The organism is Rhodococcus marinonascens NBRC 14363 (assembly GCF_001894885.1).
GTDB lineage: Bacteria > Actinomycetota > Actinomycetes > Mycobacteriales > Mycobacteriaceae > Rhodococcus_F > Rhodococcus_F marinonascens.
In genome coordinates this window covers 114099-171769 of record NZ_BCXB01000009.1, presented here as the reverse complement: position 1 = coordinate 171769, position 57671 = coordinate 114099, and the positions used below count along the sequence as shown (strand labels likewise).

The 57671-nt window shown below is 65.1% G+C and carries 51 protein-coding genes, 1 other RNA gene and 1 pseudogene (2 of these 53 cut by a window edge); 29 read left to right on the top strand and 24 right to left on the bottom strand.

What is annotated here, in order from left to right; all coding sequences use genetic code 11:
- Together RM2_RS09020 and RM2_RS09015 are read left to right on the top strand one after the other, a co-directional pair.
- Positions 1-799: the final stretch of a DEDD exonuclease domain-containing protein gene (locus RM2_RS09020; protein ID WP_072688479.1), read on the top strand. Its footprint begins 959 nt before the window's first position; 799 of the gene's 1758 nt are visible here — the last part of the coding sequence; its start codon lies beyond the left edge, outside the window; the stop codon is at positions 797-799.
- A gap of 5 nt (positions 800-804) precedes the next feature.
- Entirely contained in the window at positions 805-1080 is a 276-nt protein-coding gene (locus RM2_RS09015; RefSeq protein ID WP_072688478.1) for an Lrp/AsnC family transcriptional regulator, read from the top strand.
- Positions 1081-1113: 33 nt separating this feature from the next.
- On the opposite strand, the gene trpD is transcribed toward RM2_RS09015, so the two are convergent.
- Positions 1114-2202 carry an anthranilate phosphoribosyltransferase gene (gene trpD, locus RM2_RS09010; RefSeq protein WP_072688477.1) on the bottom strand — a complete coding sequence of 363 codons (1089 nt, stop codon included), beginning with the start codon at positions 2200-2202 and terminating at the stop codon, positions 1114-1116.
- Between the two features lie 261 nt (positions 2203-2463).
- Here trpD and ctaE point away from each other — a divergent pair, with 261 nt between their 5' ends.
- The 4 genes from ctaE to qcrB all read left to right on the top strand — a co-directional run bounded on the left by ctaE (position 2464) and on the right by qcrB (position 6790).
- Positions 2464-3075: an aa3-type cytochrome oxidase subunit III gene (gene ctaE, locus RM2_RS09005; protein ID WP_072688476.1), complete on the top strand. Its 612-nt coding sequence runs from the start codon at positions 2464-2466 to the stop codon at positions 3073-3075.
- 66 nt (positions 3076-3141) lie between these two features.
- Complete coding sequence (gene qcrC / locus RM2_RS09000; RefSeq protein WP_174553837.1) at positions 3142-3993, top strand: cytochrome bc1 complex diheme cytochrome c subunit; 852 nt, start codon at positions 3142-3144, stop codon at positions 3991-3993.
- Positions 3990-5132, top strand: a complete 1143-nt coding sequence (qcrA, locus tag RM2_RS08995) for a cytochrome bc1 complex Rieske iron-sulfur subunit (protein WP_072688474.1) — start codon at positions 3990-3992, stop codon at positions 5130-5132. Before qcrC ends, qcrA begins: the two co-directional genes overlap by 4 nt.
- 29 nt (positions 5133-5161) lie before the next feature.
- Complete coding sequence (gene qcrB / locus RM2_RS08990; RefSeq protein WP_072688506.1) at positions 5162-6790, top strand: cytochrome bc1 complex cytochrome b subunit; 1629 nt, start codon at positions 5162-5164, stop codon at positions 6788-6790.
- Positions 6791-7001: 211 nt separating this feature from the next.
- Here the strand turns inward: qcrB and RM2_RS08985 are convergent.
- From RM2_RS08985 to ctaC, 3 genes and pseudogenes are all read right to left on the bottom strand, one after another.
- Positions 7002-9482: pseudogene (locus tag RM2_RS08985) on the bottom strand (plasma-membrane proton-efflux P-type ATPase).
- Positions 9483-9651: 169 nt separating this feature from the next.
- Positions 9652-10068 (bottom strand): cytochrome c oxidase subunit 4, encoded by a 417-nt coding sequence (locus RM2_RS08980; protein ID WP_072688473.1) that lies wholly within the window; start codon positions 10066-10068, stop codon positions 9652-9654.
- 41 nt (positions 10069-10109) lie between these two features.
- Positions 10110-11159: an aa3-type cytochrome oxidase subunit II gene (gene ctaC, locus RM2_RS08975; protein ID WP_072688472.1), complete on the bottom strand. Its 1050-nt coding sequence runs from the start codon at positions 11157-11159 to the stop codon at positions 10110-10112.
- A gap of 259 nt (positions 11160-11418) precedes the next feature.
- Between ctaC and asnB the strand changes: the two genes are divergently transcribed.
- Positions 11419-13374: an asparagine synthase (glutamine-hydrolyzing) gene (gene asnB / locus RM2_RS08970; protein WP_072688471.1), complete on the top strand. Its 1956-nt coding sequence runs from the start codon at positions 11419-11421 to the stop codon at positions 13372-13374.
- Positions 13375-13438: 64 nt separating this feature from the next.
- Here the strand turns inward: asnB and RM2_RS08965 are convergent, their stop codons facing one another.
- The 3 genes from RM2_RS08965 to RM2_RS08955 all read right to left on the bottom strand — a co-directional run bounded on the left by RM2_RS08965 (position 13439) and on the right by RM2_RS08955 (position 16147).
- Positions 13439-14413, bottom strand: coding sequence for a carbohydrate kinase family protein (locus RM2_RS08965; RefSeq protein ID WP_072688505.1), 975 nt, complete (start codon positions 14411-14413; stop codon positions 13439-13441).
- A gap of 167 nt (positions 14414-14580) precedes the next feature.
- The gene (locus RM2_RS08960; RefSeq protein ID WP_072688470.1) at positions 14581-14931 is read right to left on the bottom strand and encodes a HesB/IscA family protein; all 351 of its coding nucleotides are present in this window, start codon (positions 14929-14931) and stop codon (positions 14581-14583) included.
- Positions 14932-15073: 142 nt separating this feature from the next.
- The gene (locus tag RM2_RS08955) at positions 15074-16147 is read right to left on the bottom strand and encodes a glycerate kinase family protein (protein WP_072688469.1); all 1074 of its coding nucleotides are present in this window, start codon (positions 16145-16147) and stop codon (positions 15074-15076) included.
- A 119-nt stretch (positions 16148-16266) separates the two neighbouring features.
- Here RM2_RS08955 and RM2_RS08950 point away from each other — a divergent pair, with 119 nt between their 5' ends.
- From RM2_RS08950 to RM2_RS08935, 4 genes are all read left to right on the top strand, one after another.
- Complete coding sequence (locus RM2_RS08950) at positions 16267-16941, top strand: DUF3043 domain-containing protein (RefSeq protein WP_072688468.1); 675 nt, start codon at positions 16267-16269, stop codon at positions 16939-16941.
- Between the two features lie 126 nt (positions 16942-17067).
- Positions 17068-17664 (top strand): bifunctional adenosylcobinamide kinase/adenosylcobinamide-phosphate guanylyltransferase, encoded by a 597-nt coding sequence (cobU, locus tag RM2_RS08945; protein WP_072688504.1) that lies wholly within the window; start codon positions 17068-17070, stop codon positions 17662-17664.
- An 11-nt stretch (positions 17665-17675) separates the two neighbouring features.
- Positions 17676-18824: a nicotinate-nucleotide--dimethylbenzimidazole phosphoribosyltransferase gene (gene cobT / locus RM2_RS08940; RefSeq protein ID WP_072688502.1), complete on the top strand. Its 1149-nt coding sequence runs from the start codon at positions 17676-17678 to the stop codon at positions 18822-18824.
- 2 nt (positions 18825-18826) lie between these two features.
- On the top strand, positions 18827-19567 hold the full coding sequence (locus tag RM2_RS08935) for an adenosylcobinamide-GDP ribazoletransferase (protein WP_072688503.1): 741 nt from the start codon (positions 18827-18829) through the stop codon (positions 19565-19567).
- 21 nt (positions 19568-19588) lie between these two features.
- Here the strand turns inward: RM2_RS08935 and RM2_RS08930 are convergent, their stop codons facing one another.
- On the bottom strand, positions 19589-20692 hold the full coding sequence (locus RM2_RS08930) for a branched-chain amino acid aminotransferase (RefSeq protein ID WP_072688467.1): 1104 nt from the start codon (positions 20690-20692) through the stop codon (positions 19589-19591).
- Positions 20689-20877: a hypothetical protein gene (locus tag RM2_RS08925; RefSeq protein WP_072688466.1), complete on the bottom strand. Its 189-nt coding sequence runs from the start codon at positions 20875-20877 to the stop codon at positions 20689-20691. The genes RM2_RS08930 and RM2_RS08925 overlap by 4 nt, the downstream gene beginning before the upstream one ends.
- 105 nt (positions 20878-20982) lie before the next feature.
- On the opposite strand from RM2_RS08925, the gene RM2_RS08920 reads away from it, so the two are divergent.
- Entirely contained in the window at positions 20983-22500 is a 1518-nt protein-coding gene (locus RM2_RS08920) for a leucyl aminopeptidase (protein WP_072688465.1), read from the top strand.
- Between the two features lie 13 nt (positions 22501-22513).
- On the opposite strand, the gene RM2_RS08915 is transcribed toward RM2_RS08920, so the two are convergent.
- On the bottom strand, positions 22514-22852 hold the full coding sequence (locus RM2_RS08915; protein WP_072688464.1) for an oxidoreductase: 339 nt from the start codon (positions 22850-22852) through the stop codon (positions 22514-22516).
- A gap of 329 nt (positions 22853-23181) precedes the next feature.
- Here RM2_RS08915 and sucB point away from each other — a divergent pair, with 329 nt between their 5' ends.
- The 5 genes from sucB to RM2_RS08890 all read left to right on the top strand — a co-directional run bounded on the left by sucB (position 23182) and on the right by RM2_RS08890 (position 28636).
- On the top strand, positions 23182-24882 hold the full coding sequence (gene sucB / locus RM2_RS08910) for a 2-oxoglutarate dehydrogenase, E2 component, dihydrolipoamide succinyltransferase (protein WP_072688501.1): 1701 nt from the start codon (positions 23182-23184) through the stop codon (positions 24880-24882).
- Between the two features lie 96 nt (positions 24883-24978).
- Entirely contained in the window at positions 24979-25869 is an 891-nt protein-coding gene (locus RM2_RS08905; RefSeq protein ID WP_072688463.1) for a TIGR01777 family oxidoreductase, read from the top strand.
- Between the two features lie 95 nt (positions 25870-25964).
- Positions 25965-26741: a lipoyl(octanoyl) transferase LipB gene (gene lipB, locus RM2_RS08900; protein WP_072688462.1), complete on the top strand. Its 777-nt coding sequence runs from the start codon at positions 25965-25967 to the stop codon at positions 26739-26741.
- Positions 26742-26793: 52 nt separating this feature from the next.
- A complete protein-coding gene (gene lipA, locus RM2_RS08895; RefSeq protein WP_174553836.1) occupies positions 26794-27804 on the top strand; it encodes a lipoyl synthase in 1011 nt (336 codons plus the stop codon).
- 73 nt (positions 27805-27877) lie between these two features.
- Positions 27878-28636 carry a DUF4191 domain-containing protein gene (locus RM2_RS08890; protein WP_072688460.1) on the top strand — a complete coding sequence of 253 codons (759 nt, stop codon included), beginning with the start codon at positions 27878-27880 and terminating at the stop codon, positions 28634-28636.
- A 37-nt stretch (positions 28637-28673) separates the two neighbouring features.
- Here the strand turns inward: RM2_RS08890 and RM2_RS08885 are convergent, their stop codons facing one another.
- A complete protein-coding gene (locus RM2_RS08885) occupies positions 28674-29150 on the bottom strand; it encodes an RDD family protein (RefSeq protein WP_072688459.1) in 477 nt (158 codons plus the stop codon).
- Between the two features lie 211 nt (positions 29151-29361).
- Between RM2_RS08885 and glnA (RM2_RS08880) the strand changes: the two genes are divergently transcribed.
- Positions 29362-30798, top strand: coding sequence for a type I glutamate--ammonia ligase (gene glnA / locus RM2_RS08880; RefSeq protein WP_072688458.1), 1437 nt, complete (start codon positions 29362-29364; stop codon positions 30796-30798).
- Here glnA (RM2_RS08880) and RM2_RS25110 read toward each other — a convergent pair.
- The 3 genes from RM2_RS25110 to RM2_RS08865 all read right to left on the bottom strand — a co-directional run bounded on the left by RM2_RS25110 (position 30718) and on the right by RM2_RS08865 (position 35354).
- A complete protein-coding gene (locus RM2_RS25110) occupies positions 30718-31023 on the bottom strand; it encodes a site-specific integrase (protein ID WP_072688457.1) in 306 nt (101 codons plus the stop codon). The two genes, glnA (RM2_RS08880) and RM2_RS25110, sit on opposite strands and share 81 nt — an antisense overlap.
- Positions 31024-31512: 489 nt before the next feature.
- Complete coding sequence (locus tag RM2_RS08870) at positions 31513-33315, bottom strand: hydantoinase B/oxoprolinase family protein (protein WP_072688456.1); 1803 nt, start codon at positions 33313-33315, stop codon at positions 31513-31515.
- Positions 33312-35354: a hydantoinase/oxoprolinase family protein gene (locus RM2_RS08865; protein ID WP_072688455.1), complete on the bottom strand. Its 2043-nt coding sequence runs from the start codon at positions 35352-35354 to the stop codon at positions 33312-33314. The genes RM2_RS08870 and RM2_RS08865 overlap by 4 nt, the downstream gene beginning before the upstream one ends.
- A gap of 1225 nt (positions 35355-36579) precedes the next feature.
- Between RM2_RS08865 and RM2_RS08860 the strand changes: the two genes are divergently transcribed.
- Genes RM2_RS08860 through RM2_RS08845 form a run of 4 tightly spaced genes read left to right on the top strand, consistent with a single transcriptional unit; the run spans position 36580 to position 40193 of the window.
- Entirely contained in the window at positions 36580-37230 is a 651-nt protein-coding gene (locus tag RM2_RS08860) for an ABC transporter permease (RefSeq protein ID WP_139277711.1), read from the top strand.
- Positions 37223-38443, top strand: coding sequence for an ABC transporter ATP-binding protein (locus RM2_RS08855; protein WP_072688453.1), 1221 nt, complete (start codon positions 37223-37225; stop codon positions 38441-38443). The genes RM2_RS08860 and RM2_RS08855 overlap by 8 nt, the downstream gene beginning before the upstream one ends.
- Complete coding sequence (locus tag RM2_RS08850) at positions 38440-39216, top strand: ABC transporter permease (protein WP_072688452.1); 777 nt, start codon at positions 38440-38442, stop codon at positions 39214-39216. The genes RM2_RS08855 and RM2_RS08850 overlap by 4 nt, the downstream gene beginning before the upstream one ends.
- Positions 39216-40193 (top strand): glycine betaine ABC transporter substrate-binding protein, encoded by a 978-nt coding sequence (locus RM2_RS08845; RefSeq protein ID WP_072688451.1) that lies wholly within the window; start codon positions 39216-39218, stop codon positions 40191-40193. The genes RM2_RS08850 and RM2_RS08845 overlap by 1 nt, the downstream gene beginning before the upstream one ends.
- A 27-nt stretch (positions 40194-40220) precedes the next feature.
- Here RM2_RS08845 and RM2_RS08840 read toward each other — a convergent pair whose 3' ends face one another.
- From RM2_RS08840 to RM2_RS08825, 4 genes are all read right to left on the bottom strand, one after another.
- The gene (locus RM2_RS08840; RefSeq protein ID WP_245813789.1) at positions 40221-41192 is read right to left on the bottom strand and encodes an endonuclease/exonuclease/phosphatase family protein; all 972 of its coding nucleotides are present in this window, start codon (positions 41190-41192) and stop codon (positions 40221-40223) included.
- Between the two features lie 7 nt (positions 41193-41199).
- The gene (locus RM2_RS08835; RefSeq protein WP_072688499.1) at positions 41200-44214 is read right to left on the bottom strand and encodes a bifunctional [glutamine synthetase] adenylyltransferase/[glutamine synthetase]-adenylyl-L-tyrosine phosphorylase; all 3015 of its coding nucleotides are present in this window, start codon (positions 44212-44214) and stop codon (positions 41200-41202) included.
- Positions 44215-44222: 8 nt separating this feature from the next.
- Entirely contained in the window at positions 44223-45563 is a 1341-nt protein-coding gene (gene glnA / locus RM2_RS08830; protein WP_072688450.1) for a type I glutamate--ammonia ligase, read from the bottom strand.
- A gap of 142 nt (positions 45564-45705) precedes the next feature.
- On the bottom strand, positions 45706-47262 hold the full coding sequence (locus RM2_RS08825) for an alpha/beta hydrolase (RefSeq protein ID WP_072688449.1): 1557 nt from the start codon (positions 47260-47262) through the stop codon (positions 45706-45708).
- Between the two features lie 199 nt (positions 47263-47461).
- On the opposite strand from RM2_RS08825, the gene panB reads away from it, so the two are divergent.
- The 3 genes from panB to pip are packed head-to-tail and all read left to right on the top strand — an operon-like array spanning position 47462 to position 49804.
- Complete coding sequence (gene panB, locus RM2_RS08820) at positions 47462-48331, top strand: 3-methyl-2-oxobutanoate hydroxymethyltransferase (RefSeq protein ID WP_072688498.1); 870 nt, start codon at positions 47462-47464, stop codon at positions 48329-48331.
- Positions 48332-48376: 45 nt separating this feature from the next.
- Positions 48377-48829 carry a hypothetical protein gene (locus RM2_RS08815; protein ID WP_072688448.1) on the top strand — a complete coding sequence of 151 codons (453 nt, stop codon included), beginning with the start codon at positions 48377-48379 and terminating at the stop codon, positions 48827-48829.
- A 9-nt stretch (positions 48830-48838) separates the two neighbouring features.
- The gene (gene pip / locus RM2_RS08810) at positions 48839-49804 is read left to right on the top strand and encodes a prolyl aminopeptidase (RefSeq protein ID WP_072688447.1); all 966 of its coding nucleotides are present in this window, start codon (positions 48839-48841) and stop codon (positions 49802-49804) included.
- Positions 49805-49811: 7 nt separating this feature from the next.
- Here the strand turns inward: pip and RM2_RS08805 are convergent, their stop codons facing one another.
- Entirely contained in the window at positions 49812-49997 is a 186-nt protein-coding gene (locus RM2_RS08805; protein ID WP_072688446.1) for a F0F1 ATP synthase subunit epsilon, read from the bottom strand.
- A gap of 426 nt (positions 49998-50423) precedes the next feature.
- Here RM2_RS08805 and RM2_RS08800 point away from each other — a divergent pair, with 426 nt between their 5' ends.
- Together RM2_RS08800 and RM2_RS08795 are read left to right on the top strand one after the other, a co-directional pair.
- Positions 50424-50870 carry an FAS1-like dehydratase domain-containing protein gene (locus RM2_RS08800; protein ID WP_072688445.1) on the top strand — a complete coding sequence of 149 codons (447 nt, stop codon included), beginning with the start codon at positions 50424-50426 and terminating at the stop codon, positions 50868-50870.
- A complete protein-coding gene (locus RM2_RS08795) occupies positions 50867-51286 on the top strand; it encodes a MaoC/PaaZ C-terminal domain-containing protein (RefSeq protein WP_072688444.1) in 420 nt (139 codons plus the stop codon). The genes RM2_RS08800 and RM2_RS08795 overlap by 4 nt, the downstream gene beginning before the upstream one ends.
- A 46-nt stretch (positions 51287-51332) precedes the next feature.
- On the opposite strand, the gene RM2_RS08790 is transcribed toward RM2_RS08795, so the two are convergent.
- Positions 51333-52283 (bottom strand): cyclase family protein, encoded by a 951-nt coding sequence (locus RM2_RS08790; protein WP_072688443.1) that lies wholly within the window; start codon positions 52281-52283, stop codon positions 51333-51335.
- A 365-nt stretch (positions 52284-52648) separates the two neighbouring features.
- Positions 52649-53091: RNase P RNA component class A (gene rnpB, locus RM2_RS08785), an RNA gene on the bottom strand.
- 60 nt (positions 53092-53151) lie between these two features.
- Between rnpB and RM2_RS08780 the strand changes: the two genes are divergently transcribed.
- The gene (locus tag RM2_RS08780; protein ID WP_072688442.1) at positions 53152-53679 is read left to right on the top strand and encodes a DUF1697 domain-containing protein; all 528 of its coding nucleotides are present in this window, start codon (positions 53152-53154) and stop codon (positions 53677-53679) included.
- A 7-nt stretch (positions 53680-53686) separates the two neighbouring features.
- A complete protein-coding gene (locus tag RM2_RS08775; protein ID WP_072688441.1) occupies positions 53687-54916 on the top strand; it encodes an SLC13 family permease in 1230 nt (409 codons plus the stop codon).
- A gap of 7 nt (positions 54917-54923) precedes the next feature.
- On the opposite strand, the gene RM2_RS08770 is transcribed toward RM2_RS08775, so the two are convergent.
- The 3 genes from RM2_RS08770 to RM2_RS08760 form a co-directional block, all read right to left on the bottom strand.
- Entirely contained in the window at positions 54924-56045 is a 1122-nt protein-coding gene (locus tag RM2_RS08770; protein ID WP_072688440.1) for a bifunctional RNase H/acid phosphatase, read from the bottom strand.
- The gene (locus RM2_RS08765; protein ID WP_072688439.1) at positions 56042-56779 is read right to left on the bottom strand and encodes a zinc ribbon domain-containing protein; all 738 of its coding nucleotides are present in this window, start codon (positions 56777-56779) and stop codon (positions 56042-56044) included. Before RM2_RS08765 ends, RM2_RS08770 begins: the two co-directional genes overlap by 4 nt.
- A 98-nt stretch (positions 56780-56877) precedes the next feature.
- Positions 56878-57671, bottom strand: partial view of a Nif3-like dinuclear metal center hexameric protein gene (locus tag RM2_RS08760; RefSeq protein ID WP_072688438.1) — the 3' portion only. 343 nt of this gene lie beyond the right edge of the window; 794 of the gene's 1137 nt are visible here — the last part of the coding sequence; the start codon falls outside the window, past its right edge; it ends in the stop codon at positions 56878-56880.

Here is a 57671-nt window from a genome sequence, read left to right as displayed (position 1 = left end):
CCGACTGTCGGTGGTCCGCACTCCCACCGCCGACTCGCTCGGTCCATTCCGGTCGCGCTCGACGGCGGTCGGCGTCGCCGACACCCTCGCCGAGTACTGCACTCTCCGCACCTGCACGAGCCGCATACCCAAGGGAAGAGAGCACGGGCCGCGGTGTCCGCCGCACGAGATCGGCCGCTGTCCGGCTGCCGTCCACGGCCTCGATACGGAGGACGCCTACCGCCGCAGCCCGGAACAATTCCGGCAGCTCGTGCGCGGCCTCGACCACACACCGTTGCGCCACATGCGTGAGCGGGTGGAGGAATTGGCTGCCCTCGAGTTGTTCGAGAACGCCGCACGCCTGCGCGATCGCACCGCTGAGACGGTTCTGGTGCTGCGGAGAATGCAACGACTGGCGGCTCTCACCGCCCTCGATCAGCTCGTCGCCGCGCACCCCGCCGCGGCAGGCGGCTGGGAATTCGCCGTGATCCGTGCAGGGCGGCTGGCATCCGCGGGATGCGCGCGGCAAGGGACACCCCCCATGCCCGTGGTCGATGCGCTCGTCGTCGCCGCCGAAACCGTCGTGCCCGACGCCTCGCCGCTGCGGGGCGCGTCCCCTGAGGAAGCAAGCCTCATCGCACGCTGGCTCGACCGGGAGGACACTCGCATCGTCAGTGCCTCCTCTGGCTGGTGCGAGCCCGCACAGGGTGCCGGTTCCTGGGCCGACTGGTGCGCGCTCGCGCGAGCCGGGAGCGCCTCGATGCAGGACGCCGCGACCCGACCACCCATGCTGGATTCCGTCGACCACCGCATAGGCTGACGATCATGATCAACGCCATCGTCCTGATCCACGCCGAAGCTCACCGCATCCCGGAGACCGCTCAGGCGGTCGCCGACATCGCCGGCGTGGACAAGGTCTATTCCTGTGCCGGCGACGTCGACTTGATCGCGATCGTGCGAGTACGCGACCACGAAAAGATCGCTGAAGTTGTCACCGAGGGGATCAACAAGGTCGAGGGCGTATCCAGGACAGCAACGCACATCGCGTTCCAGTCCTACTCGAGCGCCGACGTGGAGGCGGGTTTCTCCATCGGCGGGTGATTCGCCGGCAACCGAACTCGATCGGGGCCGAACCTATTTGGTGGCGGTCAACCGGGACGTCAGCTCGGCCCACTTCCCGAGCAGCGCCTGCGCCGCGCCGCTGTCGATGGATTGGGCCGCGATCGCGAAACCGTCCGACAGTGCATCTTCCAGCGAGCGGCCGCCCAGTCCTCGAAACGCCGCGATCGCTCCCGCGGCGTTGAGCAGGACCGCATCGCGCACCGGTCCGGTCTCGCCTGCCAGGAGGCGCCGCGCCACCGCCGCGTTCACCTCGGCATCGCCGCCGCGCAGTTCGTCGAGCGAGACCCGCGCTATCCCGATGTCGCGAGGATCGAACTGACGGATCGCCACCGACCCGTCCGACACGATGTGCACCGTCGACGTGGTCGACGTGGTCAACTCGTCGAGGCCGTCGTCGCCCCGCACGACCAGGGCGGAACTGCCGCGCTGCGCCAGCACACCTGCCACCACCGAGATCAGCGACGGGAACGCGCACCCGACGAGGCCCGCACGCGGACGCGCCGGATTCGTGAGCGGCCCGAGCACGTTGAAAACGGTCGGGATGCCGATCTCCTTGCGCGGCGATCCCGCGAAACGCAGAGCGGGGTGAAACACCGGGGCAAAGCAGAAGCCGATCCCGGTCTCCCGGACACATCGGGCCACCTCGTCAGGACCGAGATCGATCTTCACTCCGAGCGCCTCGAGAACGTCCGCGCCGCCGCTCTTGGAGGACGCGGCACGGTTCCCGTGCTTGACGACGCGAATACCGGTCGCCGCGACCACGATGGATGCCATCGTGGAGATGTTGACGGTATTGGACCGATCACCGCCGGTTCCGACGACGTCGACGACGTCGGCGTCGATCGGGACCTTACGCGCGTGTCCGAGCATCGAATCGGCCAGGCCGCGCACCTCTTCCGGAGTCTCGCCCTTCATCTTCAGGGCAACACCGAATGCCGCGATCTGTGCGGAGGTGGCGTTGTCGGACATGATCTCGTCCATCGCCCACGCCGCGTCCTCCACCGAGAGGTCGCGGCCCTCGGTGAGGACGCCGAGAACCGACGGCCACGTGCGCGCCGACAACAGTCCGTCGTTCGTCTCCTGAGGGGTGGGGCTCTGCATCGTCGTGTCCTCTTGTACTAGTGGCGGATCCGATCCGGTTCGATCCCTGGCAGCCTAGCCACCTGGCGACCGCGACCTGTTGCCGCCGCCCGAACAGTCGCTGCAGCCACCCCGTACGGTTGTGTCCAGTGCTCATTCCTCCGCCCTTCACGGTCTGCGACCAGCCTGCCAGCAGGGACAATCGGTCACTCGGTGCGCGTCGGTGCGCGGAGGACGGACCCGAGTAGCCACCTCTTACGACAACGCGTCATACTTCTGTCTGTGACGAGCGCAGTAGGGACTTCAGGATCAGCAATCACCCAACGCGTGCACTCGCTGAACCGACCAAACATGGTCAGCGTTGGCACCATCGTTTGGTTGTCAAGTGAGCTCATGTTCTTCGCAGGGCTCTTCGCCATGTATTTCGTGGCACGAGCACAGGCGAACGGAATCTGGCCGCCGGAGCCGACCGAGCTGAATCTGTTCCTCGCCGTTCCCGTGACGCTCGTGCTGATCGCCTCGTCGTTCACCTGCCAGATGGGTGTGTTCGCGGCCGAACGCGGCGACGTATTCGGCCTACGCCGGTGGTACCTCCTGACCCTGATGATGGGCACCTTCTTCGTCCTCGGGCAGGGCTACGAGTACATCAGCCTGGTCCACGAGGGCACGACCATCTCGAGCAGTGTGTACGGCTCGGTGTTCTACATGACCACCGGCTTCCACGGCCTGCACGTGATCGGCGGCCTCATCGCGTTCATCTTCCTGATCGCCCGCACGAAGGTCAGCAAGTTCACGCCCGCCCAGGCCACCGCGGCCATCGTCGTCTCGTACTACTGGCACTTCGTCGACATCGTGTGGATCGCCCTGTTCGCGACGATCTACTTCATCCGTTGATCAGCTGAACGCCCCCAGGCAGCCCCCTGACGTCCAGTCCGTCCCGACATACCTAAAGGGATACAGATGAGTCCATCCCCCCCTCCCCCATCCGACACCACAGCGTCTGCCGCCCAGGTACGGCGCCGGCGGAAGCTACGCAGGCGCGTCACGGGTGCCCTGGTCCTGATGATGGGTCTGGTCAGCGCCGGTTTCCTCGCGTCCGCGTTGACGCCGGCCCCTCAGGTCGCCACCGCGAGTGACGATCAGGCAGCAATGATCCGCGAAGGCAAGCAGTTGTACGACACGTCGTGCATCACCTGCCACGGTGCGAACCTCCAGGGCGTCCAGGACCGCGGCCCCAGCCTGATCGGTGTCGGCGAGGCCGCCGTCTACTTCCAGGTGTCGTCGGGACGTATGCCCGCAGTTCGCAACGAGGCGCAGATCGAACGCAAGCCCCTCAAGTTCGATGCGGAGCAGACGGACGCTATCGGCGCCTACATCCAGGCCAACGGTGGTGGCCCCACCGTCATCCGTGACGAAAACGGCGAGATCGCCCAGTCTTCGCTGCGCGGCGGCGACATCGGACGCGGCAGCGAGCTGTTTCGCCTCAACTGCGCTTCTTGCCACAACTTCACCGGTCGTGGCGGTGCACTCTCGTCCGGTAAGTTCGCGCCGGTCCTGGACCCCGCAAACGAGCAGCAGATCTACACCGCGATGGTCACCGGCCCGCAGAACATGCCCAAGTTCTCGGACCGTCAGCTGACCGTCGAGGAAAAGAAGGACATCATCGCCTACGTCAAGTCGTCGGGTGAGACGAAGCAGCCTGGCGGCTACGGGCTCGGTGGCCTCAACACCGCCTCCGAGGGCTTGGCCATGTGGGTCGTCGGAATCATCGCTGTCGTAGGTGCGGCATTGTGGATCGGAGCAAGGTCATGAGCGACGCTGGCCAATCGGACGGCGCCACGCCAAAGAAGCACACGGATGAGGAACTCGAGAACCTCAGCCGCGACGAACTGGTCGAACTCGGCACCAATCTCGACGGTGTCGACGTCGCGTTCCGTCGCCACCGCTGGGCGATTCCGGGAACGAAGGCGGAGAAGCGCGCCGAACGGTCGGTCGCCTTCTGGTTCGCCCTCTCGGGCATCTCGGCCATCGCATTCATTGCGATCTACCTGTTCTGGCCCTGGGAGTATGCCGGCGCAGGCGAAGAGAACTACTCCGCATACAACCTGTACACGCCGCTGATCGGCCTCACTATGGGCCTGTCCATTCTCGGCCTGGGCATCGGGGCGGTGCAGTTCACCAAGAAGTTCATCCCCGAAGAGGTGTCCATTCAGGACCGCCACGACGGAGGCTCGTCCGAGGCCGATCGCAAGACTATCGTTGCGGAACTGGGTGATTCGCTCGACACGTCGACGATCGGGCGCCGCAAACTCCTCAAGCGCAGCCTCCTCTTCGGCGGTGGCGCCCTCGGCATCATGACGGTCATGCCTCTCGGTGGCCTGATCAAGAACCCGTGGGCCAAGGGTGACGATTCGCCGCTGTGGGTGTCCGGGTGGACCCCCCGCTACGCAGGCGAAACCATCTACCTGCGCCGCGACACCGGCCGCCCCGAAGACGTCGTCCTCGTCCGCCCGGAAGACCTGGATGCCGGCTCCATGGAGACCGTGTTTCCCTTCCGTGAGTCCGACCGAGGCGACCACGAGGCCCTGTTCGGGGGCCTGCGTGGCGTCCGCAACGCGACCATGCTCATCCGTCTCCGCACGGAGGACGCCGAGCGGGCCACCAAGCGCAAGGGCCAAGAGAGCTTCAACTACGGGGACTACTTCGCATTCTCGAAGATCTGCACCCATCTCGGCTGCCCCACCTCGCTGTACGAACAGCAGACCAATCTAATCCTCTGCCCGTGCCACCAGTCGCAGTTCGACGCGCTGACCTACGGAAAGCCGGTTTTCGGTCCAGCCGCTCGTGCACTTCCGCAGTTGCCAATTACAGTGAACGAAGAGGGTTTCCTAGTCGCCTCGGGTGACTACATCGAAGCTCTCGGCCCGGCATTTTGGGAGCGTCGACCGTGACCGACAACAAACCATCCAAACTGAACTCGATGGCCGCCGGCCAAGCCGAAGCGATGGACTCGCGGTATCATCTCGCGGCCGGAATGCGGCGGCAGATCAACAAGGTCTTCCCCACGCACTGGTCCTTCCTGCTCGGCGAGATCGCGCTGTACAGCTTCGTCATCCTACTGATCTCCGGTGTCTACCTAACCCTGTTCTTCGACCCGTCGATGGCCGAGGTCGTCTACAACGGCGCGTACGAACCACTTCGTGGCGTCACGATGTCCCGCGCGTACGAAACCACCCTGAACATCTCGTTCGAGGTGCGCGGCGGGCTCTTCGTCCGTCAGATCCACCACTGGGCAGCGCTGATGTTCGCGGCGTCGATCGTCGTACACCTGCTGCGGATCTTCTTCACCGGCGCCTTCCGGCGTCCGCGTGAGGCCAACTGGGTCATCGGTTGCCTTCTGCTGATCCTGGCGATGTTCGAGGGCTTCTTCGGATACTCCATTCCGGACGACCTTCTGTCCGGCACCGGCGTCCGCGCCGCTCTCTCAGGCATCACGATGAGCGTCCCGATCGCAGGAACCTGGTTGCACTGGCTGATCTTCGGCGGCGACTTCCCCGGCAACCTGATCATTCCCCGCCTATATGTCGCGCACGTCCTGCTGCTCCCCGGCATCATCCTCGCCCTGATCGCAGGACACCTTGCGCTCGTCTGGTACCAGAAGCACACGCAGTTCCCCGGCCCCGGACGCACGGAACAGAACGTCGTGGGCGTCCGAATCCTGCCGGTCTTCGCCGTCAAGTCCGGTGCGTTCTTCGCGATCACTGCCGGTGTCCTCGCCCTGATGGGCGGACTGCTGCAGATCAACGCGGTCTGGACCATCGGCCCCTACAACCCGTCTCAGGTATCGGCGGGCGTACAGCCAGACATCTACATGATGTGGACGGACGGCATGGCCCGTCTGTGGCCGGCGTGGGACATCTACCTGTTCAACCGCTACACCATTCCCTCTGTGTTCGCTGTGGCACTGATCATGGGTCTGGTGTTCACCGTCCTGATCGCGTACCCGTGGATCGAAAAGCGTCTGACCAAGGACGACGCTCACCACAATCTGCTCCAGCGTCCGCGCGACGTTCCGGTGCGTACCGCGATCGGTGCGATGGCGATCACGTTCTACGTCATCCTGACGATCTCGTGCATCAACGACATCGTCGCGTACCACATGCACATCTCGTTGAATGCGACGACGTGGATGGGCCGCATCGGCATGGTGATACTGCCCCCCATCGCCTTCTTCGTGGCCTACCGGTTCTGCCTGGGTCTCCAGCGCAGCGACCGTCAGGTCCTCGAGCACGGCATCGAGACCGGCATCATCAAGCGGATGCCGAACGGTCAGTACATCGAGATCCACCAGCCACTCGGCCCGGTCGACGACCACGGTCACCCGATTCCGCTCGAGTACCAGGGCGCGGGTATTCCGAAGAAGATGAACAAGCTGGGATCTGCCGGCAAGCCCGGCTCCGGCAGCCTCGTCACGGCCGACTCGGTCGAGGAGAGCCTGGCTCTCGAGTCCGCCCTGCACGACGGCGAACACCAGCAGTTGACGATGCTGCGGGAGTACCAGGACCAAGTACACGGCAATGGATCGTCCGGAAACGGCGAAACCCACTAGCCGCGACCGAAATTCCCGTCAGGGCCCCGAACCAAATCTGGTTCGGGGCCCTGCTCGTATCTCGGCCCGTTGGGACCGGACAAGACCGTTGCTTTGATGCCGAATCGAGCCAGCGCTGATCGGACATGTTGCGACCTGGATGTGAGCAGGTCACGGTGAGTCGTCCTCCCCCGCCGGCCCGGATCGCGTGTGTCGTGTGATGGCCTTCAGTTCACCTGTCGGCTCTCGCGCTGGTTTCGTGGGACGAGTTTTGGGGGACGAGTGGATGCGCCAGCCGCTCGAGGATCGTATAGGTAGCGAGTTTGACCCGGTCCTCGACGAGGAACCAGACCAGGGCGTAGCCCCAGACGGCGGCTACCCAACCCCGGCCCAGCGGTGTCATCAACAATCCGAATCCGGCGATCAGGGTGGCGATGGCTTGGGTGCCGACAACAGCGGCCACCAGCACGCGGGCGGGCGCCGGTCTCGACCAGAACGGGCCACGGGTGCGGGTAACGAACACCGTGAGATGTCCGGAGACGGACAGCTTGAGATAGATGAGGGTGCGGATCGCATCAGTGTCGAGGCCGAAGACCTTGTCGGCGAGCGTGAAGAGTAGGAACGTTTCGGCCACACCGAGAATGCCGATGACGGTGGCGATGGTGAGCACGATGCGCATGTCCCACGCGGCCGGACGAGGTGAGCTGCGGACGTGATCGAAAGCGATGGCCAGGATCGCGCCGTCGTTGAGGACCGCGAGTAGCACGATCATGATCGCCGTGACGGGGAAGAAGTTCATGATGACGACGGCGAGGGTGACGAGCAACAACACCCGGATGGTCTCGGCTATCCGGTAGGTCGCATAGCTGGTCATGCGAGCGAAGATTTCCCGGGCGAGCCGGATTGCGTCGACGATCACTGACAGTCCGGGGGCTAGCAGTACGACATCCGCGGCTGCGCGGGCTGCGTCGGTGGCCCCAGCGACGGCAATGCCCGCGTCGGCCTGCTTGAGCGCAGGGGCATCGTTGACACCATCACCGGTCATCCCGACGATATGGCCGCGTTGCTGGAGCAGTTGCACGATCCGAAACTTGTGTTCGGGGAACACCTGGGCAAACCCGTCGGCGCTCTCCACCAGATCGGCTACCTGCTCGTCGGTGTTGGTGATGCTGGTCTGCAAGGTGTCCGCGGGCAGGATGTGGTCACCGAGACAAACCTGGCGGGCGATCTCGGCACCGATGGCGACCTGGTCGCCGGTGACCATCTTCACCTGCACGCCCAGGTCCTGAGCGGCGGTGACCGTGGCCGCGGAGTCCGCCCGTGGCGGGTCCGCGAGGGGCAGCACCCCGAGCAGCCGCCACCGGACGCCGGTTGTCGTACGTGCCACCGACAGCGAACGGTCACCGCGCCGGGCGTACTCGTCGGCCTGCACGACAGCGGCCCCACAGGCCGGGTCGTCCTCGCAGAGTTCGGCGATGACCTGCGGCGCACCCTTGCTGACGCGGTAGACGGTTCCGTCGCCGCCTCGGACCGTGGCCTCGGTCCGTTTGGCTACTGGGTCGAACGGCACGAACTCCTCGACCTCGGCAGCGGGTACCGGCATGATGTCCTCGGCCGCGGCGAGCACCGCCAGATCGATCGGATCCTGATCCTCGGCGCGCGATGCGAGCGCCGCAGCGGTGAGAAGGTCCGCTCGTGTGACTCCCGGTGCGCACCAAGGGTCGGCGACCGCAAGAGCGTTCTGGGTGAGGGTGCCGGTCTTGTCCGAGCACAGCACGTCGATGCCGCCCAACTCCTCGACTGCGGGCAGGTGGCTGACGACCGCCTTTCGGCGCGCGAGTTGGCGGGCGCCGACGGCCATCGTTACCGACAGCACGGCGGGCAGCGCAACCGGCACGGAGGCAATCGTGACCACGAGTACGAACTCGAGGGTTTGCAGCGTCGGGTTGCCCCGCAGCAACGAAGCCACTGCCGTCAGAATGACCAGGGCGACAGCGATCACGATGAGGTAGTTGCCTATGCGCAGCACCGCCTTCTGAAAATGGCTGGCCGCGCCGGCGGTCTCGACAAGGGCGGTGGTGCGGCCGAAGAAAGAGTCCACGCCGGTGGCGAAGACCATCGCGTTCGCCTCCCCGCGGATAATCACCGCCCCGGAGTACAAGACGCCGCCGCGCTCGCAGGCCACTGGCAGCGACTCGCCTGTCAACGCGGACTGGTCGACCTGCAACCGGCTGTCGTCCAAGAGTCGGGCATCGGCGGGAACCACGTCCCCGAGGCGAATCCGTATCACGTCGCCGCGAACCAACTCCCGCGTCGCCACCGTCGCCCACTCGCCGCCGCGCAGCGCTCGCGCGGTGGTGGCCAACCGCATCTTCAGGGCAGCGATGGCGCTCTAGCGGCCTGCCGTTCCTCGGTGAAGGCCACCACGCCGTTCATGCCCAACAGCAACGCCGATGATCACCGCGTCGATCCAGTGCCGCGCTGCCAGCGACAGCAGGAGCGCAGCCTCGATCATCCACTGGATCGGCGCCCAGAAGTAGCCGACGAAGGTCAGCACCGGATTTCGTCGCCGCTCGGCGACCTCGTTCGCACCGTCGGCCACGAGCCGCGCGGCAGCGTCGTGCAGGGCCAGTCCATCGGGCGTTGCGCCCAACTCCCGATGCAAGGCCTCGGGTGGGATCGTCGACAGGTCGACCGTCGATGTCGATGTCATGAGTGGCTCGTGTTCGTCATGAGTGGCTCGTCCTGGGTCTGCCTCCATCATGCACAACCACACCGTTCCGCCGCGTGCGTGCAGGCCACGCCGCCACTCGGCAGAGAAGCGCGGAGGCGCCGGACCCAATATGGGTCCGGCGCCTCCGCGCTCGGTCTGTGGTGCGAACCTAGTGCTTCTCGGGTCCGACGTAGTACTCGAAAACGAGACCTGTAGCGGCGGCAAGTATGGCAACCACCCCAACCGCCAGCAACCACAGCTGGAAGAACGCCAATGAGAGGGCGATCAAGGCTGCTGCGGCAGCAAGCAGGATTGGCCAGTAGCTTCCGGGGCTGAAGAAGCCCAAGTCGCCGGCGCCGTCTGCGATCTCGGCGTCTTCGTAGTCCTCGGGGCGCGTATCGAGACGCCGGGCAACGAAGCGGAAGTACGTTCCGACGATCAGCGTCAGCCCCGCCGACAGGCAGATGGCTGTCAGACCCGCCCATTCGATGCCGGTTCGCGACAGGGCGGTGAACACGCCATACGTGATCGCGACGAGAATGAAGAACACCGTCAGGATCTCGAAGAGCTTCGCTTCGATCTTCATATCAGTACTTGTCCTTGGTCAGTGTGGTATCGGCAGCAGGTTCAGATACCGTCGACACCGCTCGCCTGCTGGTAGCCGCGATCGGTAGTGAAGGGAGACGTCGACGTGGCAACAGGGGATTCACCGATGGCCTGCAGCGCTTCCGCCGTGGTCAGGCCTTGGCCGCCCTCCTCCTCGGGCGTACGCAACTCGATGTACTGCGCGAACTTCTCAGGTGTGACGGCACGGACCTCGAAGTTCATCATCGAGTGGAACGTGCCGCACATCTCGGCGCAGCGTCCGACGAAGGCGCCTTCCCGCTCGATCTCACTGATCTGGAAGACGTTGTCGGAGTGGTTCTCCTTCGGGTTCGGAAGCACGTCCCGCTTGAAGAGGAACTCCGGCACCCAGAACGCATGGATCACATCGGCCGAAGCCAGATCGAACTGGATCCGCTTGCCGGTAGGCAGAACAAGGATCGGAATTTCTTCGCTGGTGCCGACGGTCTCGATCGTGTCGTAGCGCAGGTAAGACAGGTCCTGAGGGTACTTGCCGTGCAGGGGTCCGGGGAGTTCGCCTTCTTCGACAGGCTTCGGCTGGACAGCAGCCTGGGCTGCCTGGTCGACGCCGTCGTATCTGCCGGCGCCGTCGCCGAGGTCGATGGAGCGGTAACCGAACTTCCAGTTCCACTGGAAAGCCGTGACATCCACCACTACATCGGGGTTGTCCGTCTTCTCGAGAACATGGCTCTGCACGACAACCGTGAAGTAGAACAGAACGGAGATGATGACGAACGGAACCGCGGTGTACGCCAGTTCCAACGGAACGTTGTACGCCGTCTGACGCGGAAACTCTGGTGAGTCCTTCTTTTTGCGATGGAAGATCACCGCCCAGAAGATGAGTCCCCACACCAGCGCACCCATGGCGAGGGCAGCGATGATCGACCAGGTCCACAGTTCACGCATTCGGGTGGCCTGCGGGGTAACGCCCGAAGGCCACCCGAAACGAAGCACCTTGTTGTCGATTGAGCAACCCGACAGCAACAAGGCAGTAACGCCCAAAGATACTGCCAGCCCAGCCCGCCGAAGGATCCGACTTTGCGCCACGTTCACGCCTTCCTGATCGCCGCAATATTCCACTAGGGCAACCCGATGGGTGAGGCCCAATTACTACGCAGCGTAGACCAAAGGCGGCGACTCGCTTTTTTCGGGTCTGACGTCCCACTGCTCCCGGAGTCCGGATTGTCGGAGTGATGTGGCAGGCGGCCCGTACCGGCCGACTCGGCAATCTGCGGCATACTTTCCGACAGAGTTCCCTGCCCTCTCCACATAGTGGAGCCTTCCCAAATTCTGAATTGAGGTACCGGACGCCGTGTGCGGACTGCTCGGGCTACTGACCTCCGGAGAAACCACCGACGCCGCCGTTTCACAAGTCGACCAGGCGATGCACTGCCTGCGGCACCGTGGGCCGGACGAGCACGGCACCTGGCACGACGGCCACCTGGTGTTCGGGTTCAATCGGCTGTCGATCATCGACATCGAACACTCCCATCAGCCGCTGCGCTGGGGACCGGAGGAGGATCCGGAACGCTACGCGCTGACATTCAACGGCGAGATCTACAACTACCTCGAGGTGCGGGCCGAACTGGCCGACGAGTTCGGTGCGCAGTTCGACACAGAGGGCGACAGCGAGGCCATCGTCGCCGCTTTCCACTACTGGGGCGAGGACGCCGTCCGCCGTCTGCGCGGCATGTTCGCGTTCGCCATCTGGGACACGGCGACGCGCGAACTGTTCATCGCCCGCGACCCGTTCGGCATCAAGCCCCTGTTCCTTGCGACAGGCCCCGGCGGCACCGCGTTCGGTAGCGAGAAGAAGAGCCTGCTCGAACTGGCGGGGCTGATCGGTATCGGAACCGAACTCGATCCGCGGGCCGTCGAGCACTACACGGTCTTGCAGTATGTGCCGGAGCCGGAAACTCTGCACCAGCACATCCGGCGACTCGAATCCGGCTGCTTCGCCCGGGTACGCCCCGGCGAAGAACCCGTCATCACCCGCTACTTCACCCCCACGTTCCCGGTTCGACCGTTCGCGGTCGGCACGGAGCAGGCGAGGTACCGGGAGATTGCGGAGGCGCTGGAGGATTCGGTCGCCAAACACATGCGCGCCGACGTGACGGTCGGTTCGTTCCTGTCTGGAGGCATCGACTCGACGGCCATTGCGGCGCTCGCGATGCGGCACAACCCGAACCTGATCACGTTCACCACCGGCTTCGAGCGCGAGGGCTATTCCGAAGTGGATGTCGCGGCGGAGTCGGCCGCAGCCATCGGCGCACGGCACGTCGTCAAGGTGGTGAGCCCGTCCGAGTTCGCTGCCGCCATTCCCGAGATCGTGTGGTATCTCGACGACCCGGTCGCCGATCCTGCGCTGGTCCCGCTGTGGTTCGTCGCAAAGGAGGCGCGCAAGCACGTCAAGGTCGTGCTGTCGGGTGAGGGCGCCGACGAACTGTTCGGCGGCTACACCATCTACCGCGAACCGATTTCACTTGCGCCGTTCGAGTATCTACCGAGGGGACTGCGGAAGGCTGCCGGGAGATTGTCCGAACGGATCCCCGAGGGCACCCGGGGCAAGAGTCTGCTCAACCGTGGTTCGCTGACCCTCGAAGAGCGCTACTACGGCAACGCACGGAGTTTCAACGACGCCCAGTTGCGCGCGGTACTGCGTGACTTCCGGCCGGAATGGACACACCGCGACGTCACCGACCCGATTTACGCCCTGTCACAGGGCTGGGATCCCGTGGCCCGGATGCAGCATCTGGACCTGTTCACTTGGCTACGCGGCGACATCCTCGTCAAGGCCGACAAGATGACCATGGCCAATTCGCTCGAGTTGCGGGTCCCGTTCCTCGATCCCGAGGTCTTCGCGGTGGCGGCGCAGGTGCCGTTGGACCAGAAGATCACGACCAGGCGAACGAAGAGATCCGGATCCGCGCCGAACACCACCAAATACGCGCTGCGACAGGCGCTCGAGGGAATCGTGCCCGGGCATGTGCTCCATCGAGTGAAACTCGGTTTTCCCGTCCCGTTGCGACACTGGCTGCGCGGAACCGAACTGTTCGACTGGGCGCACGAGCAGATTGCAGCGTCGGGCACCGATCACCTTCTGGACAAGGCTGCCATCACCAAAATGCTGAACGATCATCGGAACGGCGTGTCCGACCACAGTCGTCGCCTGTGGACCGTGCTGATCTTCATGGTGTGGCACGGAATCTTCGTGGAGAACCGGATCGTTCCGGAGATCGCCGAACCCGCGTACCCGGTGTCGCTCTAGTCCTTCACGCAGGCGTGCAGTGTGGGAGCCCGGGCTACCACACTGCACGCCTGCGTGAAGACGCCTACGGCAGGACCGCGGCGATCTCGTCAGCAGCAGTGGCACCGTAGACGTCCGCGAGTCGCTTGACGGCCTCGGCACGATCGAATGTCCACTCCTGTGTGCCCACAGTTTCGAGAATCAGCACGGCCACGAGCGATCCCAGCTGTGCCGAACGCTCGAAACTCAAGCCTGCGCTGTGTGCGAGTAGGAATCCGGCCCGGAATCCGTCGCCGACACCGGTCGGGTCGACCTTGGCCTTCTCGGGCACCACCCCGACCCGAGTCCAGTTGCCGTCGGAATCGACGATTTCGACACCCTTGGAACCGAGCGTGGTAACCCGGACGCCGACCTGTGACCGTATCTCCTCCTCGGACAATCCGGTCTTCTGCTGTAGCAGTCCCCACTCGTACTCGTTGGTGAACAGGTACTTGGCGCCGTTGATCAGTGCGGACGCCTCGCTGCCGCCCAGACGGGCCAGTTGCTGCGACGGATCGGCAGCAAACGGAATGTTCTGGCGACGGCATTCGTCAGTGTGCCGGATCATCGCCTCGGGGTCGTTGGCCCCGATCAACACCAGTTCGAGCGGTGCGCAATGCTCTGCGATCAGGGTGAGCTCGATCTCGCGAGCTTCACTCATCGCGCCAGGATAGAACGACGCGATCTGCGCCATGTCCTCGTCGGTGGTACATACGAAGCGGGCGGTGTGCGCAACCGTCGAGATCCGGACGGCGGTGCAGTCGACGCCGTTGCTCTCGAGCCACTCACGGTAGTCGGCGAAGTCGGCCCCGGCAGCCCCGACCAGCAACGGAGTACCACCGAGAACGCCCATGGCATAAGCGATATTGCCGCCAACTCCGCCGCGCCGGACTACGAGATCGTCGACCAGGAAACTCAACGAGATGTGGCTGAGCTGATCGGCGAGCAGTTGCTCGGCGAACCGGCCCGGGAACCGCATCAGGTGGTCGGTGGCGATGGAACCGGTTACCGCAATTGTCACGGGCGGATGCCTTTCGATGAAGTCGGTCGGAATTCTCACCGTACCCGGACCACCACCGCAATCGAGTGGCAGCATGTCGCGGCGAGATCGAGCATGAAAAAAGTCTGACGCAGAAGCCAAAAGCTCCGCGTCAGACTCGCCGATTCAATTACAGCTGAAGCAGGGACTCAGTTGAAGGAGTCGCCGCAAGCGCACGAACCGGTCGCGTTGGGGTTGTCGATCGTGAAACCCTGCTTCTCGATGGTGTCGAGGAAGTCGATCGAAGCACCTTCAACGTACGGCGCGCTCATCCGGTCGACAGCGAGGGCGACGCCACCGAAGTCCACGATCAGGTCGCCGTCGAGGTTCCGGTCGTCGAAGAAAAGCTGGTAGCGCAGTCCCGCGCAGCCGCCGGGTTGCACGGCGATTCGCAGCGCAAGGTCGTCGCGACCTTCCTGATCGAGCAGCGCCTTCGCCTTGACGGATGCGGCTTCGGTCATCTTGACGCCGTGGACGTCGGTCTCGTTCTGCACAGTCATGGGCTCTCCCTGTAGTTCGTAAACAAACCCGTGAACGCTTCAACGGTACTTTGCGCCCGACTTATTCCCGGGTTCAATCCCCTGCGGCAACGTCCGCAGATCGACCCACGCCCATGGTATCCGACGTCTCGGTTTTCCGTTACTACCCGGCGGCGGCGCTCTTCCCGCCGCGCGCGGCAGCTGAAGCGAGGCCTCTGAGCTGCGCGTAGGCGTCCGACATCGCCAGTTCGACGGACCCGGCCCGGCCCACCAGGGACAGCGCGCGGTCGATGCCCGCGCCGTCGAGTTCCGCCGGGTCCAACAGCACCTGTCCGGCGAGGACGAGCGTGGGGATCGATCGTCGGCGTGCGGCCGCTACCAGCTCGATCACGAGCTTCCCACTCAACGACTGCCGGTCGAGTCGCCCTTCCCCGGTGATCACCAGTTGCGCGGACGCCAGTTGCCGGTCCTGTCCGGTCCGCTGGGCCACCACCTGCGCGCCGGATTCCCGCGTCGCACCCAGTGCGAGCAACGCAGCACCGATTCCGCCTGCGGCACCGGCCCCGGGTTCCGCGGCGACCTCGCGTGACGTCACCGACTGCAACTGCGTTACCCACTCGGCGTTCCGATCTTCGAGGAGCGCGACGGTTTCGGGATCGGCGCCCTTCTGCGGTCCGAAGACCCGCGCAGCACCCTGCGCCCCGAGCAACGGGTGCACGACGTCGGTCGCGGACACCAGTTCCACTTCCCGGAGTCGGGCGACCGCCGCATCCACGCTCCCGAACACCCGCGACAATGCCTCGACCAGCCCACGCCCGCCGTCGGTGCAACTACTGCCACCGAGACCCACGACGATTCTCCGCGCTCCGGCGTCGAGCGCGGCCACCAAGAGCTGCCCGACACCACGACTGTGCGCGTCACGTGCGGTGCTGGGCGTCGGTGGTCCGCAGAGAAGTCCCAGCCCGCACGCCTGGGCCGACTCGAGATAGGCGTCGGTACCGTCGAGGAGCCATCTGGCCGTGACATCGGCACCGAGGGGCCCTTCCACGACTACGGTCCGGACAGCGCCGCCTGCTGCCGCGACCACCTCCACGAAACCGGGGCCACCGTCGGACTGCGGCGCCTCGATCAACTGGTCGCCGGGACGCACAGCGGCCCATCCGGCTGCGATGGCGGCGGTCGCCTCGATGGCGGTCAGCGTTTCACCGAAGGAGTCCGGTGCGATCATCACTCGCATCGGCAAGAGTCTATTGCGGGCGGCTCTATTACGGTCGGCTCTATTGCGGGCGGCGTGACCCGTCATTTCAAGGTGAGGGCGGTTTCCCTTGCCGCGGCCTCGTCCAATAGGCTGGGAGGGTGAAATTGCTACGCCGCGGTGATTCGGATAATTCGGGCAAGCGGGACGTCGCGGCCGAGGAGCCGTCCACCGCCTCGGAAGTGACTTCTGCCTCGGAGTCGGAGTCGATCGAACAGATAGGCAAGGGCCGACCGACCCCCAAACGACGCGACGCCGAGTCGAGGCGTCGGGGTCCCGTCGCACCCGCACCCCTGACGGCGAAAGAGGCCCGGGCCCGCAAGAAGACCACCAGAGGGAACAAGGAAGACCGCAAGGTCGCCGCGGCGGAGCGGCGCGCCACCGCCTCCGAGCGCCGCGCCCGAATGCTCGCCGGTGAAGACAAGTACCTGCTCCCCCGCGACAAGGGTCCGGTCCGCGCCTACGTCCGCGACATTGTGGACGCCCGGCGCAACCTGGTCGGCCTGTTCATGCCTATGGCCCTGGTCCTGATCATGACGATGTTCGTGAGCCCGGCCCTCCAGTCCATCGTCACGCTCGCCATGCTCGTCATGATGCTGTTCATGGCGGTAGAAGGCTACTGGCTGGGCCGCAAGATCAACAATCAGGTGCGCGCGCGCTTCCCGGACACCCCGGACGGGGGGTTCAAGCTCGGCTGGTATGCGTTCGTCCGGGCCTCTCAGATCCGCAAGCTACGTGCCCCCAAGCCGCGAGTACGTCCCGGCGACGCCGTCTGATCACTAAAATTCTGCCACGGTCGGCGGGTTGGTAGCGTTCCCTCCGTGCCCACCTCCGTGCCCACCTCCGAGCCCACCTCCGGGCCCTCGGACCGACCGAACCATCCGAACCGGTCTTCGCGAACGCTGGTGCTCGGCGGTGCACGGTCCGGAAAGTCGGCCTACGCGGAGGAACTGGCCCAGACCCTCGCCGGACCGGGGTTGGTGCGCTATGTCGCCACCAGCCACCGCGATACCGGCGATCAGGACTGGGAACAGCGGGTCGCGCAGCACCGCGACCGGCGCCCGGAAACCTGGACCACGTTCGAAACTGCCCACGACCTCGACCTCGACCTCGCCGAGCAGTTGCGGTCGCCCACCGATGCCGTTGCCACTCTCGTCGACGATCTCGGCACTTGGCTCGCTGTCGAACTCGACGCCGCCGCAGCCTGGGAACTGCCGCGCGGCACGATCAGCCCGCAGACCGACGCTCTCGTCTCGAGTGTCCGCGGCTACCGTGGCGCTCTCGTTCTCGTGACCCCCGAGGTGGGCCTCGGTGTAATCCCCGAGACACGATCCGGACGCCTGTTCCGGGATGAGATCGGCGCCCTCAATGCACGCCTTGCCCGAGTGTGCGACAGGGTGGTCCTCGTCGTCGCCGGACTGACCATGACCCTGAAAGATGCTCCCGCCGACCATGCGTGCGGAACCGAAATATCGACACGAACGAGAGGCCAAGCGTGAGCAGCGAATCCGTGAGCAGCGAATCGGCGAGCAGCGAATCGGCGAGCAGCGAATCCGGCCGGTTCGAACCCGTCACCCCACCCGACGAGACAGTGCGCGCACAGGCTGAGGCCCGTCAGTTGCAACTCACCAAACCGGTTGGCTCACTCGGACGCCTCGAGTCGCTCGCGTGCTGGGTCGCGGCCTGCCAGGGTGTGTGCCCACCAGTACCCTTCGCCCGGGCGCGGGTGGTGGTGTTCGCCGGCGACCACGGGGTCGCGCGAAACGGAGTTTCGGCCTATCCGCCGGAGGTGACCGCTCAGATGGTCGCCAACATCGTGGGCGGCGGAGCAGCGGTCAACGCTCTCGCGAACCGGGCGGGCGCCGGCGTGCGCGTCGTCGACATCTCCGTGGACGGCGCGACGGATCCATCGTTGTCCGCCTTCAAGATCCGGCGGTCCTCCGGCTCAATCGACCGCGAGGACGCCCTCACGCACGAGGAGACACTGAGGGCCATCGAGGCCGGACGGGCGATTGCCGACGCCGAAATCGATTCTGGCGCAGACTTGTTGATTGCCGGCGAAATGGGAATCGGCAACACCACTCCGGCCACAGTCCTGATCGCGACATTGACCGACACCGAACCTGTGGCCGCTGTAGGCCGTGGTACGGGTATCGACGACGCGGGCTGGATTCGCAAGACGGCGGCCATCCGCGACGCAATGCGCCGGGCGCGACCCGTCGTCCGCGACACCGTGGCGCTGCTACGCACCGCGGCGGGCGCGGATCTCGCTGCAATAGCAGGATTCCTCGCCCAGGCCTCCGCGCGCAGGACCCCGGTGATCCTCGACGGCGTCACCGTCACCGCCGCCGCCATGGTCGCGGAGGAACTCGCCCACGGCGCCCGCGCCTGGTGGCTTGCCGGGCACCGGTCCACCGAACCGGCGCACACCATCGCGCTGAAGCATCTCCAACTCGACCCACTCCTCGAGTTGGACATGCGACTCGGCGAGGGATCCGGCGCTGTGACGGCGTTGCCCATCCTGCAGGGTGCCGTCGCGTCGCTGGCGGAGATGGCGACATTCGCCGAGGCGGGCGTCAGCACACGTGACGGCGAGGGCAACGCGGAAACTGACGGCGAGGGCGAAGTCGACGAGTCCGACCCCGATACCGTGGACTGATGGTGTCGGGCGTTCGACTGGCCTTCTCCTGGCTGACGGTCCTCCCGTTGCGAGGACCGGACTCGGTGGATCGCACGACTGGGCGCCGCGCAATCACAGCCGCGCCGCTCACCGGCCTCGCGCTGGGCATCCTCGCCGCGGGACTGTTGTGGGTCCTCGTGTCCGCCGGCCAGAACCCTGCCCTCGCAGGGCTGTTGACGGTCGGTGCACTCGCTCTCGTGACGCGCGGCATGCACATCGACGGACTGTCCGACACAGTCGACGGACTCGGCTGCTACGGACCTCCCGAACGGGCCCGGGCCGTGATGCACAGCGGCGGCGCCGGCCCGTTCGGGGTGTGTGCTCTGGTGATCTGCCTGGGCGCGCAGGGGCTCGCCTTCGGAACTCTCGCTACCACAGGGCAGTTCGGCTGCGTGGCAGTGGCTGTCGTCGCAGGCCGGGTGGCGGTGGTGTTCGCCTGCCGACGTGGAATTTCCGCGTCGTCCACGGAAGGATTCGGCGCATTGGTGGCCGGGACCCAGTCGCCGTGGATCGGTATTGCGTGGACCGTTCCGCTACTCGCTGCGGCCGCATGGTGCACCTCGCCGTGGTGGCAGGGGCCTATCGTCGTGGCGATAGCACTCGCCCTCACCATGTTTCTGGTGGCGCACTGCGTTCGGCGGTTCGCCGGAATCAACGGTGATGTGCTCGGGGCGGCACTCGAGATCACGGTCACCGTCTCGGCGATCGGTCTCGCTTTGTGAATGCGTCGGCCGAGTGCCGGCTCACCGCAGCTTCGTCATCCACCCGTGGGTGTCGGCGAACGTGCCGCGCTGGATTCCGGTGAGGGTATCGCGCAGGGCCATGCTGACTTCGCCCGGCTCACCGTCGGCGATCACGAAGTCGCCTTCCGCCGACTTCACACGGGCGACCGGGGTAATCACTGCAGCCGTACCGCACGCGAAGACTTCGGTGATCTCTCCAGTGAGGGCCTTCTCGCGCCACTCGTCGGTGCTGATCTTTCGCTCCTCGACACCGAATCCGGCATCGGTCGCCAAGGTCAGCAGGGATTCGCGGGTGACGCCCGGCAGTAGTGATCCACTCAGTGACGGAGTCACGAGGCGGGCATCGGAGCCGGAGCCGAAGACGAAAAACAGGTTCATCGCGCCCATCTCCTCGACATACCTGCGCTCGGCCGCGTCGAGCCAGACGACGTTGTCGCAGCCCTCGTCAGCGGCCTGCCTCTGCACGAGCAGCGTCCCCGCGTAGTTGCCGGCGAACTTGGCGGCTCCGGTACCGCCTGGTGCCGCACGCACGTAATCACGCGATAGCCACACGCTCACGGGCTTGACACCTCGCGGGAAGTAGGCGCCCGCAGGGCACGCGATCAGCAGGTAGCGGTACTCGTCGGCGGCACGGATACCGAGACCCGCCTCGGTGGCGTACATGAACGGGCGCAGGTACAACGCTTCTTCACTGCCTGCGGCGGGCACCCACTCGTGATCGAGTTCGAGTAGTTCGGCGATCGACCCGACGAACAGCTCCTCTGGCAATTCCGGCATCGCGAGTCGGTGTGCCGACGCCTGGAACCGTTGCGCGTTCGTCTCGACGCGGAACGTCGAGATGCCGCCGTCAGGCTGCCGGTACGCCTTCAGACCCTCGAAGACCGCCTGTCCGTAGTGCAGCACCATCGCGGAGGGGTCCATCTGGATTGGTGCGTACGGCTCGACTTTGGCGTCATGCCAGCCGTGGGTGGCGGAGTATGTGATCGACACCATATGGTCGGTGAAGTGCCTGCCGAATCCGGGTTCCGCCAGTATCTCTCGCCGCATCTCGTCGGAGGCGGGAGAGGGATGCGGGACGCGTACGAACTCGGAGACACCTGTCATGTCGGTGATCCTATCGAACGGCCTTCGCTGCCGGTCTCCCGACAGGACTTCCACGACGAGCGCTTACGTGGCGTTGCACTCGGCCGCGGCACCCGCATCTCCCCACCGCGAAGCGGAGCGAACGTGACGCCGAGTTCGACATGGACGACGTGACCGGGCCCCTGCGACAACTGCTCCTCGGTCATGCGCCCAACCTATCGAAGCCCCGGCACGGGGGCACTACCATCGGGTCGGGTCCGGCACCGCTATCGCCGGGCCCGACCCGATCCAGAACTGCCTCAGGAGACACCGTGAGCCCTCTCACAGCCCGACCCCTCGGACCGCAACTCGTTCTGGCCGGCTCAGTCGGCAAGGACGTGGACGTGTTGGTGATCGGACTGACATCGAGTTCGGACAGCCCCGAAATCGCGCTCGCCGGTGGCGTCGTCGACGAAGCCGTGCTGACAGATCTACTGGATACGCTCGTCGCGGTCGGCGCCACTGGCAAGGCCGAGGAGACCACCCGGATCCCTTCACCGGCCACACTTCCGGTCGGCAGCGTCCTCGCTATCGGGCTCGGTTCCGCCGAGAACCTCGACGCCGAGCAGATCCGGCGATCGGCGGGCGCCGCGGCTCGCTCACTCGGCGGAGTCGACACCGTCGCGACGACGCTGTCCGTGCTCGATCTCGGTGCCGCGGCGGAAGGTTTCTCCTTGGGTGCGTACCGATTCGCGGAATTCAAGTCCGCAAAGTCCGCACCCGGCCCCGACGCGAAACCCGTGTCACGGGTGGAACTGATGGTGTCAGCCCCGCGTACCGGGGACGCCAAGAAGACGCTTGCCCGCTCCTCGGCGATCGCCGAGGCCGTCGCCATTGCCCGCGAATTCGTCAACACCCCACCGAGCCACCTCTTTCCCGCCGAGTTCGCCGACCGCGCAAAGGTTCTCGGAATCGATGCAGGACTGAAGGTTGAGGTACTCGACGAGAAGGCTCTCGAAAACGGCGGCTACGGTGGAATTCTCGGTGTCGGCAAGGGTTCGTCCCGCCCGCCTCGGCTGGTGCGGCTCAGCTACTCGGCAAAGAAGCGGAACGCACCCAAGGTGGCGCTCGTCGGCAAGGGCATCACGTTCGACACCGGCGGCATCTCCATCAAGCCCGCCGCAGGCATGGAGAACATGACCTCCGACATGGGCGGCGCGGCCGCAGTGGTCGCCACGGTCGTCCTCGCCGCCAAACTCGGCCTGCCCGTCGACGTCACCGCCACCGTCCCCATGGCCGAGAACATGCCGTCGGCTACCGCGCAGCGTCCAGGCGACGTGCTGACCCAATACGGCGGAACGACAGTGGAGGTGATCAACACCGACGCGGAAGGACGCCTCATCCTCGCCGATGCCATCGTCCGCGCCTGCGAGGACAACCCCGACTACCTCATCGACACCGCGACCCTGACCGGCGCGCAGGTGGTGGCTCTGGGCACCCGCACACCCGGCGTCATGGGTACCGACGAGTTCCGTGACCGCATCGCCGCGATCTCCCAGCGGATCGGTGAGAACGCGTGGGCCATGCCGATGCCCGCCGAACTGCGCTCGGACCTCGACTCGAAGGTCGCCGATCTAGCCAACGTCACCAATCACCGTTGGGGCGGCATGCTCTCGGCGGCCCTGTACCTGAAGGAGTTCGTCGCCGACGGCGTGCAGTGGGCGCACATCGATGTCGCCGGTCCTGCCTACAACTCGTCGGGACCGTGGGGATACACAGGTCGAGGTGGCACCGGCGTGCCGGTGCGCACGATGATCTCGGTAATAGAGGACATCGCCGCGAACGGGTAGGCGGCCCGGGCGCCTACAGGTCCCGCTCCCGCTCGCGCCGGCGTTCTATGCGCCGGCGCGCGTCGAAGTCGCGCATTCGCTGCGGGTAGCCGGTTTTGCGGACGTCGTACACCGGGATGCGCAGATCTTCGCCGAGTTTGCGGGCGCCGCGTGCTCCACCCACCTTGCGTCGGGTCCATTCGCCATCGGTCGCGACCAGGACGACGGTGACTTCGGTCACCGTCGTCTCGGGTTCCACGTACGCCTCGACGCCGAGGTGCGTGCGCGTCCAGTCTGCGAGATATGCGGCGTCCTCCGTGGACGCCGAAGACCGACCGGCCCGAGGCCGTGAGAAACGTTTGAACAACCCCACGTCGAGCCTCCTCGAGTATGTGTGCCGGACCGTGTCGGCAATTGTCCTCCAAGTTTGCCAGGCAACGCCCGATCACGGCAGCGTACGAATACTACTGGCCGGTAGAACGTACGTCCCTCCACACCCGGGTGCCTGGCCGGTGGCCCTCGACGGACGCGATTGTCGAATCAATGGAAAGATGAGGATCGCCGACATAGCGCGTGGGTGACGACAAATCGGAATTACCTGCAAGTAGCCCGCAAGAGACGTTTATCTCGAGCACAATGGGTCACGACCACAAGTCGACAAAATTCAACAACCCGAACACAACTGTCGAGGAGTCAAAAGACATGGCCTTCTCCGTCCAGATGCCAGCGCTTGGTGAGAGTGTCACCGAGGGAACTGTCACGCGGTGGCTCAAGCAGGAAGGAGACACGGTCGAAGTCGACGAACCCTTGCTCGAAGTCTCCACGGACAAGGTTGACACCGAGATCCCGTCTCCCGTGGCCGGCGTTCTCAGCAAGATCGTCGCCCACGAAGACGACACCGTCGAAATCGGCGCCGAGCTTGCGGTGATCGGCGACGCCGGCGAGGCCCCCGCCGCTGACTCTGCCCCGGCTTCCGCACCCGCACCCGCACCCGCACCCGCACCCGCACCCGCACCCGAGGAGTCGGCCGCGCCGACGGCCTCCGGAACCAGTTCCTCGGGGAGCCGGTCCGGAACCAGCTCCTCGGGCGGCACAGCAGTCACGATGCCGGAACTCGGCGAGTCCGTTACCGAGGGCATCGTCACCCGCTGGCTCAAAGCCGTCGGCGACGAGATCGCCGTGGACGATCCGCTCGTCGAGATATCCACCGACAAGGTCGACACGGAGATCCCGTCCCCCGTCGCCGGTACGCTCCTCGAGATCAACGCTGAGGAAGATGACACCGTGGCCGTCGGCGGTCAACTCGCGGTCGTCGGCTCCGGTTCCCCCGCTGCCAAGCCCGCCGCCGCGCCGGCCCCCGCCGCCGCGTCTGCCCCGGCGCCCGCGCAGCCGGCGAAGCCCGAGCCGACCAAGAGCGCCCCGGCCCCCGCCGCGTCCGCCCCGGCCGCTCCCGCGGCCACCTCCGGTGACAGCACCCCCTACGTCACCCCGCTGGTGCGCAAACTCGCCGCCGAAAGCGCCGTCGACCTGTCCTCGATCACGGGCACCGGAGTCGGTGGGCGGATCCGCAAGCAGGACGTCCTCGCAGCGGCCGAGGCCAAGAAGGCGCCGGCCGCATCTGCACCGGCAGCTGCGACACCAGCCGCCGCCTCCGCAGGGGTTCGCCCCGAGCTGGCATACCTGCGCGGGACCACGCAGAAGGCCAACCGGATTCGTCAGATCACGGCCACGAAGACCCGGGAATCGCTGCAGAACACGGCGCAGCTCACTCAGACCTTCGAGGTCGACGTCACCAGAATCGCGGCTCTGCGTGTTCAGGCCAAGAGCACATTCCTCGAGCGCGAGGGCGTCAAGCTCACGTTCCTCCCGTTCTTCGCAAAGGCCGTCGTCGAAGCGCTGAAGTCGCACCCAAACGTCAACGCCAGCTACGACGAAGCGAACAAGCAGATCACTTACTACGACGCCGAGCACCTGGGTATCGCGGTTGATACCGAGCAGGGTCTGCTCTCGCCGGTCATCCACAACGCCGGCGATCTCTCGCTGGCCGGCCTGGCCCGCGCCATCGCGGACATTGCCAAGCGCGCCCGCTCCGGCGGACTCAAGCCTGACGAATTGTCCGGTGGCACCTTTACGATCACGAATATCGGCAGCCAGGGCGCCCTGTTCGACACCCCGATCCTCGTACCCCCGCAGGCCGCGATGCTCGGAACCGGTGCGATAGTTAAACGCCCGGTGGTCGTGACCGACGAATCCGGCAGCGAGTCCATCGGTGTCCGTTCGATGTGCTACCTGCCGCTCACCTATGATCATCGCCTCGTCGACGGCGCCGACGCCGGTCGCTTCCTGACCACGGTCAAGCAGCGTCTGGAAGAGGCGTCGTTCGAGGCGGACCTCGGCTTGTAGCTATTTCGGACAGCCGCGACGGTACGTTCGAATTCGCGCAGGGGCACCATTTCCCGCGGGGATGGTGCCCCTGCTCTGTGAAGGAGGCTGTTGCACATGCGAGTAATCGTCGCCGGTTCCTCCGGGCTGATCGGGACCGCTCTCGTCTCGTCCCTCCGCAGCGACGGCCACGACGTCGTACGTCTCGTGCGCCGATCACCCGCCGGCCCCGACGAGTCACGTTGGGATCCGCAGACAGATCGCCTCGACACGAAGATCCTCGCCGAAGCCGACGGGGTGGTAAATCTGTGCGGGGTCGGAATCGGTGGACAACGCTGGACCGGCGCTTACAAGCAATTGATCCGTGACAGTCGCATCGCGGCCACCGATGTTCTCGCCGAGGCCGTCACCGAAGCCGGCGTTCCGGTGTTCGTGAACGCAAGCGCGGTCGGGTACTACGGCGACACCGGCGACCGCGTCGTCGACGAGAAGTCTCCATCCGGGACCGGTTTCCTCGCAGACACCTGCCGCGATTGGGAAGCCGCGGCCGCCTTCGCTGACACGGCGACGGTCCGAACGGTCTTGCTGCGCAGCGGCATCGTCCTCTCGCCACATGGCGGAATACTCGGCAGACTGACGACGCTCTACTCGCTCGGGCTCGGTGGCCGACTCGGTAACGGTCGCCAGTACCTGTCGTGGATCTCGCTGGAAGACGAGGTCGATGCGATCAAGTTCGTGCTCACCCACGAGGACGTCTCAGGCCCGGTAAATCTCACTGGTCCGGCGCCGGTCACCAATGCGCAGTTCAGCAGCACGTTGGCGAGGGTGTTGCGCCGCCCCGCACCGTGGGTCGTACCGGGGTTCGCGCTGAACGTACTGGTCGGAGAGTTTGCGCACGAAGGCCTCCTGGCGGGGCAGCGCGCCATTCCCACCGTACTCGAGGACGCCGGATTCCGGTTCCGGCACAACACCGTCGGTGAAGCCCTGGGCGCAGCCCGCGTCCGGTGAGCGGCCGCAGCCCTCGTCCGGTGAGCGGCCGCAGCCCTCGTCCGGTGACCTCACTCACGGTGGCCCCGCCGATTCCCCGGCGTAATCTCTAACGCATGAGCAGCGCGCCACAGTCCGCCCGCGTCAGCCCGGCTCCGATCGCTGTCGAAGACCTCGGCACGATCGGCTATGTCGCCGCCTGGGACCGCCAACGCGAACTCGCGGCAGAGCGGGCTGAGAACGTGGGCGCCGACACCCTGCTGCTGCTCGAACACCCTGCCGTCTACACCGCAGGGCGGCGGACGGAGCCCGCGGACCGGCCCACTGACGGCACTCCCGTCATCGACGTCGACCGCGGTGGGAAGATCACCTGGCACGGCCCGGGACAGTTGGTTGGCTACCCGATCGTGAAACTGGCCGAACCGGTGGACGTCGTGCGTTACGTGCGCAGGCTCGAGCAGGCGCTGATCACCGTCTGCACCGACCTCGGTGTCGAGTGCGGGCGGGTCGACGGGCGCTCGGGCGTGTGGTTGCCTGCCTCGTCGGAGAACGGGCACCCACTGCCCGAGCGCAAGGTTGCGGCCATCGGCGTTCGCGTGCAGCGACGGGTCGCGCTGCACGGTTTCGCACTCAACTGCAACTCCGCACTCACCGGATTCGACGCGATCATCCCGTGCGGCATCCGCGATGCGGGCGTCACATCGCTCACTCGCGAGTTGGGCCGCGACGTCACAGTCGGGGATGTCAAGCACGCCGTCACGGCAGCGGTCGTAGCCGCACTCGATGGCACTCTTCCGATCACCGAACACGACATCGAGCGTGTCGCGTTCGACACCGGCGGTGCCGCGAAGCCCACCTCTACACTCAACTTCACCACTGTTCAGTACGGCTGACGAGCGCACTCCCCTGCCTCCGCTAGACCTCGCCGGGAGTACAATCGGTGCCGTGACTGTGGCCCCAGAAGGACGCAAACTGCTCCGCCTCGAGATCCGAAACGCGGAGACTCCGATCGAACGTAAGCCGAAGTGGATCAAGACCCGGGCCAAGATGGGCCCGGAATATTCCGAACTCAAGAGCCTCGTGAAGCGCGGGGGCCTGCACACCGTGTGCGAGGAAGCCGGCTGCCCCAACATCTACGAATGCTGGGAAGACCGCGAGGCGACGTTCCTGATCGGCGGTGAACAGTGCACCCGTCGCTGCGACTTCTGCCAGATCGACACCGGCAAGCCCGACGACCTCGATCGCGATGAACCCCGGCGTGTCGCCGAGTCCGTCCAGGCGATGGGGTTGCGGTACTCGACCATCACCGGCGTCGCACGCGACGATCTGCCCGACGGAGGCGCCTGGCTCTACGCCGAAACCGTGCGTCTGATCCACCAACTCAATCCTGGTACCGGCGTCGAACTGCTGATCCCCGATTTCAACGCCAAACCGGAACAACTGGCCGAGGTGTTCGCCACCCGACCGGAGGTCTTGGCGCACAACGTGGAGACGGTGCCCCGCATCTTCAAGCGGATCCGGCCGGCATTCCGCTATCAGCGCAGCCTGGACGTGATCACCGCCGCACGCAAGGACAACCTCGTCACCAAGTCCAATCTCATCCTCGGGATGGGAGAGACCCCCGACGAGGTCACCCAGGCTCTCCACGATCTACACGACGCGGGCTGCGACATCATCACGATCACCCAGTACCTGCGCCCCTCCCCGCGGCATCACCCAGTCGAACGGTGGGTCAAGCCAGAGGAGTTCGTCGAGCACTCACAGGCCGCCGCGCAGATCGGGTTCGCCGGTGTGATGGCCGGGCCCCTGGTTCGCTCGTCATACCGCGCCGGCCGACTGTACGCGCAGGCGATGGCCCACCACGGTCGCGAATTGCCTGCAGGCCAGGAACATCTCGCCGAAGGCGGTAGCGCTTCGCAGGAGGCAAGTTCTGTCCTGGCCCGCCTCGCCCACTGACCGCGCCGCGTGTGCGGTGATCGACATGGGACGGGTCACTACCGCGAACGGCTAGGGACGTATCCTGAACAGCATGGCGAACGGCAGTAAATCCGGCAAAGCGGGCAAACCCAGCAAAGAAGCAAAGGCAGCCGCCAAGGCAGCCCGCAGGCAGGCGTCGAAAGAACGCAGAACTCAGCTCTGGCAGGCATTCCAGATGCAGCGCAAGGAAGACAAGCTGCTTCTGCCGATCATGCTCGGCACGCTCATCGGACTGGCGGTGGTGTTCTTCCTCGTCGGTCTGATCTGGGGCATCCAGTGGTTCCTCCTGCCGTTCGGTCTCATGCTCGGCGTACTCGGTGCGTTCATCATCTTCGGTCGACGGGTGCAGAAGACGGTCTACGGCAAGGCTGAAGGCCAAGCCGGCGCGGCGGCGTGGGCGCTCGACAACATGCAGGGCTCCTGGCGCGTCACCAGTGCCATCGCGGGCACTACTCAACTCGACGCCGTTCACCGCGTGATCGGCCGTCCCGGTATCATCCTCGTCGCCGAGGGATCGCCGCAACGCGTCAAATCGCTTCTGGCCCAAGAGAAGAAGAAGGCTGCCCGCTTGGTCGGCGACACCCCGATCTACGACTTCGTCATCGGCAACGACGAGGGCCAGGTTCCGCTGTCCCAATTGCAGAGGCGTCTGAACAAGCTTCCGAAGAACATCGACAACAAGCGGATGGACGCCATCGAGTCGCGGCTCGCGGCGCTCAGCAGCCGCGGTGGCGGCGCCGCACTGCCCAAGGGTCCGATGCCCGCCGGCGCGAAGATGCGTGGCGTGCAGCGCACCATCCGCCGCCGCTAGTTGCTGCTTCGTCAGCCACGTGGGGTCCGATGTCAGGTCAGCGTGTGCGTACCAGCGCGGTACCGGTGCCCCGGTCCTGCATGCCCCTGCCGTCGGCGTCCGTGATAGTTCCCGGCACCACGAACACGAGCAGGGCCTGCCGTACCAGCGCGCGAACGAAGCCGACGCGCACCGGTCCGTCGATGCGCGCGACGTGCAATCCGAGGCAGAACTGTCCCGGTGTGAACGAAAACAGTGTCACCGTCGCTATGCCGATCACGAACCACACGGCCAACGTGACGGTCGAGAACGGACCTTCGAAGAAGTTGTCGCCGATGATCAGCGCGGCGATGCCCGCCGACGACACCCAGTCGATCATCAGCGCCGCAAGACGGCGGCCCGTGCTCGCGAGTGCGCCGGGCCCCGCCGGCTGCAAACCGAGGCGTTCACCCCGGTAAGACTGCTTCATTTCGTCCGCACCGTCCGGCAGCGCAGCCAAGGGTCCGGAGAGCCAGGATCCGGTGATTCGTGCCATGCTGTCAAGGATAGGCGTCTCGTCTCCGAGGACTTCAACCGGAGTTATTGGCTGTGTACGCGGTCACATCCGGTGAAAAAGCCCAGGAAGATTCGATGTGTAACACGGGCGAAACAAAAGGTTGACCGGCGGGCAACACCAAGTCCCTACGGTTTGGCTCGACGAATTCGCCAGTACTCACCTGGCTGAAGCGACTTAAGGAGCAACAAGCGTGGCCTTCACCACGGCCGAAGAGGTCATTAAGTTCATCAAGGAAGAGAACGTCGAGTACGTCGACATCCGGTTCAGTGATCTGCCGGGCGTCCAGCAGCACTTCTCGATCCCGGCCTCCGCGTTCAACCTGGATGTCTTCGAGGACGGTCTCGCGTTCGACGGTTCGTCCGTCCGCGGCTTCCAGTCGATCCACGAGTCGGACATGATGCTCCTGCCCGACGTCTCCACCGCGCAGATCGACACGTTCCGTGCCGCCAAGACGCTGAACGTCAACTTCTTCGTCCACGACCCGTTCACGCGTGAGTCGTACAGCCGCGACCCGCGCAATGTCGCCCGCAAGGCCGAGGAATACCTGACGTCGACCGGCATCGCCGACACCGCGTTCTTCGGCGCCGAGGCGGAGTTCTACATCTTCGACTCGATCCGGTACGACTCGCGGATAAACGGCTCGTTCTACGAGATCGACTCCGTGTCCGCGTCCTGGAACACCGGCGCCGAGATGAATGCCGACGGCAGCCCGAACCTGGGGTACAAGGTCCGCCCCAAGGGTGGCTACTTCCCCGTCGCGCCGTACGACCACTACGTCGACCTCCGCGACGAGATCTCCACCAACCTGCAGAACGCCGGTTTCGACCTCGAGCGCGGCCACCACGAGGTGGGTACCGCAGGCCAGGCGGAGATCAACTACAAGTACAACACGCTGCTCGCGGCTGCGGACGACCTGCAGCTGTTCAAGTACATCGTGAAGAACACCGCATGGCAGCACGGCAAGTCCGCCACCTTCATGCCGAAGCCGCTCTTCGGCGACAACGGCTCGGGCATGCACGTGCACCAGTCGCTGTGGAAAGACGGCAAGCCGCTGTTCCACGACGAGGCCGGCTACGCGGGCCTGTCCGACATGGCTCGTCACTACATCGGCGGCATCCTGCACCACGCGCCGTCGCTGCTCGCGTTCACCAACCCGACGGTCAACTCGTACCACCGTCTGGTGCCGGGCTACGAGGCCCCCATCAACCTGGTGTACAGCCAGCGCAACCGCTCGGCAGCCGTGCGTATCCCGATCACCGGGAACAACCCGAAGGCCAAGCGCCTCGAGTTCCGCGCCCCCGACTCCTCGGGTAACCCCTACCTGAACTTCGCGGCGCAGATGATGGCAGGCCTGGACGGAATCAAGAACAAGATCGAACCGCAGGCTCCGGTCGACAAGGACCTGTACGAGCTCCCGCCGGAGGAGGCCCGCAACATCCCGCAGGCTCCCACGAGCCTGGCGACCGTCATCGATCGCCTCGAGGCGGACCACGACTACCTCACCGAGGGTGGCGTGTTCACGACCGACCTGATCGAGACCTGGATCTCACTCAAGCGCGAGCAGGAAATCGCTCCGGTCAACCTGCGTCCGCACCCGTACGAGTTCCAGCTGTACTACGACGTGTGAGTCGTAGGACGCTCTGAGCTGCACGAACACTAGCTGCTGACAGTTTCTGTCCGCAGACACACCAGACGAGTCCATTCGTTCCGCCAGAACTTCACCGATGGCGGTTCGGGTGGACTCGTCTGCGTCCGGCCACAAGTGGCTGTACATGTTGAGCGTCGTGGTCGAGCTTGCGTGCCGCATCCTCGCCTGAACGGTCTTGATATCCGCACCCTTGGAGATCAGCAACGAGACGAGATAGTGGCGGAGGTCGTGAAAACTGAATTCCTCCGGAACCCCCCAGGATCAACCTCTTTCGCATTCCGGAGCGCCCGCTCGATGATCCATGGCGGCGCCGGTCCACCAGCGCCGTCGGTGACGATGCATTCCCCGGCCATTGTCGGAATGAGGCCGACAGCATAACCGTCAACTCACGGGGCACCGGGATCGGTGTGCTACTTCCCTTCGTCCTCAACGGGTCCTCCGGCCACTGATTCTTGAGGTAGACCACACCCCGCACGAAATCGACATCGGCCACCTTCAACGCCGACACCACGGCGATGCGCAGACCTGCGAACGCCCCGAGCAGCACGGCCGCCTGCAAGTTGTTGGGCATGGCGTCGTGAATAAGCTCAGGTCAGGTGGCGTAGTGCATTGATGTCCTCGCACTGCATTTTGTGCTCGCACTGTGATTTCTATTTCACCAGATTGGGCAGCAGTAGTTTTCGCCGTGTGGTGCTATACCTGAGTGTTGTCAGGCGCTGCCCTCGTTTCTCTCGCTTTGCTCTGCTCGGCGCGCAGCACCAGCGTCGCGTCGGTGTCGACCTGACCATCCTCGGACAGGACCACCAGATAGACCTCCCTGGCCTGCTGCGATGAGACGTATCCGGCCAATACGTCGGCGGCTACCGCCTCGGGCGGACGCTTGGCCGGGTCACCCCAGCCACCACCTCCTGCAGTGCACTGCGAAATGACCTCACCGGCTCCGAGCGCCAGGTTGTAGGCCTTGCTGCCGAATTCAGGTGCGGCAGAGCGCTGTTGGGGTTCTTCCGGATCGACGGTGTAAGACGCGGGAGCGCCGGCCAACCCATCCTCGAAGCCCCACGGCGGTACCCGCACCCGGTCACCCAGGATCGAGACCGTGGCGTCGTGACCCAAAACGCGGAGATCACGCCTGATTCCGAGGCCGCCGCGGTGGATACCCGGCCCTCCACTGTCGGAACGCAGCTCGTAGCGCTCCACACGCACCGGATACTGGTCTTCGACAACCTCCACCGGCACGTTCGAGATATTGCCGACGATGGACCAGACGGCGTTGTGGCCATCGCGGTCACGGCCCGCGCCCCACCCGCCCTCCGGATATTCGTAGAGCACATACTTGCGCCCGGAGCGCGGGTCTGTGCCACTGATGATCTTGTTGTTCCCCGATCCCTGATCGCAGGCCACTACTCGTGGCCCGCCGTCCTCGGATCGGGGGATGCTTGCCAGTGCCCGGAACATGGTGTTGTGGACGACGATGGTGGTCTCGGTGCCGCCGGTGCACGCCGCGGGGAATCGCGGGTTCACGATCGTGCCCTCGGGCGCGAAGATCTTGATGGGGCGGTAGCAGCCGACGTTGGGTTCGATATCGGGGTCGGTAGCCGCCTGGAACACCATGTACACCCCTGCACAGGTGCAGCCCAGCACGCTGTTGAGCGGGCCCTCGACTTGCTCTGAGGACCCGGTGAAGTCGACCTCGGCCTCATCGCCGTTGATACGCACCGTGATGTTGATGACGCGGGGGACGTCGGTGATGCCGTCATTGTCAATGAAATCCTGCGCGTGGTATTCACCGTCGGCCAACCGCCTGATCGCTTGGCGGGTGCGATGCTCGGACTGGTCGAGGATCAGCGTCATTGCGGCCTGCACCTGGGTCGCGCTGTAGCGTTCTGCGAGCTCGATCAGCCGACGGATGGCGGTGCGGTTGGCCGACATCTGGGCCTCGAAATCCACTCGCAGTTGGTCGGGCAGCCGGGTGTTGCCGACGATGAACTCCAGCAGATGCTCGTCGCGCACACCATTGCGCACCAGCTTGACGGGCGCGATCCGCAGCCCTTCCTGATAGTTCTCGCGCGCTTCGGAAAAGAAGCTCCCCGCGCTGGTTCCCCCGATGTCCAGCTGATGCGCGCGGTTCACGGCGTAGCCGAGCAGCGCGTCGTCGTGAAAAATCGGCGCCACGAAAGTGACATCGGGCAGATGGGTTCCACCCAGGTAGGGGTCGTTGAAGACCACCATGTCACCACGCCCGAGCCCTTCGGTGCCGAACGCATCGGTCACCGCCTTGGTGGCGAACACCATGGATCCCAGGTGGATGGGCAGGAACTCACCGTGCGTCACCATCTGACCGTGCGCGTCGAAGATCGCGCAGGAGTAGTCGTTGCCTTCGTTGAAGATCGGCGAGCACGACGTCCTCGACAGTGTGACCCCCATCTCGCGGGAGATCGAAATCAGCGCGTGACCGATGACCTGCAGGGTGAACGGGTCCATCGTCGTGGGGATCATGGTTCTTCCTTCGTGATCAGCAGGCATCCGCCGGTGTCTCGCAGCGCCAACCAGCCAGGGGGGACCAGTGTCGTGGCGTCCTCCTGGTGCAGCACCGCCGGACCAGGAAGTCGCTCCCCCACCACCAGCCCCCCGCGGCCGACCACCCGAGTCTCGGTGAACCGATCGATCGACTCGAAGTACACCTGGCGCGTCTGCCCATCGTTGCTGCAGTCCACCTCGGCCCACTCCCAGGACACGTTGGGGTTGGGCTGGTGCGCGATGCCGGTGACTCGCAGGGTGACCAATTCGACCGCAACATCGTCGAAGTGGTGGCCGTACTGACGTTCGTGGGCCGCACCGAACGCGGTTGCAAGCGCGCTGAGGGACTCCGCGCTGACCTGCAGACCGCCATGGCGCACCACCAACTCGTGTGCCTGTCCGGCGTAGTGCAGGCTGGCCCACAACGCTAAGTCAACCAGCGAGCGGTCGTAGCCCTCCCCGGCGAGCAGACCACTCACTTCCCTGACGAGATCAGCCACTGTCATACCCACCAACGCAACATCGAGACCGGCCAAGGGCCTATTGATCGACCGCAGTGTGTCGCGGCGCGGCGCGGCCAGAATCGCACCAAATGCCGACGTGCAACCGGGAAACGGTGGTACGACCACCGTGGTGATGCCGAGCTGATCGGCGATATCAAGAGCGTGGACCGGCCCTCCGCCACCGAACGGGGCCAGCGCATACCAGCGCGGATCACGTCCGCGCTGCACCGAGATCGTCCGCACCGCATTGACCATCGCCGCGTTGACCAGCCGCACGATCCCGGTCGCGGCCTTTTCGATGCTGATACCCATCGGCTGGGCGATTTGGTGCTCGATGGCCTCACGCGCGGCGGCAAGATCAAGATTCAGGTGACCACCCAGCGGTGTCCCCTCGTCGTAGCGTCCCAACACCAGGTTCGCGTCGGTGACGGTGGGTTGGGTTCCGCCCCGTCCGTAGCAAGCCGGCCCGGGTGCGCTGCCCGCCGAGACCGGACCCACCCGCAGCGCCCCGCCAGTATCCAACCACGCGATGGAGCCGCCACCTGCACCAATGGTGTGCAGGTCGAGTGTGGGGTAGACGATGTCCAGCCCACCCACACTCATGTCCAGGCGCTCATCGGGGACACCGCCCTGCACACCCGACACATCACAGCTGGTGCCTCCCATATCGAGAGTCACCACGTCGGGTTTGCCGGCCTGGGCTGCCAGCCAACGCGCCGCCGACACTCCCCCGGCAGGCCCGGACAACAGAATCGGGATGGGTGATCCCGCAGCCGCGCGGGCCCCAAGCGCCCCACCGGAGTTGGTCATGACCGACAGCCGACTCGAAGAAACGCCGCGCTGTTCGAGTTCTGCGCTGAGGCGGCTGACAAAGTTGCGCACCACCGGGGCAACAAACGCCGCTGCGACAGTCGTCGACGTCCGCTCGTACTCTCGCAACACCGGTAGCACCTCGCTGGAGCAGAACACCGCCTCGGCGCCGCCCTCCTCGAGGATGATCTCCCGCACCCGCAGCTCGTTGGCAGGGTTGCGGAAAGAGAACAGAAAGGAGATCCCGATCGCGGTCACCCCTTGCTCGCGCAACTCACGCCACGCGGCACGTACGCCATCTTCATCAATTTCCGTGATGATCTTGCCCGAGCTGTCGACCCGCTCGTCGACCTCCTTGCGCAGGTGTCGGGGCACCAGCGGTGCCGGGATAGTCTCATAGAGGTCAAAGAGGCGCTCCCGGTGGGTGCGGCGGATCTCCAAGACGTCCCGGAACCCCGCCGTTGTCAGCAACCCTGTGGAGGCCCCACGCCGGGTCAAGATCGCGTTGACCGCCAGCGTGGTGCCCAGCTTGACGTGACTGACGTCGGCGCCGTCGACATCGGCCGCATCGAACGCCGCCATGATGCCCTCAGCCGGTCGGAGATAGTCTGTAGCCGCCTTGAAGCAGCGCGCCAGTCCGCTCTCCTCATCAAGGATGACGACATCCGTGAATGTGCCACCGACGTCGATCCCGATTCGATTCACACTTCACTCACCCGACCGCGCTTCATCGCATGTCACCCAAACAAACTGGTGGGCCACACGCCTCGCACACTCATCAACACTCTACGCAATGTGCCGCTCACCAGATAGCGCAGGCGCGGCTGCTTCCGTTCCAACTCGCCCAGAACTTGCTGAGGGTGTAGCTGCTGCGGCGGCCAGCGCCCAAGGCGAGAGCGTGGGGATGTTATTGCAGGACAGAGGCGTACCTGCAGTGACCTAGGGCAGCCCCCGACCGGAAGGGCTGTGGGGCACTCTGACTGCCCAACCCGCTCCCCCAAGCCCGTTGGTTATGGATGGCCGATCAGGAGCCCGCCACCACTCCCTGGCATTCGAAATATTCCGAACACGTTCCTAGGCCGGTGGTGGTGCAAGGGTGTTGTCGGCCCAGCGCCAGTCGCAGGACCGGAAGGTAGAGAACCCGCCCTGCCACTCACAGTGGAAGTGCTGGCCAGTCGGCACCGCTGGATTATCACAAAAGCCGCCTGCCCACGCATCGCTGACCGTGGTTGCACCGAACCCGCAATTGTCCGAGATGAAAATGTCCAGGGACGATGGCCCAACGTACGTGGTGCCGTCTGCTTGTGCGGTGGGTGACCCGAACACCAGTCCCGTGGCTACGAGTCCGGCAGCCACCACGGCGCTTGTTGGTCCGCGCATATTTTCACCTCAGTCAGTAGATGCTTTCTCGGTCGGTACTGGGCAAAGAGTCCGGTTGACCCCAGTCACGCCCTCCACCGGCGATTGCCATGGCCGCAGCAGCTACTGATCAAAAACGGCGCCAAACTCCATACGGTTCACACAGTAGGACTCCTTGATGAGAACGGCTAGTCGCGCGGGTGAGGGGCATTTTTCCGCTTCATCACCTCGTTCGGCAGGTGCACGGTCACCGGACGGTGCGGGGCTTCGGAAACCGCGTCGTCCCCCGGCTCGCCGGCAGTGGTGTGACATTCCCGATCCAGTGAACGCACAGAGTGCTGGCGCGGTGACGGCCTGCATGCCCGGTAAGCGCTCAACCAGCGAGCGAAGTTGGTGACACCGTGGCAGAGTTAACCGCGGTACGCAGCGTCACCCTCACGACCAGGAGCGTCGCATGACGCTCCTGGATTTCTGGCGACAGGCTGCGCCTGCGAGTGATCCGGAGCAACGCAAAAAGCTAACAGACGGTATTTCTCGAACGAGCACTGGGAAGAGGGGCCGGCGGTTGGACATCGCGCAACTGTGGGATTTTGTCTCCTCCCGGAGGCAGCAACTCCTGACCGACTCCTATCTACACGTCAGTGCCGTCGTTCAGTCGGTGGTCATCGCCACGATCGTCGCGGTGGCGATCGGGATACTCGTGTACCGCAGCCCGGCGGGCTCTGCCATCGCGACCGCGGTGGCAAGCACGATCCTCACCATCCCGTCGTTCGCGCTACTCGGCATGCTGATCCCGATCATGGGGTTGGGCGTGGCTCCAACGGTGACGGCGCTCGTGCTGTATGCGCTACTACCGATCATCCGGAACACCATCCTCGGGCTCGCCTCGGTCGATCCGGCCGTCACCGATGCGGCCCGCGGAGTGGGAATGAGCCGCGCAACGGTGCTGACCAGGATCGAACTTCCGCTCGCCTGGCCGACTATCCTTACCGGTATGCGTGTGAGCACGCAGATGCTGATGGGCATCCTCGCCATTGCCGCGTACGCCAAGGGTCCGGGGCTCGGCAATCTCATCTTCTCTGGACTCTCCCGCGTCGGCAGTCCGACAGCGGTACCGCAGGCCCTGACCGGGACTGTTCTCATCGTGCTCCTCGCTCTTGTACTCGACGGCATCTACGTCATCGTCGGCAAACTCACCACCTCCAGGGGGATCCGTGACTGATCTCGACCCATCTCGCACCAAGGGCCGCACTGTCTCGGGCGTGGACATCGTCCTCGAAGACGTCGTCAAGAAGTACCCGGGGCAGGCGGAGGCCGCCGTCGACAACGTATCGATGCACATCCCCGCCGGCGAGATCGTCGTGTTCGTCGGACCGTCAGGCTGCGGCAAGACCACCACGATGCGCATGATCAACCGGCTCATCGAACCGACGTCGGGGAAAATCACGATCGGCGGCATCGATGCCCTGTCCATCAACCCGGACAAGTTGCGTCGGGGCATCGGCTACTCGATCCAGCAGGCGGGACTGTTTCCGCATCTCACCATCGCGAAGAACGTCGGCACCGTCCTCGGGCTGATCGGCTGGAACAAGAAGAAGATCGCCGAACGCACCGACGAGATGCTTGACCTGGTCGGACTCGAACCGGGCCTCTACCGCGACCGCTACCCACGACAACTGTCGGGCGGCCAGCAGCAACGGGTCGGAGTGGCGCGTGCGTTGGCGGCCGATCCTCCCGTGCTGCTGATGGACGAACCCTTCGGCGCAGTCGACCCGATCACGCGCGGCCTGCTACAGGACGAATTGATGCGGCTGCAGTCCGACCTGGGCAAAACGATTGTCTTCGTCACCCACGACTTCAACGAGGCAGTCAAGCTGGGCGACCGAATCGCGGTGCTGGGCAATCAGTCACACATCATGCAGTACGACTCCCCGGAAGCGATCCTCGCCAATCCTGCCAATGACATGGTCGCGGGGTTCGTCGGCGCGGACGCATCCCTCAAGCAACTGACCCTGACCCGGGTCCGGGACGTCGAGTTACTGGAGTGCCCCACCGCGTACTCCGACGGCTCGATCGAAGAACTGCGCGCCGAAATCGCCCGACGCAAAGTCAAGTGGGGATTGATTCTCGACGTCCGAGATCGCCCCATCCGGTGGGTGTCACACAACCACCTCACCAATGCCACCTCGCTACGCGACGTCGGAAATCCGATCGGCGCGTCCGTCTCCACCCAGTCCACGCTGCAGGATGCTCTGGAGGCTCTGCTCGCGGAGAGTAGCGCCTCTACTGTGGTCACGGGGCGCAGAAATGAATACCGGGGCCTGATCACGATCGACACCCTGGTCAACCATCTGTCCGCCATGCGCGAGGAACACTCGAGTACTGAGGAAGCCGGCAACGGCGGCGTGGCACGTGCAGGCGGGGCATCGTCATGACTGCCGCCCTCGTCGATCCCACAAACGCGGCTCCGACCGATCGGCGTTCGGAGCGGGGCAGATTGTTCGTCCAGCCGATCCTCATCTTGATCCTCGTCGTCGGAGTTCTCGGATGGGCCTTCACCCGCGACCTCAGCGCCACCCAGAAGGTCAGCATCAACGCGGCCAATATCGCGGAGCGGACGCGGGAGCACGTGCTCATCACTGTCGCCGTCGTCGCGATCGTCGTTGCCGTCGCCGTTCCACTCGGCATCCTGCTGACGCGACCCGGGTTCACAAAGCTGGCACCGATCTTCATCGGGATCGCCAATATCGGGCAGGCCGCTCCTGCCATCGGACTGCTCGTCCTGCTCTTCCTCGCCACGAAGACGACCGGGTTCTGGATCGGCGTTCTCCCCATCGCGTTCTACTCACTCCTGCCTGTTCTGCGGAACACGATGCTTGGTCTTCATGAGGTCGATCCTGCGGTCATCGACGCCGGACGCGGACAGGGCATGACCGCTCGTCGGGTACTGCGCAAAGTCGAATTGCCGCTCGCCGTCCCGTACATCCTCGCGGGGTTGCGCACAGCTCTCGTCCTCGCCGTCGGAACAGCGACACTCAGCTTCCTCGTCAGCGCGGGGGGTCTCGGAATCCTCATCGACACCGGGTACAGGTTGCGTGACAACGTCACGCTGGTCGTCGGCGCCGTGCTCGCCGTTTCGCTCGCACTGCTCGTCGACTGGTGCGGCGCTCTCGCCGAAGAGTTCCTCGGTCCGAAGGGCCTGCGCTGATGAGGAAATTCCGGCGCATCCTCGTGGCATCCGCACTCGCCACCCTCACCCTGGCGTCCTGTGGCCTCCAATCCGGCGGAGCACTGCCGCTGGCGGTTGGGCCGGGCAGCATAACGCCCGTTCCAGACCTCGAGAACGTGAAGATCACCGTCGGCTCGAAGGACTACACCGAGCAGGTCATCCTCGGCTACCTCATCGAGTTCGCACTCAGCGCCGCCGGCGCCGACGTGCGCGACCTCACCAACATCGCGGGGAGCAACAGCACGCGCGACGCCCAAGAGAGCGGCCAGATCGACATCACCTACGAGTACACCGGGACAGGCTGGATCAACTATCTCGGCCACGAAACGCCAGTCCCTGGAGCCACTGCGCAGTTCGAGGCAGTCCGGGACGAGGATCTCGAACGCAACGGAATGGTATGGGTCGACCCCGCACCGATGGACAACACATATGCGCTCGCCATGAGCAGGCAGACCGCAGACGAGACCGGGATCACCACCTTGTCTCAGTACACAGACCTGATCGAGGCCGACCCTAAGGCAGCGTCGACCTGCATGGAAAGCGAGTTCCTTGTCCGGCAGGACGGATTTGCCGGTATGGCAGCCAGATACGGTTTCGACCTTGCCCGCGTGCACCCCAACATCCTGCAGACGGGCATCATCTACGAGGCGATCGCGCGCGGAACGTCGTGTAGGTTCGGCGAGGTGTTCACCACGGACGGGCGCATCATCGCGCTCGATCTCCTGATACTCGAGGATGACCTCCACTTCTTCCCGAACTACAACCCCGCCATCGTGATGCGCAAGGATTTCGCCGATGCCCACCCTCAGGTAGCCGAGGTGATGGCCCCCGTCTCCGCCGCGCTGACCACCGCGGAGATCACCGAACTGAATCGTCGGGTCGACGTCGAGGGTGAGGAGCCTGCGAACGTCGCGCGTGACTGGCTGGTGGACAAGGGATTTATCACGCTCCCGTGACCGCCGGGCGCCTCCTCCGCGCCACGTTCAGTTCGCGAGGACGATCTTCGCGATCAAGCCGCGGTGATCCGAACCCTCCAACACCACCGACTCCACCGACTGCGCCTGCGCCCCACTCATGGCGATGTGATCGATCGCGATCATCGGCGGAAACGGCTGCCGGTCGGCCGGATAGGTGTTCTGGATCCCCGCACCGGCTTGATCAGCGGCGTCCCGGTATCGTCCCGTCACGAGGTTCCGGTACTTCACGTGGTCGCGGGTTGCGTTGAAGTCGCCGCTGACGATTACCGGCCCAGAGTCTGCGGGAATCGCATCGAGAATGGCCTCGATGCGATCCATCTCCCCCGACCAGACCGAGGGATCCGTGGGCCACGGCGGGACCGGGTGAAACGCGTACAGCGCCGTACTCACGTCATCCGAGAGGTTCACCCGGGCCGACAACGCAGACAGGATGAATTCCGAATAGTGGACTTTGTCGGAGAGCGAGTATCGACTCCAGATACCAGTTCCCTCGCCGGCGATTCCCGGCATCAGGAACGAGAACGGCAGCGTCGATTCGATTCCCGCGCCCACCAACCGATCGACGGCCTCGGGTGTCAGTTCGTTGACGGCGAGGACGTCGACATCGCGGTCGCGGATCTGCCGGACCAGAGAGGCGGCGTCGGCATTACCGAGCCAGATATTGGCCTGCATCACCGTCAGTTTCGGCCCCGACGCAGTCACCGTGTCGTTTGCCACGTACAGCGGACCCTGCGACAGCGTGGCCGCCACGGCCACAGTCAGCGCAACCGCGAAACCGACCCAGTGCCGGGTCAGTCCCAGAAGCACCACCCCGACTGCGGCACCCGCCATCAGGTAGGGCGCAGCCGACGCCAGAATGAGCAGTCGCTGGTTCTGCACGTCGAAAAATCTCAGAGCGACGCCGAGGACTCCGACTGCCACCGCGAGCCAGCCGAGCGCGGCCAGCGCGCGAGCACCCCAGGTCACTGCCGCTCTCACGCGGCGGTCACTCCCCGAAAACCCTCTCCACCACGGCCTTGGCCCGTCGGGTCACCCGCAGGTAGTGGTCCAGGAACTCGCCGGCATCGTCGCCGCCCCAGCCTGCGATCTGCGCGACCGCAGACAGGACGCGCCCCGAGCCGGGAAGTTGATCAGTGGGCTTGCCACGAACGAGGACCAGGCAGTTGCGCGCTTTCGTCGCGGTGATCCACGCGTCCCGCAGCAGTTCGATGTCCGAGTCGCTGAGCAACTCGGACGCACCGATGGCGTCGAGGGTCTCGAGCGTCGACGTGTTGTGGAGCGACTCGATCTCGTGGGCATACCGAAGCTGGATCAGTTGTACGGTCCACTCGATGTCGGCGAGACCGCCTCGTCCGAGCTTGGTGTGGGTCGCGGGGTCGGCCCCCCGAGGCAGGCGCTCGGAGTCGATCCGGGCCTTGATCCGCCGGATCTCACGAACCGCCTGCTCCGACACCCCACCTGCCGGATAGCGCGTCTTGTCGATCATGTGCAGAAAGCGCAGACCGAGGTCTGCGTCGCCCGCGATGTGATGAGCGCGGAGCAACGCCTGAATCTCCCAGGCCTGCGCCCAGTTCGCGTAGTACGCCTCGTACGACGCCAGTGTGCGCACCACCGGTCCGTTGCGTCCCTCCGGTCGCAGTCCGGTGTCGACCTCGAGCGGCGGGTCGGTACTGGGTGCGCCGAGCAGCTTGCGAACCTTGTCGGCGATACTGTTCGCCCATTTGACGGCGACAGTCTCGTCGATCCCTTCATGAGGTTCGCACACGAAGAGGACGTCGGCGTCCGATCCGTACCCGAGTTCGCCACCGCCAAGACGGCCCATCCCGATCACCGTGAAGATGGCGGGAGCAGGCGTGCCGAGTTCCTTCTCGCTCGCCTTGATCACCGCGGAGAGAGCGGTGTTCAGCACGGCAGCCCACACGGACGACAATGCGCGGCACACGCCGGGCACATCGAGCATGCCGAGGACGTCGGCAGAGGCGATGCGGGCCAACTCGTATCGGCGCAGAGACCGAGCGGCGCCGATCGCGCGTGCGGGGTCGTCGTGCCGCGCCGAAGCGGTGAGGATGCCGCGGGCGACGTCCTCGGGCTTCGATTCCAGCAGACGCGGCCCACCCGGCGAATCCGCGAACAGTCGAACGACGTCCGGTGCCTTGATCAGCAGATCCGGGATGTAGGCCGAGGACCCCAGTACGGTCATCAAGCGCTCGGCGACCGAAGCCTCGTCACGCAGCAGACGAAGGAACCAGATCCGGTCGGTCATCGCCTCCGACAGCCGCCGGTACGCGAGTAGCCCTGCATCGGGATCCGCTGTGTCACCGAGGTATTCGAGTAGCGTTGGCAGTAGCATCGCCTGGATCCGCCCCTTGCGAGACCCACCGCCGGTGAGAGCGGTGAGGTGCCCGAGTGCATTTTCGGGGGTGGTGTAGCCCAAGGCCGCCAGCTGGCGGATGGCCGCGTCCGGGCCCAGTCGCAGGGCGTCCTTGTCCATGCGCGCCACCGATTCGAGCAGCGGACGGTAGAACAGCTTTGCGTGCAGCCGCCTCACCCGGTGCGCATTGCGCTTGATTTCCGCGTTGAGGACCCCGAGTGAATCCTTGCTCCCGTCGGGTCGCATATGCGCTGCCCGCGCCAGCCAGCGCAACGCTTCGTCGTCGTCCGCCGGCGGCAGGGTGTGCGTACGCCGGAGTTTCTGCAACTGCAACCGATGTTCGAGCAACCGCAGGAACTCGTAGGATGCAGCAAGATTCGCGGCATCGTCACGACCGACGTAACCGCCCGCGGCGAGCGCCGTCAGGGCGTCGATCGTGCTCTGGACGTGCAACGCATCGTCGGCGCGGCCGTGGACGAGTTGAAGGAGTTGGACGGCGAACTCGACGTCACGCAAGCCGCCCCGCCCCAACTTCAGTTCGCGTTCTCGGAGTTCAGGGGGAACCATCCGCTCCACTCGGCGGCGCATCTCCTGCACCTCGGGAACGAAATCCTCACGCTCGGATGCGATCCACACCATCGGGCTCAGTGCGTCGACATATCTCTGACCGAGGTCGGCGTCTCCGATCATCGGGCGAGCCTTGAGCAGTGCTTGGAATTCCCAGGTCTTGGCCCAACGCTTGTAATACGCGACGTGAGACTCGAGTGTGCGGACGAGTTCCCCTCGCTTACCCTCCGGCCGTAGCGCGGCGTCCACTTCGAAGAAGGCCGACGACCCGATACGCACCATTTCGCCCGCTATTCGGCTGGCGGTCGTATTGGCCGGTTCTGCGACAAAGACCACGTCTACGTCGCTTACGTAATTGAGTTCGCGCGCACCACATTTGCCCATGGCGATAACGGCGAGGCGCACCGGGCAGGGGACATCCGGGCACACGGTCGCGACAGCTACTGCGAGGGCAGCGTCGAGGGCGGCATCCGCCAGATCGGACAGTTGGTGGCCGACCGTCTGGTATGGCAGTACCGGTTCATTCTCGACTGTCGCCGCAAGGTCGGTGGCCGCGAGCAGCATCAACTCGTCGCGGTACGCCTTGCGCAGGGCTGCAATGGCCTCTGGTCCAGTGACCGTCGCCCGGTAGAGGTTGGCGTCCGGATGACCACCCTCCTCCGGCTCGGCGCCGACTGCGGCCAACAGCGCGGCAGTCGCCGCCTCCTTCGACGAAAGCGTGACATCGCCGGCGAGGATCTTCCAGGAGAGCGGGTCCGCGACCAGGTGGTCGCCGAACGCACTGGAAGCACCGACCAGACCGAGTAGACGACCGCGTATGCCCTTGTCTGCGCGGAGCGCCGCGTCGAGTTCGGCCCAGCCCTCGCCGAGCCCGTCTTTCAGCCGCACCAGCGTACGGAGCGCGAGATCGGCATTCGCGGCCCGCGACAGCGACCACAGCAGTTCGATGCTGTCGGCACCAACCCAGCCCAGATCCTCGAGCTCGGATGGCGCGGTCGGTTCGACCAGGCCCAGACGACCGGGCCCTGGTACAGCGGAACGCGCAGCCGGAGGCTTCACCATCTTCTTACTCACAACCCGAGATAGGTCTCGAGCTCGAACGGTGTCACATGGCTCCGGTACTCCGCCCACTCACGCCGCTTGTTGCGTAGGAAGAACTCGAACACGTGCTCGCCGAGCGCCTCGGCGACCAGTTCCGACTTCTCCATCACACGGAGCGCACCATCGAGGTTGGTGGGAAGCTCCCGGTAGCCCATGGCGCGGCGCTCGGCCGACGTCAACGCCCACACGTCGTCCTCGGCCTCGGGCGGAAGCTCGTAGCCCTTCTCGATACCACGCAGACCAGCGGCGAGAAGCACCGCAAAAGTCAGGTATGGGTTGCACGCCGAATCCGGGCTGCGGATCTCGACGCGACGCGACGATGCCTTGTTCCGCGTGTACATCGGCACCCGCACCAGTGCAGACCGGTTGGACGGCCCCCAGGACGCCGCGGTTGGCGCTTCGCTGCTGTGGATCAGTCGCTTGTAGGAGTTCACCCACTGGTTGGTGACGGCGCTAATCTCGTTGGCGTGCTCGAGGATTCCGGCGATGAACGCCTTGCCGGTGCCCGACAGTTGCATCGGATCATCCGGGTCGTGGAATGCGTTGGTATCGCCCTCGAACAGGCTCATGTGTGTGTGCATCGCGGAGCCGGCCTGATCGCTGAACGGTTTCGGCATGAAGGTGGCACGAACGCCCTCGGCGATCGCGACCTCCTTGACCAGGTATCTGAAGGTCATGACATTGTCTGCCATCGACAGGGCATCCGCGTATCGCAGGTCGATCTCCTGCTGGCCGGGAGCGGCCTCATGGTGGCTGAACTCGACGGAGATGCCCATCGACTCGAGCGCATCGATGGCATGTCGCCGGAAGTTGGGGGCGGAGTCGTGGACTGCCTGGTCGAAGTAGCCGCCGGAGTCGGCGGGCTTGGGCGGCGTGCCGTCGATCGGTCCGTTCTCGATGAGGAAGAACTCGATCTCGGGGTGGACGTAGCAACTGAAACCCAGGTCGCTGGCCTTGTTCAACTGTCGACGCAGCACGTGCCTCGAGTCGGCCCAGGACGGAGAGCCGTCCGGCATCGCGATGTCGCAGAACATTCGGGCCGAGTGCTGATGCCCCTTGCTCGAACTCCACGGCAGCACCTGGAAGGTGGAGGCGTCCGGTTTCGCGACCGTGTCTGCCTCGGAAACCCGGGCGAAGCCCTCGATCGCGGATCCGTCGAAGCCGATCCCCTCCTCGAAGGCACCCTCCAGTTCCGCTGGTGCGATCGCCACCGATTTCAGGTATCCGAGAACATCCGTGAACCACAATCGGACGAACCGAATGTCGCGCTCTTCGAGGGTGCGAAGCACGAATTCCTTTTGGCGATCCATGTCCGCGAGAGTAGGCAAAGTTCATTAAATCCGTGTAACTTCGCTGATTTGCCCGCCACGGATCTCGCATCGTGCCAGCGAGCGAACGTCTCGGTCGATTCTGTCAGGCATGAACACGTCAGCACGTCAGCACGTCAGCACGTCAGCACGTCAGATCGGCAGGCGGCACCGTGAGGTCTGCCAGATAGTCAGTGACCGCGTCGTCTACGCAGGCTTTCCCGTTGAGAACTACGGTGTGCTGGGTGCCCCGATTGGTGACCAGCACACCGTTCATCTGCTTCGCGAGATCCACGCCCGCCTGATACGGCGTCGCCGGGTCTTCGGTGGTCGAGACCACCACGACCGGCGGGATTCCCGGTGCGACGATGGTGTGCGGCGTGCCCGTGTTTGGGACGGGCCAGAATGCGCAGGTGTCCAACGGAGCGTTGCCGGTGCCGCGGCCGTCATCGAGGAACGGCGCCACCTGCCGGAACCGGGTGTCCGCCTCGCCGACCACCGCAGGATCGGTGACAGGCGGATCGTCCACACAGCGAATCGCGGTGAAGGCGTCGTTCAGGTTGGAGTAGGTGCCGTCATTGGAGCGGCCCTCGTACAGATCGGCCAGCGTCAGCAGCGAATCACCCGTGCCCGATTCCAGACTCTCCAGGCCCCCACGGAGCAGACCCCACAGATTCGGCGTGTACAGGGCCTGCTGGACGCCGGTGATCGCGTCGCCGTAGCTGAGGCCGCGCGGGTCGGTCGTCGCGGCAGGCTGGTCGATCAGCGGGTCGACGAGTGCACGGAACCTCGCGATCGCCTGTGCCGGATCGTTGCCGAGTGCGCAGTCCGCCTGCTGCATGCACTCCGCGGCGAAGGCGTCGAATGCGTCCTGGAATCCGGCGCCCTGAAGGATCACTTCCTCGGTCGGGTCCTGCTCCGGATCGAGCGCGCCGTCGAGGACCATCGCTCTCACGTTGCCCGGGAAGGTCTCCGCGTAAGTGGAACCGAGACGGGTGCCGTAGGAGTAGCCGAGATAGTTCAGCTTCTCGTCACCGAGCACCGCGCGGATGACGTCCATGTCGCGCACGACGTCGTACGTTCCGACGTGCGCGAGTACATCGACCCCCGTCCGCTCGGCGCAGTTGTTCGCGTACTCCCGGTTCTCCGCCTCAATTCGCGCGATCCCGGCGGGACTCATGTCGACATCGTTTTCCTTACGTTTCGCGTCCGCCTCCGCTGCGGTCAGGCAGGCCACCTGCGGCGTGGATGCACCGATGCCGCGCGGATCGAAACCGATGACATCGAACCGCTCCTCGAGATCCGTGCCGTCCGCCACGGATGCCAGTCCGATCCCTGACGCTCCCGGCCCACCCGGATTCACCAGCAGCGATCCGACCTTGTCTCCGGTCGCCTTCGACCTGGACACGGCAATGTGCACGGTTGCACCCCCGGGATTCGCGTAGTCGTTGGGCACGGTCACCTTCGCGCAGTCGAGATTGTCGCCGAGCGGGGATCCGTCCGTGGAGTACCCATCGCACGAGCCCCAGTCCACCTGCTGCGTGTAGAAGTCCTCCAGTCCTGCGGGGACGGGGCCGGACGGGGCCGTGGCGGCCCCGTCCGGCCCCGCTGTGCCTCGTACGCCCGATGCGCAGCCGGCGACGACAAGGACAATGGCAAGGCATCCCGCGAACGCGGCCGGCACCCAGGCACTCTTCGACATAGAACGATCGTGCCAGGTTCGGGGCCCGGCAGGTTTTCCGGCAGGTAACAGCCCTGGCGATGGGTGTGATCTATTGCACCCGTACAACTACTTCGCTCGCCCAGTGGCCGGTGGCAGACTGATACTCGCCATCACCCACACCCGGGGACCCGCCAAGGGCCTCGAGGCCAGAAAGGGACTGACGATGTCGCATAGTGAGATGTCCGATAGCAAGTCACCGGCGAGCCCGCTAGGAGAGCAGCTCTACGGATCGGCGCCGGCGCACGGCGCACCCACACGCAAGACCCGCATCCATCACCTCCAGGCCATGAAGGACGCAGGCGAGCGGTGGTCGATGCTCACTGCCTATGACTACTCCAGCGCGCGGATCTTCGAGGAAGCCGGTATCCCGGTCCTTCTCGTCGGCGATTCGGCCGCGAACGTCGTCTACGGCTACGAGACCACCATTCCCGTCACGATCGACGAACTCCTCCCCCTCGTCCGCGGGGTAGTCCGCGGTGCGCCGCATTCACTCGTGGTGGCGGATCTGCCGTTCGGCAGTTACGAAAGTTCACCCCAAAAGGCCTTGGAGACGGCGGTCCGCTTCATGAAAGAAGGATTCGCCCACGCAATCAAGCTCGAAGGCGGCGAGCGCGTCGCTCCTCAGATCGCAGCGATCACGGCCGCCGGCATTCCGGTCATGGCCCACGTCGGGTTCACCCCGCAGAGCGTCAACTCGCTCGGCGGATTCCGCGTGCAGGGACGCGGCGGCGCCTCGGAACAGCTGGTCGCAGACGCGATCGCGGTGCAGGAAGCCGGCGCCTTCTCCGTCGTCATGGAGATGGTGCCCGCCGACATCGCCGGACAGGTCACCCGCAAACTCAGCATCCCGACAGTGGGCATAGGAGCGGGCGCCGAATGCGACGCCCAGGTCCTGGTCTGGCAGGATATGGCCGGCTTCACCAGCGGCAAGACGGCCAAGTTCGTCAAACGCTTCGGCAACGTCGGCGACGAGTTGCGTAACGCGGCCGCGGCGTACGCCGCAGAGGTACGTACCGGACAATTCCCGGCGGAAGAGCACAGCTTCTAGCTAGCCCTTCACTGACCGGTACGGCACAACATCGAGGGGATATACATGCAACAGCGAGGGTTGTTCCGTACCGGTCGTGGTCATCACCTGGTCGTGCTCGCAGCCGGGACGATCGCACTCGCAGCGGTCGTCACCGGGTGCGCCGGGCAGGGCACACCGCCGGCGCCCGACTCCATACCCCCGAGTCCCACCGCCGTGGCGGGTCCCGGTGTCGCCTTGGTTCCAGGTGCGGTCACCGAGGCGCAGGCCACCCAACTGTGCACCGACATCGAGGGCCAATTGCAGAGTTGGCGAACCTACACCCCGACGATCGGCAAGACCGGCTTGAACGGACTGGTCGGAACGTGGATCGCGAAGAACAACCTCAACGCGCTCGACTTCCTTGGGGATCGTGGACGGATCGACGTGATCACCACGGCGGCCTGCCCTGACATCCGGCAGGGAGCGGTGACCGCGCTGGAGATCCCCGACCTGGCGTCTGGTCTGATCGGGTTCTAGGGTCTCCACGTGACACCGCTTCGCACTCTCTACCCTCCCCTCGAGCCTTACCAGCTCGGACACCTCGATGTCGGTGACGGCCAGCAGGTGCACTGGGAGTCGAGCGGCAATCCCGACGGGAAACCGGTGGTGTTCCTGCACGGCGGACCGGGTGGCGGCACAGACCCTGCGCAGCGGCAATTCTTCGATCCGAAAGCGTATCGGATCGTGCTGCTCGACCAGCGCGGGTGCGGTCGGTCCACTCCCCACGTCGCCGACGGAGCGGAACTGTCCGTCAACACCACCGACCATCTGATCGACGATGTCGAGATGCTGCGAAGCCACCTCGACATCGACCGCTGGCAGGTCTTCGGCGGGTCGTGGGGGTCCACCCTGGCACTCGCGTATGCACAGAAACATCGGCATCGGGTCACCGAGTTGGTGCTACGCGGCATATTCCTGCTGCGCCGTAGCGAGATCGACTGGTACTACAACGGCGGCGCCGGACATCTGTTTCCTGAACTGTGGGAGGAGTTTTTAGCCCCGGTGCCAGAATCGGAACGCGGTAGCGATCTCGTCGAGGCCTATCACCGACTCCTGCACTCCGACGACCCCGACACCGCAATGCGGGCGGCGGTCGCATGGTCGACCTGGGAGGGAGCAACGAGTTCGCTACTCCCCAAGCCTGAGCGGGTCGCGGATACCTCCCAACCGAGATTCGCGCTCGCCTTCGCCCGCATCGAGAACCACTACTTCTACAACCGCGGATTCCTCGACGAGGGCCAACTACTGCATGCCGCCGCGGCACTGGACGGCATTCCGAGCGTGATAGTGCAGGGTCGTTACGACGTGGTGTGCCCGGCCACGAGTGCGTGGGCCCTTCACCGGGCTTGGCCCGGCTCCCGGCTCGAAATCGTCGATGACGCCGGACATTCCGCGATGGAGCCAGGAATCATCCATCACCTCGTAGAGGCGACAGACCGATTCAGGCACTGACGCCCCGCTAGTTGTTCCACTCCTTGTCGGCCCGGTCCGCCGCCTTGTTCCGTTCAGCGGCGATCTGCAAAGCTGCCTCGGCAGAGTCTCGGTCTGGATACGGCCCCATCCTGGACAAGGACGACGCCGCCTTTCCCTGCGTGACGGTTCCGTTCTCTATGTCGTAGTACCAGAGATGATCCTCGTCTTTCATGTCTTCAGTGTGACACTGGTCGGGCCGATGGGGGTTGGGATCGTGCTTGGGCTGCTATCGTCCTAGCTCTGTCCGGGGGATCCGTTCACCGGCGTCAATGAGCGTGGTGCACACGTTCTGTCTTCAGCAAACAGTGCTTGAACAAAGAACGGGGCGAGATGTCAACAATCGTTTTCGACCAACTGCTTCCCTACCTCGGTGCCGAGGGCGCCACGTACTGGGCCCAACTGCTGATGGTCGACCCCGGCTGACGGCTGTCGACAACTGAAAGCTCCTGCCGTCACGGGCGGCAGTGGCTTCGCCGTGTCTGGGCTTCACCGTGTCTGGGCTTCACCGTGTCTGGGCTTCACCATGTCTGGCAGATTCGCGACAAGTCCTCGACCGCTTCACACCTCCTACCGGTTCGGACCTCTCTAGGCTTGAGGAATGGCAGTCAATCCAGAGATCGAGGGTCGTGTCTACCCGCCGACCAGGCCATACCTCGTCGGTCGCGAGAAGATCCGGGAGTTCGCACGCGCAGTCTTCTCCACCAACACGACCTCCTTCGACGTCGTCAGCGCTCGCGCCGCAGGCCATGCTGATCTCGTTGCACCGCCTACGTTTCCCGTCATCGTCCAGGGACGTGCACTCGCGCAGCTGGTCGCGGATCCGACCACGGGTATCAAATCCAGCAATCTGGTACACAGCGCGGAACATGCCCGCTCCCTACGCCCCGTCGTCGCGGGCGACGAACTTTCCGCTGTGTTGACCATCACCGGCGTGACGCCGCGCGGCGTACACACACTGCTCGTGGCCGACATCAAGATCGTCGACGCTACAGGCGATCACGTAAGCACGATCACCTCCAACCTTTTCGTCAGAGGTGACCAATGACGTCCTCCCAGCGAATCCTGCTTGGCGACACCGTCGCCAAGGCGCGCTACCACGTGACCCGCGAATCACTGGTTCGCTACGCCGGGGCGTCGGGTGACTTCAATCCCATCCACTACCGCGACGCCGCCGCGAAGTCCGTCGGCCTTCCGGGCGTAGTGGCACACGGCATGCTGACGCTGGGGATGTCGACGCAATGCGTCGTCGACTGGCTCGGCGACCCGGCCAGGATCACCGGCTACCGGGCCCGCTTCACCAAGCCCGTGATCGTCGACCCGGAGGGAGGTGCGGTCGTCGACGTGGTCGCCGAGGTAGGGCAGGTCGACCAGGATGCTGGTACCGCGAGAATCGATCTGACCGTCACGTTCGACGGACGCACCGTACTCGGGCGTTCACAGGTGTGGATCTCACTGTGCTGAACGCTGCGAGAGCAATAGCGCTTCGGTTCGTCGTGCCGCTGAGTGCCTATCCCTTCAACGGCATTGCAAGCGGACGCAGCGGAGCTCCGGAGGCACCTCGCAGCCTGATCGGTGCAGCGATGAGGCAGAACTCGTAGACACGGTCACGGGCGAGTTCCTCCAGGTTGACGAGCTCGATCATCGGAACCCCTGCCTCCGCCAGGAAATGGCAGTGCCCTGGCAACCAGTTATCTTCGTGCTCAGAGGGTCCGACCTCGACGCACTCCTGGTCCGATGCGATCGCTGAGATGGATTGGCCGGTGAGCCAGCGGGCCGCCTCCAGCCCAAGTCCAGGCGGGCAGCCGAGTACTTTCGCCGCATCCGGCCAGTAGCGCATCCGGCCGGTCCGAACGAGTGCGACGTCGCCCTCCTGGAGGGTGAGACCTTGGCGGTCGAGAGACTCCTTGCAATCTTCGACAGTGATCGCGTACGAGTCCGGCAGGCAGTCGACCCCCTTGATTCCGGCGATGTCGAGGAGGACACCTCTCGCGACGATCGGGGGGATCGTCTCGGCGCCGGCGCGCATCCAATGCCGGCTGCCTAGGTTCTCCTCTGCCGTGAAGCCGTTGTAGATCGCGCCGTCGACACCGAAGTGGTTGAGAGCGTCGATATGAGTTCCGGTATGGGTGTACATGAAGATCACATCGCCGGAGAAGCAGACATGGCGGTTCAAACGCTCGCCTGCACCGTTGAGATTGTCGACCACAGTCCCGATGGGAGTGTGGCTCATGTAGATTTGGTATGCAGGATCACCTGCAGCTTGAACGCTGGGCATGCCTACGAAGTAGTCGATACTCAGGTCGTACACCGACGACGCGTCGGCGCGGGCGACAATGGATTCCTGCCGTTCAGCACTGAGCAGGTTCAGCGCCCCCCGTTCGTCGTCAGGTCCGTATGGGCTGGTCGCCGCACGAATACAGGCCTTCTTGCCGTTCGTGGAAATGGGCTCAGTGGTCACTGCTTCCTGCTCCCTCACTCAACCCCCGCACCCCATCCTAGGGTCACCGTGGCGGGCGGTGAGGGCGCCGATCTCGAAGCAGCGCACTATGCCGACTGAGCCGACCCGATTCCTCCAGCCGGTTCGCCTGACATGCAGAACTACACGCTTTCGCACGGATATGTCCACACATTCGGGAGGGTTGGTCGGGCGATATGGGATGCAGGATCGAGGGTGTTCCCAGCTAAGCGGCCGCGCTTGCTGCCGCAACCTGTGCCCGCCTGCTCTCGTCGACCTCGGACAGCGAGTTGATTCTGCGCTGAAGGTATCGAGGCGTGGACGCGAACCAGATCTGGGACCACAACCAGGTCAGGTATCGGGAGAGGCGGACGAGTTGGCGTGTAAGCCGGATCCTGTCCCCGGCACCGAAGCGCCGGGTGGCGACCATCCATCTGGGCACACCGTCGCCGGGTACCTCGAGCGGTTCACCCGCAGGCTCGGGCGAGCAGCCCTCGAACACCTGCGCAACCGCACCGGGATCCCGAAAGATCCGATGCGGTCTTCAACCTTGCTCCGGGCGGGGTTTACCTAGCCACCCCGGTCACCCGGGGTGCTGGTGCGCTCTTACCGCACCGTTTCACCCTGACCGGCGCCTCACCCCGAAGGGTGCGGCACCGGCGGTCTGTTTTCTGTGGCACTGTCCCGCGAGTCACCTCGGGTTGCCGTTAACAACCACCCTGCTCTGTGGAGTCCGGACTTTCCTCGACGAAGGGCCTGTGCACGCGCACGCGGTGCTGGTTCCCTCTGCCGCGGCCGCCCGGCCAACTCGTCCGCCCGACAAGACTACCGCTCGCCCGAACCTGACCCGGCACCGCACTATGGTCGAGAGATGACTCGATACGCCGCACTGTTGCGCGGTATCAACGTGGGCGGCATCAACATCAAGATGGTCGACCTGCGTAATACCTTCAGTGATCTGGGATTCGACAACGTGAAGACCGTCCTGGCATCCGGCAACGTGCTGTTCGATTCCGACCGCGCCGACGTCCCCGCACTCGAGTGCGGGATCGAAACGGCTCTCCGTGCCGAATTCCACTACGAAGCCTGGGTATTCGTGCTTGAGGTCGACACGATCCGGAGGATCGTCGACAACTACCCGTTCGATCCCGAACGTGAGGGTTGGCACCCGTACGTTCTGGTATCGCCCGAGCCTGAGGTCCTGGACGAGTTGGCGAGCCTTCGGGACGAACTCGATCCCGAGATCGAACGCGTTCAGGCCGGTGACGGCGTCCTGTATTGGGAAGTCGAACGAGGTATGACACTGAAGAGCAGGTTCGGGAAGAGAACCGGCGCGCCCAAACTCAAGGCTTTTACAACCACCCGGAATCTGCGCACACTCCGGAAGCTTCTGGTGTGATGCCGCGGTGACAATTCTGGCGGTGACGCTCGTCGCCGCGGTCCTCGTCTTCGCGGTCGTTCGCCCCCGCGGCCTTCCCGAGATCGTCGCCACCGCGCCGGCGGCTGCAGTCGTGTTGGCGGTGGGGCTGGTGACACCGTCCGAGGCGTGGGGCGAGGTGACCGAGATGGCCCCGACCGTGGGGTTCCTGGCCGCGATCCTCGTCCTCGCACACCTCGCGGACGCCATGGGAGTGTTCACCTGGATCGCGGGCCTGCTCAGACACAGGGCACGCGATGACCCGAAGAGATTGCTGACACTCGTGTTCGGGTCCGCGGCACTTACTACCGCAGTGCTCAGTCTCGATGCCACTGTCATCCTGTTGACCCCGGTGGTGATCGCTACCGCCCGATCGCTGCACATGGATCCGCGGCCGCACTCGTACGCCAGTGCTCACCTGTCGAACACGGCTTCGACCCTGCTCCCGGTGTCCAACCTCACCAACCTCATTGCCTTCTCCGCCACCGGGCTGAGTTTCCTGCATTTCGCCACCATCATGGCGTTGCCGTGGATGGTCTCGATCGTCGTTGAATTGATCCTGTTCCGACTGTTCTTCCGACGGCACCTCGTGCGGCCCGACGCCGAACCCGCACCGCACCCCGAAACCGCGGCACCGACGGCCGCGCTGTCGATCATCGCGGCAACACTCGTGGGCTTCGCGGTGTCGGGCTTCGTGGGAGTCGCGCCCGCATGGGTGGCTGCAGCGGGGGCGATCGTGCTTGGCATGGTCGCGCTTCAACAGGGGCGGACCAACCTCGGACGCATCGCTTATTCGGTCGACGCGTGGTTCTGCGCGTTCGTCCTGATCTTAGGGGTCGTCGTCGCAGGAGTCGCGAACGGTCCGATCGGCGACTGGATCGGCTCGAGACTGCCCACCGACACGACCTTCCTGGGGTTGCTGCTGATGGCTGTCGTCGCGGCGGTCGCGGCAAATCTGGTCAACAATCTTCCCGCGACACTGCTTCTGCTGGCTGCGCTGGGAACTGGTGCGCCGACAGGGCTGATCCTGGCCATGCTGCTCGGCGTCAACCTCGGCCCCAACCTCACCTACGTAGGATCGCTCGCGATCATGTTGTGGCGACGAGTCGCGGCCCGCGCCGGTTCACCCCCAGATCTGAGGACTTTCACCGTTCTCGCATTGGCGACGACACCGCTGACCCTGCTCGCCGCGGTGACCGCGCTGTGGCTCGTGCTCTGACAAATCCTCAGACGTGGGAGGTGTCGTTGACCAAGCTGACGGACGAGCCGCCGTCGGGGTAGAAATCGGCGATACTCAGCGACGCGAGATCCAGATGCAACCGGTACAGCAGCGACGGTCCCGCGTCGAGTGCAAGTTGCAGCAGGGTCTTGATGGGGGTCACGTGGGTGACCACGAGGATGGTGCCGCCGGCGTAGGACGCAGTGAGGTCGTCCCGGACTCGGACCATGCGCTCGCGCACCTCGTCGAAGCTCTCCCCCGACGGCGGCCGGACCGAAGTGTCCGACAACCAGCGGCGGTGCAGTTCGGGGTCGCGGTCCGCGGCCTCCCTGAACGTGAGGCCCTCCCACTCGCCGAAGTCGGTCTCGGTGAGGCCGTCGAACACGGCGACGGGAAGCCCGAGTGCGGCTGCGGCAGCGGCAGCGGTCTGCTGCGCGCGAACGAGGGGCGAAGACACGACTGCAACGATTCCATCATGTCCGGCAAGGCGTTTGGCCGCACCATCCGCCTGTGCGCGTCCCATTTCAGTGAGAGCCGGATTCCCCCGGCCGGAGTAGCGTCGTTCGACGGACAACGAGGTCTGCCCGTGCCGCAGCAACAGCATCCGGGTCGGGGCACCCAGCGCGTCCACCCAGCCCGCTGCCGCAGACGATGCCTGCAACGGGATCGCGGGCGTGGCCTGCAAGGTAGTCGGCACCGACTCGTTCTCGAGCCCGGAGGCCACGTCGTCCATCGCTTGGTTCGCGAGTCGGTCTGCGTGCGAGTTCTCAGCGCGTGGGATCCACGTGTAGCTGACCTGCTCGAACTGTCGGGCGATCTCGGATGCATTGCGCTGCAACGGAATCATGTCCGAGTGCTTCACCTTCCACCGCCCGGACATCTGTTCGACCACCAGCTTGGAGTCCATCCGTACGTCTACCGTCGACGCACCGAGTTCGGCCGCCGCGGTGAGGCCCGCGATCAGTCCCCGGTATTCGGCGACGTTGTTGGTCGCCACACCGAGGCTTTCCCAGCGCTGCGCGAGAACGGTGTTGTGCGTGGCGTCGAAAACCACGGCACCATAGCCTGCCGGGCCCGGGTTGCCGCGCGAACCACCGTCGGCCTCGACGACAACCCGACCGACACTCACAGACCGGATTCCTTGGTACGCACCAGGATCCCGCCGCATTCGGGGCAGCGCACGACCGCGTCCGGTGCGGAAATTGCGATGCGCGAGATCTCGCCGCGGTCGAGTTCGATGCGGCACGCACCGCAGCGCCGCGCTTGAAGCAGCGCGGCTCCGACACCGTTCTGGCTGCGCTGCTTCTCGTAGACGGTGATCAGATCGGCTGGGAACTGATCGGCAAGTGCTGCGCGGTCTCGCATGCAGCGCTGTTCCGCGGCGTCCAGATCCGCAACGGCGTCGTCGCGGCGCCTGGAAGCGTCGATAAGGTCTTGCTCGATCTGCGACAACTGCGCACCCGCGTGGTCGTGATCTGACTGTGAAGCCTCCCGCTGCTCCATCACCTCGAGCAGTTCGTCCTCCAACAGTCCCTGACGGCGGGCGAGGCTACCGAGTTCGTGCTCGAGTTCGGTGAGCTGCTTCGCCCCCACCGACCCGCTCTCGAGGAGCGTGCGGTCGCGGGCCACACGCTGACGGACGGCATCGACCTCGCTTTCGAGCTTGCGGATGTCACGGTCGAGATCGTCGAGGATGATCTCCACGGCCACCGCGGCATCCTTGCGTTTGACACGCTCCGCCTCTAGCCGCTCGACCTCCTGACGCTCGGGAAGCGAGGTGCGCCGGTGGGCGATCCTCGACAGCTCCGCATCGACGCCGGCGAGGTCGAGAAGCTTGGACTGCACCTGTGGTTCGACGTTCACGCGTGGTAACTCCTGCTGTCTTCTGTTGAGGGATCTTCTGTGCAGATGGCTGAGTGGTCAACCGTACCCCGCATATCCCCTCCTCCAGCCGCACCAGGCTACGACGATGCGCGAAGCGACCACGGATCGGTCCTGACGGACGACAGCAGCACCTGCCATTGCGGCGTCTGTGCGAATGCGACGTCCATCACACCCTTGGCCTGGTCACACCACGGCCGCTCGCTGGCCCAGTGCGCGACGTCGATCAAGGCCGGTCCGCCGACGCGCAGGTGCTCGTCCGCGGGGTGATGACGCAGGTCGGCGGTCACATAGGCGTCCACACCGAGTCTGAAGACCGCGCCCAGAAGCGAGTCGCCGGAGCCCCCGCAGACGGCGACGGTGCGGATAGTGGCCTCGGGGTCGCCGGCGGCCCGCACGTCACCGGCCGTGGCGGGCAAAGCGTCTGCGACCCGGTCCGTGAAGTCGCGCAGCGACAGCGGCTCGGCCAGTTCTCCCACCCGCCCCAGGCCTCGTGGACTAGGGAACGTCGCCATCTCCATCACGTCGAACCCGACCTCCTCAAACGGATGGGCAGCCCGCATCGCAGCGAGAACCTTCTGCCGGATGCCCCGTGGGGCAATCACCTCGAGCCTGCACTCCTCGAGAGCTTCGGGTGCGCCGATCGCGCCGAGCCTGGGGTTCGCACCGTCGGTCGGCAAGAACTGCCCCTGCCCGGTGACGGACCAGCTGCAGTCGCGGTAGTTGCCGACGTACCCGGCCCCTGCATCGAACAGCGCGGAACGCACCCTATCTGCGTCGCCGACCGGCACCAGGACTGCCCATTTGTCGAGGTCCTCGCCTGGTTGCGGCTCGATCGGGCCGGTCACGATCAGTCCGAGGGTCGCCGCCAGAG

Coding starts and splice junctions, on each gene's coding strand:
- RM2_RS08925 (WP_072688466.1), bottom strand. CDS start 20,877: ATGACCGAGGAGCAGTTGTCGCAGGGGCCCGGTCACGTCGTCCATGTC.
- sucB (WP_072688501.1), top strand. CDS start 23,182: ATGGCCTTCTCCGTCCAGATGCCAGCGCTTGGTGAGAGTGTCACCGAG.
- lipB (WP_072688462.1), top strand. CDS start 25,965: ATGAGCAGCGCGCCACAGTCCGCCCGCGTCAGCCCGGCTCCGATCGCT.
- RM2_RS08780 (WP_072688442.1), top strand. CDS start 53,152: ATGACTCGATACGCCGCACTGTTGCGCGGTATCAACGTGGGCGGCATC.
- RM2_RS08825 (WP_072688449.1), bottom strand. CDS start 47,262: ATGTCGAAGAGTGCCTGGGTGCCGGCCGCGTTCGCGGGATGCCTTGCC.
- RM2_RS08980 (WP_072688473.1), bottom strand. CDS start 10,068: ATGAAGATCGAAGCGAAGCTCTTCGAGATCCTGACGGTGTTCTTCATT.
- trpD (WP_072688477.1), bottom strand. CDS start 2,202: ATGCAGAGCCCCACCCCTCAGGAGACGAACGACGGACTGTTGTCGGCG.
- qcrB (WP_072688506.1), top strand. CDS start 5,162: ATGGCCGCCGGCCAAGCCGAAGCGATGGACTCGCGGTATCATCTCGCG.
- RM2_RS08800 (WP_072688445.1), top strand. CDS start 50,424: ATGGCAGTCAATCCAGAGATCGAGGGTCGTGTCTACCCGCCGACCAGG.
- RM2_RS09015 (WP_072688478.1), top strand. CDS start 805: ATGATCAACGCCATCGTCCTGATCCACGCCGAAGCTCACCGCATCCCG.
- RM2_RS08805 (WP_072688446.1), bottom strand. CDS start 49,997: ATGAAAGACGAGGATCATCTCTGGTACTACGACATAGAGAACGGAACC.
- RM2_RS08795 (WP_072688444.1), top strand. CDS start 50,867: ATGACGTCCTCCCAGCGAATCCTGCTTGGCGACACCGTCGCCAAGGCG.
- RM2_RS08930 (WP_072688467.1), bottom strand. CDS start 20,692: ATGACAGGTGTCTCCGAGTTCGTACGCGTCCCGCATCCCTCTCCCGCC.
- qcrC (WP_174553837.1), top strand. CDS start 3,142: ATGAGTCCATCCCCCCCTCCCCCATCCGACACCACAGCGTCTGCCGCC.
- panB (WP_072688498.1), top strand. CDS start 47,462: ATGTCCGATAGCAAGTCACCGGCGAGCCCGCTAGGAGAGCAGCTCTAC.
- RM2_RS08835 (WP_072688499.1), bottom strand. CDS start 44,214: ATGGTGAAGCCTCCGGCTGCGCGTTCCGCTGTACCAGGGCCCGGTCGT.
- RM2_RS08815 (WP_072688448.1), top strand. CDS start 48,377: ATGCAACAGCGAGGGTTGTTCCGTACCGGTCGTGGTCATCACCTGGTC.
- RM2_RS08890 (WP_072688460.1), top strand. CDS start 27,878: ATGGCGAACGGCAGTAAATCCGGCAAAGCGGGCAAACCCAGCAAAGAA.
- RM2_RS08850 (WP_072688452.1), top strand. CDS start 38,440: ATGACTGCCGCCCTCGTCGATCCCACAAACGCGGCTCCGACCGATCGG.
- RM2_RS08870 (WP_072688456.1), bottom strand. CDS start 33,315: ATGATCCCCACGACGATGGACCCGTTCACCCTGCAGGTCATCGGTCAC.
- RM2_RS08845 (WP_072688451.1), top strand. CDS start 39,216: ATGAGGAAATTCCGGCGCATCCTCGTGGCATCCGCACTCGCCACCCTC.
- RM2_RS08905 (WP_072688463.1), top strand. CDS start 24,979: ATGCGAGTAATCGTCGCCGGTTCCTCCGGGCTGATCGGGACCGCTCTC.
- glnA (WP_072688450.1), bottom strand. CDS start 45,563: ATGGATCGCCAAAAGGAATTCGTGCTTCGCACCCTCGAAGAGCGCGAC.
- RM2_RS08955 (WP_072688469.1), bottom strand. CDS start 16,147: ATGCGAGTGATGATCGCACCGGACTCCTTCGGTGAAACGCTGACCGCC.
- RM2_RS08960 (WP_072688470.1), bottom strand. CDS start 14,931: ATGACTGTGCAGAACGAGACCGACGTCCACGGCGTCAAGATGACCGAA.
- RM2_RS08885 (WP_072688459.1), bottom strand. CDS start 29,150: ATGGCACGAATCACCGGATCCTGGCTCTCCGGACCCTTGGCTGCGCTG.
- qcrA (WP_072688474.1), top strand. CDS start 3,990: ATGAGCGACGCTGGCCAATCGGACGGCGCCACGCCAAAGAAGCACACG.